Annotated in this window: 56 protein-coding genes (1 of these 56 only partly in view); 27 read left to right on the top strand and 29 right to left on the bottom strand. The window is 67.8% G+C overall.

Annotation, left to right across the window (positions count from 1 at the left end; all coding sequences use genetic code 11):
* The 16 genes from ACXN5S_RS19060 to ACXN5S_RS18985 all read left to right on the top strand — a co-directional run.
* Positions 1-243: the end of an enoyl-CoA hydratase-related protein gene (locus ACXN5S_RS19060; protein ID WP_458607071.1), read on the top strand. 534 nt of this gene lie to the left of the window's left edge; only the last 243 of its 777 coding nucleotides appear in the window; its start codon lies beyond the left edge, outside the window; the stop codon is at positions 241-243.
* Between the two features lie 165 nt (positions 244-408).
* Entirely contained in the window at positions 409-672 is a 264-nt protein-coding gene (gene rpsT, locus ACXN5S_RS19055) for a 30S ribosomal protein S20 (protein ID WP_458607070.1), read from the top strand.
* A gap of 713 nt (positions 673-1,385) precedes the next feature.
* Positions 1,386-2,744, top strand: a complete 1,359-nt coding sequence (gene dnaA, locus ACXN5S_RS19050; protein ID WP_458607069.1) for a chromosomal replication initiator protein DnaA — start codon at positions 1,386-1,388, stop codon at positions 2,742-2,744.
* Positions 2,745-2,894: 150 nt separating this feature from the next.
* On the top strand, positions 2,895-4,013 hold the full coding sequence (dnaN, locus tag ACXN5S_RS19045) for a DNA polymerase III subunit beta (protein ID WP_458607068.1): 1,119 nt from the start codon (positions 2,895-2,897) through the stop codon (positions 4,011-4,013).
* A 9-nt stretch (positions 4,014-4,022) separates the two neighbouring features.
* On the top strand, positions 4,023-4,409 hold the full coding sequence (locus tag ACXN5S_RS19040; protein ID WP_458607067.1) for a VOC family protein: 387 nt from the start codon (positions 4,023-4,025) through the stop codon (positions 4,407-4,409).
* A 195-nt stretch (positions 4,410-4,604) separates the two neighbouring features.
* Positions 4,605-5,690 carry a DNA replication/repair protein RecF gene (recF, locus tag ACXN5S_RS19035; protein ID WP_458607066.1) on the top strand — a complete coding sequence of 362 codons (1,086 nt, stop codon included), beginning with the start codon at positions 4,605-4,607 and terminating at the stop codon, positions 5,688-5,690.
* The gene (locus tag ACXN5S_RS19030; protein WP_458607065.1) at positions 5,674-6,204 is read left to right on the top strand and encodes a GNAT family N-acetyltransferase; all 531 of its coding nucleotides are present in this window, start codon (positions 5,674-5,676) and stop codon (positions 6,202-6,204) included. Before recF ends, ACXN5S_RS19030 begins: the two co-directional genes overlap by 17 nt.
* A gap of 60 nt (positions 6,205-6,264) precedes the next feature.
* The gene (locus ACXN5S_RS19025) at positions 6,265-6,702 is read left to right on the top strand and encodes a VOC family protein (protein WP_458607064.1); all 438 of its coding nucleotides are present in this window, start codon (positions 6,265-6,267) and stop codon (positions 6,700-6,702) included.
* A 1-nt stretch (position 6,703) separates the two neighbouring features.
* Positions 6,704-7,324, top strand: a complete 621-nt coding sequence (locus ACXN5S_RS19020) for a LysE family translocator (RefSeq protein WP_458607063.1) — start codon at positions 6,704-6,706, stop codon at positions 7,322-7,324.
* 92 nt (positions 7,325-7,416) lie between these two features.
* On the top strand, positions 7,417-9,831 hold the full coding sequence (gene gyrB, locus ACXN5S_RS19015; protein WP_458607062.1) for a DNA topoisomerase (ATP-hydrolyzing) subunit B: 2,415 nt from the start codon (positions 7,417-7,419) through the stop codon (positions 9,829-9,831).
* 273 nt (positions 9,832-10,104) lie between these two features.
* Positions 10,105-11,133, top strand: a complete 1,029-nt coding sequence (locus ACXN5S_RS19010) for a LacI family DNA-binding transcriptional regulator (RefSeq protein ID WP_458607061.1) — start codon at positions 10,105-10,107, stop codon at positions 11,131-11,133.
* A 28-nt stretch (positions 11,134-11,161) separates the two neighbouring features.
* On the top strand, positions 11,162-12,472 hold the full coding sequence (locus tag ACXN5S_RS19005) for an ABC transporter substrate-binding protein (RefSeq protein WP_458607060.1): 1,311 nt from the start codon (positions 11,162-11,164) through the stop codon (positions 12,470-12,472).
* Between the two features lie 80 nt (positions 12,473-12,552).
* Positions 12,553-13,404: a carbohydrate ABC transporter permease gene (locus ACXN5S_RS19000; RefSeq protein ID WP_458607059.1), complete on the top strand. Its 852-nt coding sequence runs from the start codon at positions 12,553-12,555 to the stop codon at positions 13,402-13,404.
* Positions 13,401-14,228: a carbohydrate ABC transporter permease gene (locus ACXN5S_RS18995; protein ID WP_458607058.1), complete on the top strand. Its 828-nt coding sequence runs from the start codon at positions 13,401-13,403 to the stop codon at positions 14,226-14,228. Before ACXN5S_RS19000 ends, ACXN5S_RS18995 begins: the two co-directional genes overlap by 4 nt.
* A 20-nt stretch (positions 14,229-14,248) precedes the next feature.
* Positions 14,249-16,342: an ADP-ribosylglycohydrolase family protein gene (locus ACXN5S_RS18990; RefSeq protein ID WP_458607057.1), complete on the top strand. Its 2,094-nt coding sequence runs from the start codon at positions 14,249-14,251 to the stop codon at positions 16,340-16,342.
* The gene (locus tag ACXN5S_RS18985) at positions 16,342-17,400 is read left to right on the top strand and encodes an ABC transporter ATP-binding protein (RefSeq protein ID WP_458607056.1); all 1,059 of its coding nucleotides are present in this window, start codon (positions 16,342-16,344) and stop codon (positions 17,398-17,400) included. Before ACXN5S_RS18990 ends, ACXN5S_RS18985 begins: the two co-directional genes overlap by 1 nt.
* 18 nt (positions 17,401-17,418) lie before the next feature.
* Here the strand turns inward: ACXN5S_RS18985 and ACXN5S_RS18980 are convergent, their stop codons facing one another.
* Positions 17,419-17,910 (bottom strand): GFA family protein, encoded by a 492-nt coding sequence (locus ACXN5S_RS18980; protein ID WP_458607055.1) that lies wholly within the window; start codon positions 17,908-17,910, stop codon positions 17,419-17,421.
* 129 nt (positions 17,911-18,039) lie between these two features.
* Between ACXN5S_RS18980 and ACXN5S_RS18975 the strand changes: the two genes are divergently transcribed.
* A complete protein-coding gene (locus ACXN5S_RS18975; protein ID WP_458607054.1) occupies positions 18,040-18,645 on the top strand; it encodes a LolA family protein in 606 nt (201 codons plus the stop codon).
* A 60-nt stretch (positions 18,646-18,705) separates the two neighbouring features.
* Here ACXN5S_RS18975 and ACXN5S_RS18970 read toward each other — a convergent pair whose 3' ends face one another.
* Positions 18,706-19,290 (bottom strand): transglycosylase SLT domain-containing protein, encoded by a 585-nt coding sequence (locus ACXN5S_RS18970; protein WP_458607053.1) that lies wholly within the window; start codon positions 19,288-19,290, stop codon positions 18,706-18,708.
* Positions 19,291-19,506: 216 nt separating this feature from the next.
* On the opposite strand from ACXN5S_RS18970, the gene hspQ reads away from it, so the two are divergent.
* Positions 19,507-19,833: a heat shock protein HspQ gene (gene hspQ, locus ACXN5S_RS18965; RefSeq protein WP_458607052.1), complete on the top strand. Its 327-nt coding sequence runs from the start codon at positions 19,507-19,509 to the stop codon at positions 19,831-19,833.
* On the opposite strand, the gene ACXN5S_RS18960 is transcribed toward hspQ, so the two are convergent.
* The 10 genes from ACXN5S_RS18960 to ACXN5S_RS18915 all read right to left on the bottom strand — a co-directional run bounded on the left by ACXN5S_RS18960 (position 19,830) and on the right by ACXN5S_RS18915 (position 29,611).
* Positions 19,830-20,225, bottom strand: a complete 396-nt coding sequence (locus tag ACXN5S_RS18960; RefSeq protein WP_458607051.1) for a hypothetical protein — start codon at positions 20,223-20,225, stop codon at positions 19,830-19,832. The genes hspQ and ACXN5S_RS18960 overlap by 4 nt on opposite strands.
* On the bottom strand, positions 20,222-21,307 hold the full coding sequence (locus ACXN5S_RS18955; protein WP_458607050.1) for an EscU/YscU/HrcU family type III secretion system export apparatus switch protein: 1,086 nt from the start codon (positions 21,305-21,307) through the stop codon (positions 20,222-20,224). The genes ACXN5S_RS18960 and ACXN5S_RS18955 overlap by 4 nt, the downstream gene beginning before the upstream one ends.
* Positions 21,304-22,095, bottom strand: a complete 792-nt coding sequence (locus tag ACXN5S_RS18950; RefSeq protein WP_458607049.1) for a flagellar biosynthetic protein FliR — start codon at positions 22,093-22,095, stop codon at positions 21,304-21,306. Before ACXN5S_RS18950 ends, ACXN5S_RS18955 begins: the two co-directional genes overlap by 4 nt.
* Positions 22,092-24,179 carry a flagellar biosynthesis protein FlhA gene (flhA, locus tag ACXN5S_RS18945; protein WP_458607048.1) on the bottom strand — a complete coding sequence of 696 codons (2,088 nt, stop codon included), beginning with the start codon at positions 24,177-24,179 and terminating at the stop codon, positions 22,092-22,094. Before flhA ends, ACXN5S_RS18950 begins: the two co-directional genes overlap by 4 nt.
* A 3-nt stretch (positions 24,180-24,182) precedes the next feature.
* Complete coding sequence (locus ACXN5S_RS18940; protein WP_458607047.1) at positions 24,183-24,863, bottom strand: lysozyme family protein; 681 nt, start codon at positions 24,861-24,863, stop codon at positions 24,183-24,185.
* Positions 24,864-24,957: 94 nt separating this feature from the next.
* Positions 24,958-27,171, bottom strand: coding sequence for a hypothetical protein (locus ACXN5S_RS18935; protein WP_458607046.1), 2,214 nt, complete (start codon positions 27,169-27,171; stop codon positions 24,958-24,960).
* Positions 27,168-28,034 (bottom strand): flagellar motor stator protein MotA, encoded by an 867-nt coding sequence (motA, locus tag ACXN5S_RS18930; protein WP_458607045.1) that lies wholly within the window; start codon positions 28,032-28,034, stop codon positions 27,168-27,170. The genes ACXN5S_RS18935 and motA overlap by 4 nt, the downstream gene beginning before the upstream one ends.
* An 81-nt stretch (positions 28,035-28,115) precedes the next feature.
* Positions 28,116-28,727 carry a MotE family protein gene (locus ACXN5S_RS18925; RefSeq protein ID WP_458607044.1) on the bottom strand — a complete coding sequence of 204 codons (612 nt, stop codon included), beginning with the start codon at positions 28,725-28,727 and terminating at the stop codon, positions 28,116-28,118.
* Entirely contained in the window at positions 28,724-29,083 is a 360-nt protein-coding gene (locus tag ACXN5S_RS18920; RefSeq protein ID WP_458607043.1) for a hypothetical protein, read from the bottom strand. The genes ACXN5S_RS18925 and ACXN5S_RS18920 overlap by 4 nt, the downstream gene beginning before the upstream one ends.
* Positions 29,084-29,098: 15 nt before the next feature.
* Complete coding sequence (locus tag ACXN5S_RS18915; protein ID WP_458607042.1) at positions 29,099-29,611, bottom strand: flagellar basal body-associated FliL family protein; 513 nt, start codon at positions 29,609-29,611, stop codon at positions 29,099-29,101.
* A gap of 126 nt (positions 29,612-29,737) precedes the next feature.
* On the opposite strand from ACXN5S_RS18915, the gene fliF reads away from it, so the two are divergent.
* The 4 genes from fliF (at position 29,738) to fliP (ending at position 33,219) form a co-directional block, all read left to right on the top strand.
* The gene (gene fliF, locus ACXN5S_RS18910; protein WP_458607041.1) at positions 29,738-31,408 is read left to right on the top strand and encodes a flagellar basal-body MS-ring/collar protein FliF; all 1,671 of its coding nucleotides are present in this window, start codon (positions 29,738-29,740) and stop codon (positions 31,406-31,408) included.
* 3 nt (positions 31,409-31,411) lie between these two features.
* Positions 31,412-31,999, top strand: coding sequence for a hypothetical protein (locus ACXN5S_RS18905; RefSeq protein ID WP_458607040.1), 588 nt, complete (start codon positions 31,412-31,414; stop codon positions 31,997-31,999).
* Positions 31,992-32,261, top strand: coding sequence for a FliM/FliN family flagellar motor switch protein (locus ACXN5S_RS18900; RefSeq protein WP_458607039.1), 270 nt, complete (start codon positions 31,992-31,994; stop codon positions 32,259-32,261). Before ACXN5S_RS18905 ends, ACXN5S_RS18900 begins: the two co-directional genes overlap by 8 nt.
* 112 nt (positions 32,262-32,373) lie before the next feature.
* Positions 32,374-33,219, top strand: coding sequence for a flagellar type III secretion system pore protein FliP (fliP, locus tag ACXN5S_RS18895; protein WP_458607038.1), 846 nt, complete (start codon positions 32,374-32,376; stop codon positions 33,217-33,219).
* A gap of 91 nt (positions 33,220-33,310) precedes the next feature.
* Here the strand turns inward: fliP and ACXN5S_RS18890 are convergent, their stop codons facing one another.
* The 13 genes from ACXN5S_RS18890 to ACXN5S_RS18830 all read right to left on the bottom strand — a co-directional run bounded on the left by ACXN5S_RS18890 (position 33,311) and on the right by ACXN5S_RS18830 (position 47,096).
* Positions 33,311-34,399, bottom strand: a complete 1,089-nt coding sequence (locus ACXN5S_RS18890) for a flagellar basal body P-ring protein FlgI (protein ID WP_458607110.1) — start codon at positions 34,397-34,399, stop codon at positions 33,311-33,313.
* A 32-nt stretch (positions 34,400-34,431) separates the two neighbouring features.
* Positions 34,432-35,439, bottom strand: a complete 1,008-nt coding sequence (locus ACXN5S_RS18885; protein WP_458607037.1) for a flagellin — start codon at positions 35,437-35,439, stop codon at positions 34,432-34,434.
* 2 nt (positions 35,440-35,441) lie between these two features.
* Entirely contained in the window at positions 35,442-36,890 is a 1,449-nt protein-coding gene (flgK, locus tag ACXN5S_RS18880) for a flagellar hook-associated protein FlgK (protein ID WP_458607036.1), read from the bottom strand.
* Positions 36,891-36,918: 28 nt separating this feature from the next.
* On the bottom strand, positions 36,919-38,229 hold the full coding sequence (locus ACXN5S_RS18875) for a flagellar hook protein FlgE (protein ID WP_458607035.1): 1,311 nt from the start codon (positions 38,227-38,229) through the stop codon (positions 36,919-36,921).
* 75 nt (positions 38,230-38,304) lie between these two features.
* Positions 38,305-39,162: a flagellar motor protein MotB gene (locus ACXN5S_RS18870; RefSeq protein ID WP_458607034.1), complete on the bottom strand. Its 858-nt coding sequence runs from the start codon at positions 39,160-39,162 to the stop codon at positions 38,305-38,307.
* A gap of 76 nt (positions 39,163-39,238) precedes the next feature.
* The gene (locus tag ACXN5S_RS18865; RefSeq protein ID WP_458607033.1) at positions 39,239-40,006 is read right to left on the bottom strand and encodes an FkbM family methyltransferase; all 768 of its coding nucleotides are present in this window, start codon (positions 40,004-40,006) and stop codon (positions 39,239-39,241) included.
* The gene (locus tag ACXN5S_RS18860; RefSeq protein WP_458607032.1) at positions 40,003-40,395 is read right to left on the bottom strand and encodes a DUF6165 family protein; all 393 of its coding nucleotides are present in this window, start codon (positions 40,393-40,395) and stop codon (positions 40,003-40,005) included. Before ACXN5S_RS18860 ends, ACXN5S_RS18865 begins: the two co-directional genes overlap by 4 nt.
* Complete coding sequence (locus tag ACXN5S_RS18855) at positions 40,386-41,759, bottom strand: tetratricopeptide repeat protein (protein ID WP_458607031.1); 1,374 nt, start codon at positions 41,757-41,759, stop codon at positions 40,386-40,388. The genes ACXN5S_RS18860 and ACXN5S_RS18855 overlap by 10 nt, the downstream gene beginning before the upstream one ends.
* Positions 41,759-42,544 (bottom strand): hypothetical protein, encoded by a 786-nt coding sequence (locus ACXN5S_RS18850; protein ID WP_458607030.1) that lies wholly within the window; start codon positions 42,542-42,544, stop codon positions 41,759-41,761. The genes ACXN5S_RS18855 and ACXN5S_RS18850 overlap by 1 nt, the downstream gene beginning before the upstream one ends.
* A 140-nt stretch (positions 42,545-42,684) precedes the next feature.
* Positions 42,685-44,337, bottom strand: a complete 1,653-nt coding sequence (locus ACXN5S_RS18845) for a glycosyltransferase family 4 protein (RefSeq protein ID WP_458607029.1) — start codon at positions 44,335-44,337, stop codon at positions 42,685-42,687.
* A 43-nt stretch (positions 44,338-44,380) separates the two neighbouring features.
* Entirely contained in the window at positions 44,381-45,442 is a 1,062-nt protein-coding gene (locus tag ACXN5S_RS18840) for a Gfo/Idh/MocA family protein (RefSeq protein WP_458607028.1), read from the bottom strand.
* Positions 45,439-46,224 (bottom strand): ThuA domain-containing protein, encoded by a 786-nt coding sequence (locus tag ACXN5S_RS18835; protein ID WP_458607027.1) that lies wholly within the window; start codon positions 46,222-46,224, stop codon positions 45,439-45,441. Before ACXN5S_RS18835 ends, ACXN5S_RS18840 begins: the two co-directional genes overlap by 4 nt.
* Before the next feature lie 98 nt (positions 46,225-46,322).
* A complete protein-coding gene (locus ACXN5S_RS18830; protein ID WP_458607026.1) occupies positions 46,323-47,096 on the bottom strand; it encodes a sulfite exporter TauE/SafE family protein in 774 nt (257 codons plus the stop codon).
* A 127-nt stretch (positions 47,097-47,223) separates the two neighbouring features.
* On the opposite strand from ACXN5S_RS18830, the gene ACXN5S_RS18825 reads away from it, so the two are divergent.
* A complete protein-coding gene (locus ACXN5S_RS18825; protein ID WP_458607025.1) occupies positions 47,224-48,144 on the top strand; it encodes a sugar kinase in 921 nt (306 codons plus the stop codon).
* Positions 48,145-48,252: 108 nt separating this feature from the next.
* On the top strand, positions 48,253-49,689 hold the full coding sequence (locus ACXN5S_RS18820) for a mannitol dehydrogenase family protein (RefSeq protein WP_458607024.1): 1,437 nt from the start codon (positions 48,253-48,255) through the stop codon (positions 49,687-49,689).
* 284 nt (positions 49,690-49,973) lie between these two features.
* On the opposite strand, the gene ACXN5S_RS18815 is transcribed toward ACXN5S_RS18820, so the two are convergent.
* The 4 genes from ACXN5S_RS18815 to ACXN5S_RS18800 form a co-directional block, all read right to left on the bottom strand.
* Entirely contained in the window at positions 49,974-50,546 is a 573-nt protein-coding gene (locus ACXN5S_RS18815) for a cob(I)yrinic acid a,c-diamide adenosyltransferase (protein WP_458607023.1), read from the bottom strand.
* Positions 50,546-50,746 carry a twin transmembrane helix small protein gene (locus ACXN5S_RS18810; RefSeq protein ID WP_458607109.1) on the bottom strand — a complete coding sequence of 67 codons (201 nt, stop codon included), beginning with the start codon at positions 50,744-50,746 and terminating at the stop codon, positions 50,546-50,548. Before ACXN5S_RS18810 ends, ACXN5S_RS18815 begins: the two co-directional genes overlap by 1 nt.
* Before the next feature lie 109 nt (positions 50,747-50,855).
* Entirely contained in the window at positions 50,856-51,728 is an 873-nt protein-coding gene (locus ACXN5S_RS18805; RefSeq protein ID WP_458607022.1) for an SDR family NAD(P)-dependent oxidoreductase, read from the bottom strand.
* A gap of 73 nt (positions 51,729-51,801) precedes the next feature.
* Positions 51,802-52,317: an SH3 domain-containing protein gene (locus tag ACXN5S_RS18800; RefSeq protein WP_458607021.1), complete on the bottom strand. Its 516-nt coding sequence runs from the start codon at positions 52,315-52,317 to the stop codon at positions 51,802-51,804.
* A gap of 205 nt (positions 52,318-52,522) precedes the next feature.
* On the opposite strand from ACXN5S_RS18800, the gene ACXN5S_RS18795 reads away from it, so the two are divergent.
* From ACXN5S_RS18795 to ACXN5S_RS18785, 3 genes are all read left to right on the top strand, one after another.
* Positions 52,523-54,841 (top strand): DNA topoisomerase IV subunit A, encoded by a 2,319-nt coding sequence (locus ACXN5S_RS18795; RefSeq protein ID WP_458607020.1) that lies wholly within the window; start codon positions 52,523-52,525, stop codon positions 54,839-54,841.
* A 4-nt stretch (positions 54,842-54,845) separates the two neighbouring features.
* Positions 54,846-55,295: a hypothetical protein gene (locus ACXN5S_RS18790; protein WP_458607019.1), complete on the top strand. Its 450-nt coding sequence runs from the start codon at positions 54,846-54,848 to the stop codon at positions 55,293-55,295.
* 115 nt (positions 55,296-55,410) lie between these two features.
* On the top strand, positions 55,411-55,527 hold a 117-nt coding region (locus ACXN5S_RS18785), incomplete at its 3' end, for a GTP-binding protein (protein ID WP_458604060.1).

Raw genomic sequence — 55,527 nt, 5'->3', positions numbered from 1 at the left:
CGCGTCGTGCCCGCGCGCGAGCTGATGGAGACGGCGCGCAAGATGGCCCTGAAAATCGCCGAGAAATCTCAGGTTGCCGCCATGGCCGCGAAAGAGGCGGTGAACGCCTCGTTCGAGACCAGCCTCGCCGAGGGGCAGCGGGTCGAGCGCAAGCTGTTCCTGTCGCTCTTCGCTACCGAAGATCAGGCCGAGGGCATGGCCGCCTTCCTGGAAAAGCGCACGCCGCATTACCGCGACCGCTAGGGCAGCGGGCGCCAAGGGGGCTTTCCTTTGGCGCCGAAGCCCGCTAATAGCCCGACCTTACATGCGCGTGAGGCCCGCCAGGCCGGAATCAGCCGGTAGCGAACCCGGCCCGGGTCATCAGACCGCGCTCGATAGTTTTGAACGCCGACCCGAGGAAAAGATCCCATGGCCAATTCGCCGCAGTCCAAGAAGCGCGCCCGTCAGAACGACGCCCGCTACGCCGTCAACAAAGCCCGCCGCAGCCGTATCCGCACCCATCTTCGCAAGGTCGAAGAGGCCATCGCCTCTGGGGATCAGGAAGCTGCCGCCGCCGCCCTGAAGGCTGCCCAGCCCGAGCTGATGCGCGGTGTCACCAAGGGCACGATGCACAAGAACACCGCCGCCCGGAAGATGTCGCGCCTGTCGTCGCGGGTGAAGTCGCTGGCCTGAGGCCTGCGCAGAACGAGCTGATGGAAGGGCGCCCTTGCGGCGCCCTTTTTGCTGCGCCCGCCCCACCGCCCTGGCCCGGGCGTATGGGCGAAGTTTGGGCACCGCCGCCGCCCCGTTCACCGCGTCAGCAGAACCCCGCCCCGCGGTTGGACTTTTCGAACCGATTCTGGCGCCGAGCCGTCAAGACAGGCCGTGGCTCCCCAAAAAATCGCCCGCCGCCGGCTGAGGCTTTTTGGCCACCGGGCCTGCCAACTATACCGATTTCAAAGACCCGGCGGATTCGCCCTTCGCAAACTCCTGAGTCAAGCGAGTTGTGGAGTTGTCGCCAGCGTGAACACCAAGCTAACTTGTCCCTGCGATTCACATCGTTCCTGGGGGGACATGACCGAATCCGACATAAGAATGGCTCGTCCGGCGTGTAACGGTTCTCAAACCTGCGCCTGTGTGGGCTGAGACGGAGTTCGAGTAGCCGGTTAGAAAATAGCCGATTTTGTTCTGTTCGCGCTGGTGGCAGGCCAGCACGGATTGCCATGGACTGACATAGCCGCTTCGGTGCTGTCTTCAGTGCCGGGATGGAGATTTCTGTCTCGCATGTCGCCTTACGGCGGCGTGCGCCCCCAGGAGCTTTGCGACGCAAGAGGTGCCAACGGCAGGGTTGGTGTCCGGGGCTGCGCCATGCGCGTCTCCCCGGGATTCGAGACGAGGGAACAGGCATGACGAACGAGAAGTGGGCAAGCGTAAAGGAAGACATCAAGGGAGCGATCGGTGCCGGTCCGTGGAAGACCTGGATCGAGCCGCTCGAGTTCGGTGACCTGCAGGGCGGCGTGGTCACCTTCAACGTGCCCACGACGTTTCTCGGCAACTACGTCTCGCAGAATTACGGCGAGCACATCCTTTACCAGCTGCGCCGCTCGGGCGAGGCCGTCGACCGGCTGAACTTCAGCGCCGCCAATCTGCGCGGCCAGCCTGCCGCTTCTCCCGCCGCCGCTGCCGCACCCGCCACGCCGCCTGCATCCGAGCCTCCGGCCCCCGTCTCGAACGCCGGGCTCGATGGGCGTTACACCTTCGACCGCTTCGTCGTCGGGAAGCCCAACGAGCTGGCCCATGCCGCCGCTCGCCGGGTTGCCGAAGGCGGCGAGGTCACCTTCAATCCGCTGTTCCTTTATGGCGGCAACGGCCTCGGCAAGACGCACCTGATGCATGCCATCGCGCACGAGCTGCGCGCCCGCAGCCCCGAGAAGGTGGTGCTCTACCTTTCCGCCGAGCAGTTCATGTACCGCTTCATCTCGGCCCTGCGCGAAAAGCGCATGTTCGATTTCAAGCAGATGTTCCGCGCCGTCGACGTGCTGATGGTCGACGACGTGCAGTTCATCGCCGGCAAGGATTCCACGCAGGAAGAATTCTTCCACACGTTCAACGCCCTCGTCGATTCCGGCAAGCAGATCGTCATCTCGGGCGACCGCCTTCCCGGCGACATGAAAGAGATGGAAGAGCGCATCCGCTCGCGCCTGCAATGCGGCCTGGTGGTCGATCTGCATCCCACCGATTTCGAGCTGCGGGTCGGCATCCTGCAGTCGAAGGTCGATGTCTACCGGGCGCAATATCCGGGGCTGGAGATCAGCGACGGCGTGCTGGAATTCCTCGCCCACCGCATCTCGAACAACGTGCGTGTGCTCGAAGGCGCGCTCACCCGTCTCTTCGCCTTCGCCTCGCTCGTGGGTCGCGAGATCACGCTCGATCTGGTGCAGGATTGCCTCTCCGACATCCTGCGCGCCTCTGACCGGAAGATCTCGATCGAGGAGATCCAGCGCAAGGTCTCCGACCATTACAACATCCGCCTCAGCGACCTCATCGGCCCCAAGCGCGTGCGCCATTACGCCCGCCCGCGGCAGGTGGCCATGTTCCTGTCGAAGACGATGACCAGCCGGTCGCTGCCCGAGATCGGGCGTCGCTTCGGCGGGCGCGACCACACGACGGTGATCCATGCGGTCAAGCGCATCGAAGAGCTCAAGGGCAAGGATGCGCAGATCGCCGAAGACCTCGAGCTGCTGCGCCGCATGCTCGAGGCGTAGTGCAACGGGCGGCAGGGCTTGACCGCCGCCGCAAGCTGCCGAATTCTGCGACAAACCGCTTGTGCGGTGGGGGCAAGACGCTAGTCTGCCCCTCCCGGCCCGGGGGCAAGACACACCGGGCCGCAGGGGATGAGAGAGACGCGAGGGGCCATGAAATTCAGCATCGAACGCGGCGCGCTACTGAAGGCCGTGGCGCAGGCCCAATCGGTTGTCGAGCGGCGCAACACCATCCCGATCCTCGCCAACGTGCATATCGAGGCCGAGGGTGAGACGGTGCGCTTCCGCGCCACCGATCTCGATGTCGAGGTCGTCGATCAGGCGGTCGCGCAGGTCGAGCGGGCGGGCGCCACCACGGTGCCGGCGGTGCTGCTCAACGAGATCGTGCGCAAGCTGCCTGACGGCGCGCTGGTCACGCTTTCCGATCAGGCCCAGGCCGGGCGGCTGACCATCGAGGCGGGGCGCTCCAACTTCCAGCTCTCCACTTTGCCGAAGGAAGATTTCCCGGTGATGGCGAGCGCCGATTATGCCGCCAATTTCGCGGCGCCCGCCAAGGTGCTGCGGCGCCTCTTCGACAAGTCGAAATTCGCGATCTCTACCGAAGAGACCCGCTACTATCTCAACGGCGTCTACATGCATGTCGCCGAAACCGCCGAGGGCCGCCGCCTGCGCTGCGTCGCCACCGATGGCCACCGCCTCGCCCGGATCGATGCCGAGCTGCCCGAAGGCGCCGAAGAAATGCCGGGCGTCATCGTGCCCCGCAAGACGGTGGGCGAGCTGCGCAAGCTTCTGGAAAACGACGAGACCGAGATCGCCGTCTCGGTCTCCGAGACCAAGGTGCGCTTCGCCACGCCCGATATCACGCTGACCTCCAAGGTCATCGACGGCACCTTCCCCGATTATTCGCGCGTCATCCCGCAGAACAACACGCGCCGGCTCGAAGTCGACGCCGCCGAATTCGCCAAGGCGGTGGATCGTGTCGCCACCGTCTCCTCCGAGCGCAGCCGCGCCGTGAAGCTGGCGCTCGATGAAGACCGCCTCACCCTCTCCGTCAACGCCCCCGATTCGGGCGCGGCGGAAGAGGAGCTCGCCGTCGCCTATGCCGACGAGGCGCTGGAGATTGGCTTCAACGCCAAGTACCTGCTCGAGATTGCCAGCCAGGTCGACCGCGAGAATGCGGTCTTCCTGTTCAATTCCTCGGGCGACCCCACCCTCATGCGCGAAGGCAATGACGACAGCGCCATCTACGTTGTCATGCCCATGCGGGTCTGACGCGGCGAGGTGGTCCCCCACCTGCGCATCGCCCGCCCGAGCGACGATCTCTCCGCCCTGGCCCCGTTCTACGAGGCCGGTCTCGGCCTCCAGCGCATTGCGGGCTTCGAAAGCCATGACGGCTTCGACGGCGTGATGTACGCCGTCCCGGGCGCCAAGTGGCACCTCGAATTCACCCGCAAGCATGGCCACGCCGCCGGCCGCGCTCCCACTGAGGACAATCTGCTGGTGTTCTACCTGCCGGACCGCGCCGAGTGGGAGGCCGCCGTCGCCCGCATGCGCGCCGCCGGCCATTGCCCCGTCCCTGCCTTCAACCCCTATTGGGACAGGCGCGGCCTCACCTTCGAAGATGCCGACGGCTACCGCACCGTCCTGCAAAACGCCGCCTGGGGCTAAGAGACCCGCCCCTCCGCCCACCCCAGGCGCCGCCCCCCAATCCCCACCGAGCGCGGCCCAAAACCCGCCCCCCCATCTTTGCTCCAAGAAAATCCTCGGGGGGGCTGCCGCAGGCAGCGGGGGCAGACAGCCCCCTCCACCGTCTGCCATCCAGGCCTTTCCATTTCCTCCGCGCCCCCGGATAGTCCCGCCCCGATGCCGCATCTCGCCTCCCTCACCCTCTCGCATTTCCGCTCCTGGCGTCGGGCGCGGCTGGCGTTCGACGGGCGGATCGTGGCGATCCATGGGGCGAACGGCGCCGGAAAGACCAATCTGATCGAGGCGATCTCGCTGCTCTCGCCCGGCCGGGGCCTGCGGCGCGGCGCGGCGGAAGAGTACATCCGGCGCCCCGAGGCGCTGGGCTGGAAGATCGCGGCGGAGCTCGGCAGCGGGCAGGAGCTGGAGACGTCCGCCGAGCCCGGCCAGAGCCGCACCGTGCGCATCGGCGGCAAGGCCGCGCCGCAGGTGGCGCTGGCAGGCGAGCTGCGCCTCCTCTGGCTGGTGCCGAGCATGGACAGGCTGTTCATCGAGGGCGCCGAGGGCCGGCGGCGTTTCGTCGACCGCGCGGCGATGAGCTTCGATGCCTCCCATGCCGAGGCGACGCTCAGCTACGACAAGGCGATGCGCGAGCGGAACCGGCTTCTGAAGGACATGGTGCGCGATGACCATTGGTATGAGGCGCTGGAGGGCCGCATGGCCGAGGCCGGCGCCCGCATACAGGCGGGGCGGCAGCATGCCATTTCGGCGCTTATGGTGGCGCAGAACGCGGCCGAGACAGCCTTTCCCGCCGCGACGCTTGCGCTGACCCATCCCGAGACGGGGCCGCAAGGGTCCGGCGAGGGGCTGCGGGCGCTCTATGCTGAGGGGCGCCGCCGCGACATGGCCGCCGGCCGCACGCTCGACGGGCCGCATCGCGGCGATCTCTCCGCCATCTGGGCCGAGAAGGGCATGCCGGCCGCCGATTGCTCCACCGGCGAGCAAAAGGCGCTGCTGATCTCGCTGATCCTTGCCAATGCCCGCGCCCTGGCCGCCGATGGCACGCCGCCGCTTCTGCTGCTCGACGAGGTCGCCGCCCATCTCGACGCCGCCCGCCGCGCCGCGCTCTACGATGAGATCCACGCCCTTGGCGCCCAGGCCTTTCTCACAGGCACCGGCCCCGAGCTCTTCGCCGAGCTCGGGGGCCGCGCCGAACAGTTGCGCGTGACGGAAGAGGAGGGCGAAAGCCATGCCCATCGAGATTGACCGCATCGAAGAGCTGCGCCTCACACCGGCGCAGGAGGGCGAGATCCACAGCCTCATCGCCACGGCGTGGGACGATTACGAGGGCCGCAGCTTCTACAAGCAGCGCGGCCATCTGCGCCTCTGCGCCCGTTCCGCTGAGCGGCTCGTCGGCCATCTGGCGCTCGGTCTGCGGGCCGTCCGGCTGGGCGCAGAGCTGGTGGATGTCGCCACCATCGGCGAGGTCGTCACTCATCCGAGCGCGCGCGGGCAGGGCATCGCCTCCACCCTTCTCGCCCATGCGATCGAGGAGGCCCGCGCCTCCCCCGCCCGCTTCCTGCTGCTCTTCGGCGATGCCGCGCTCTACAAGGCCGCCGGGTTCCGCCCCGTGGTGCAGAACCTCAAGCTCCTCGGGCTGGACGGCGCCCGCTCCTACGGCATGGTGCACCAGCGCGCCGATGACATGATGGTGCTGCCGCTCGGCGATGACCCCTGGGATGAGGACAAGCCGCTCGACCTGATGGGCGGCACGTTCTGAGGCAATCGACAAGCGCCGCGCTTCTGCCTAGCACGAAGGGCGAATGGCAGGAGGCCCCGGATGAATCCGCAGCGGATCAACCTCATCACCCTCGGCGTGGCCGATCTCGGCCGCGCGGAAGATTTCTACGCCTCGCTGGGGTGGGAGCCGCATCCCCGCTCGGGCGGCGACATGATCCTCTACCAGCTGAACGGTCTGGCCCTCGCGCTTTTCCACATCAGTGATCTCGCCGCCGATCAGGCCCGGCCAGACGCGCGGCTCGGGGCCGGGGCGATGACCCTGTCGCAGAACTTCCACTCCGAGGCGGAGGTCGACGAGGCCTTCGAGCTGGCCATCGAGGCGGGGGCCGAGACGCTCAAGGCCCCGGTGAAGGCCGAATGGGGCGGCTATTCCGGCTACTGGGCCGATCCCGACGGGCATGTCTGGGAGATGGCCTACAACCCGTTCTGGTCGCTCCAGCCGGATGGCTCGCTCAAACTGCCGGAGCCCGGCTTCTGAGATGAGCATCACGCCCGCCGAGCTCGGCCTCTACGCCTTCGCCATCCTGCTGCTGTTCCTCACCCCCGGCCCCGTCTGGGTGGCGCTGCTGGCGCGGGCGCTGTCGGGCGGCTTCTCGGCGGCCTGGCCGCTGGCGGTGGGCGTCACGCTCGGCGACATCCTGTGGCCGCTGCTGGCGATCCTCGGCGTCTCCTGGGTGCTGTCGGTCTATGGCGACTTCCTGCACGCGCTGCGCATCGTCGCCTCGTTGATCTTCCTCACCATGGGCGTGATGATTATCCGCCATGCCGGCCAGCCACTCGGCGCCAATTCGCGGCTCACCCGGCCCGGGCGCTGGGCCGGATTTGCCGCCGGGGTGGCGGTGATCATCGGCAATCCCAAGGCGATCCTCTTCTACATAGGCATCCTGCCCGGCTTCTTCGACGTGGGCTCGCTCACCTGGCCGGATGTGGCCGCGATCTGCGTCGTAAGCTTCACCATTCCGCTGATCGGCAACCTCTGCCTCGCCGTCTTCATCGACCGCGCGCGCCGGCTTTTGACCTCGCCGCGGGCACTGGTTACGACCAACCGTGTGGCCGGCGGGCTGCTCATCCTGGTTGGGTTGATTCTGCCGTTCATCTGATCGTGTCTGGCCCTACGAAATATGGGGCCCAAGGCGTGACAACACCCTGAAAAACGCCTATATTTTGCGTCTGGGCAGACAGGATAATTTACATGGCAGACCCCGCAGAAAACTTGCCGGAGTACGGCGCCGATTCGATCAAGGTTCTCAGGGGCTTGGATGCGGTCCGCAAGCGCCCCGGCATGTATATCGGCGACACGGACGACGGCTCGGGCCTGCATCACATGGTCTACGAAGTCGTCGATAACGGCATCGACGAGGCGCTGGCCGGCCATGCGGACTATGTGCATGTCAAAATACATGCCGACAATTCGGTTTCGGTGCGCGACAACGGCCGCGGCATCCCCACGGATATCCACACCGAAGAGGGCGTCTCTGCCGCCGAGGTCATCATGACCCAGCTGCATGCTGGCGGTAAGTTCGACCAGAATTCCTACAAGGTCTCCGGCGGTCTGCACGGCGTCGGCGTCTCGGTCGTCAACGCCCTCTCCGACTGGCTGGAGCTGACGATCTGGCGCGCCGGCAAGATCCATTTCGCCCGGTTCGAGGGCGGCTTCACGGTCGAACCTTTGCGCGTGATCGGCGACAGCGAAGGCGAGACGGGCTCCGAGATCCGCTTCCTCGCCTCGACCAACACCTTCTCAAACCTCGAATATTCCTTCGAGACGCTGGAGAAGCGCCTGCGCGAGCTCGCTTTCCTCAATTCCGGCGTGCAAATCATCCTTGAAGATGAACGCCCGGCCGTGCCCCTGCGCACCGAGTTCAACTACGAGGGCGGCGTGCGCGAATTCGTGCGCTATCTCGACCGGTCCAAGTCTCCGCTGATGCCCGACCCCATCCATGTGGAGGGCGAGAATAATGGCATCACCGTCGAGGTCGCGATGTGGTGGAACGACAGCTACCACGAGACAGTGCTGCCATTTACCAACAACATTCCGCAGCGCGATGGCGGCACGCATATGGCGGGCTTCCGTGGTGCGCTGACGCGGGCGATCACCAAGTATGTCTCCGAAAGTGGTATCGCGAAGAAGGAGAAGGTCACCATCAGCGGCGATGACGCTCGCGAGGGGCTGACCTGCGTGCTCTCGGTCAAGGTGCCTGACCCGAAGTTCTCCAGCCAGACGAAGGACAAGCTCGTCTCGTCCGAGGTGCGCCCGGCCGTGGAGAGCCTTGTCTACGAAAAACTCGGCGAGTGGTTCGAGGAGAACCCGGCCATCGCCAAGTCGATCATAACCAAGATCGTCGAGGCTGCCGCCGCCCGTGAGGCGGCCCGCAAGGCCCGCGAGATTCGCCGCAAATCGGCGATGGACGTGAACTATAACGCCTCGAAGCTGAAGGATTGCTCGGAGAAGGACCCGAGCAAGACCGAAGTCTTCCTCGTCGAGGGTGACAGCGCCGGCGGCTCGGCCCAGACGGGCCGCGACCGGCGCACGCAAGCGGTGCTGCCGCTGCGCGGCAAGATCCTCAACGTCGAGCGCGCGCGCTTCGACCGGATGCTCTCCAGCCAGGAGATCGGCAACCTCGTCATGGCGCTCGGCACCGGTATCGGGCGCGACGAGTTCAACATCGACAAGCTGCGCTACCACAAGATCGTCATCATGACCGACGCCGATGTCGACGGCGCCCACATCCGCACGCTGCTGCTGACGTTCTTCTTCCGCCAGATGCCGGAACTGGTGGAGGGCGGTTACCTCTACATCGCGCAGCCGCCGCTCTACAAAGTCGCGCGCGGCAAGTCCGAGGTGTACCTCAAGGATCAGGCGGCGCTCGACGATTATCTCATCCAGCAGGGCGTCGACGGGGCCGTGCTGCGGCTCTCCGACGGCAGCGAGATCGCGGGGCAAGACCTTGCCCGCGTGGTCGATGAGGCCCGCCAGCTCCGCCGCGTTCTTGATGCCTTCCCCACGCATTACCAGCGCCACATTCTGGAACAGGCCGCCATTGCCGGGGCCTTCGTGCCCGGCGCGGTAGATGCCGATCTGCAGGGCGTGGCCGACAAGGTCGCCGCCCGGCTCGACCTGATCGCGCTGGAATATGAGAAGGGCTGGCAGGGCCGCATCACGCAGGACAAGGGTATACGCCTCAGCCGCATCCTGCGCGGCGTGGAAGAGCTGCGCACGCTCGACGGCCCCATGCTGCGTTCGGGCGAGGCGCGCCGCACCGGCAGCTTCACCGAGAGCCTGCAGGAGGTCTACAACCAGCCGGCGACGCTGGTGCGCAAGGATCGCAACCAGTTGATCTACGGCCCCCTCGGCCTGCTCGACGCCATCCTCGAAGAGGGCCAGCGCGGCCTGACGCTGCAGCGCTACAAGGGCCTCGGCGAGATGAACCCCGACCAGCTGTGGGAAACCACGCTCGACCCCGGCGCGCGGACGCTGCTGCAGGTGCGCGTCGACGACGCCACCGAGGCAGACGATCTGTTCACCAAGCTGATGGGCGACGTGGTGGAGCCGCGCCGCGAGTTCATCCAGCAAAACGCACTTAGCGTGGAGCATCTCGACTTCTGAGGTGACCTAGCGGGTGGCGCCACGTTGGCCCGGGCGGACCGGCGAGCTGCGCCGCTGGTGTGAGGGCGACAGCCTTAAAAGAGCCCGGCCGATCGGTCGGGCTCTTTTGCTGTCGCACATCCTCCCTGGTGGAATAGCGCGTCTCCCGGCTTGCCGGCCGCTTCAAACTGTAACCCCGGCGCCGCTTAGCTCGCCAATCCAACGCCTAATCAGTGCATGATCGCTCATCAATACGTATTGACAGCGCATCGATACGTATTGAATGGTGTCCGTATGAACACTTCTCCGCGGATCACCCAGCGGGACGTCGCCCTCAGGGCGGGTGTGTCCCAGGCTACCGTCTCTACCTACCTGAGCGGGCAGGGGGGCGTGGTTGCCGAGGAGACGGCGCGCCGGATCGAGACCGCGATTGCCGAGCTGAATTACGTGCCCAACCGGTTTGCGCGGGCCCTGCGGACGCAGCGGAGCATGGTCATCGCCTGCGTCGTTCCCGACATCACCAACCCCTTCTACCCGGCGATCTTCGCCGGCGCGCAGGGGGTGCTTGGGTCGGACTACGACCTTGTGGCGATCAACACCGGTGGCCGGCCCGAGGCTGAGATGGCCGTCATCGCGGCGGCCGAGCAGGGGCGTTATGACGGGCTGCTCGGCGTGTTCTTCACCCGCGGCGCCGCCGACTTCGCGGCAGCCGTCGGCGCGGGTGTTGCCGTGACGCGGATAGAGGCGCGCACCAAGGCGGGCGGCGAGCTGCCCATCGACGATGTCTACGTCGATAACCGCCGTGCGGCGCGGGACATGACGGCGTCGCTGCTCGATCTGGGCCATGAGCGGATCGAAATGATCTCTGCGCTCGGCGGGCCCGAAGCGGTTCGTGTCGACGGATACCGCGAGGCGATGACGCAGGCGGGCCGGGAGACCATCGTTCGCAAAGCCTCGGCCTATACGCCCGAGGCGGGCGCCGAGGTCGTGCAATCCATGATTTCGGCTGGCGATCTCCCGACAGCCATCCTCGCTGCGAACGATCTCATGGCCATCGGCGCCCTGCGCGCCCTGAGCGAAGCCGGCCTTTCAGTGCCCGATGACGTTTCGGTCGCGGGCTTCGACGACATCATGCCGGCGGCGCTTGCCGTGCCGCAGCTGACGACCGTCGCGCTCCATCAGAACGACCTCGGGGCCCGTGCCGCCAAGCTGCTGCTTCAGCGGCTCTCAGGCGAGGCCACCGGCCCCGGCCGTGTGGAGGAGATGCCATACGACATTCGGTTGAGGGCCTCGACCGGCCCGAAGCGGAGCGCGCCGCGATAACGCGCAAACGACAGTGGAGGATGATTCGATGACCAAACGACAGACAACGCTCTATGCGCTCGGCGCGGCGTTCCTGACATCGCTCGCAAGCCAGGCTGCAGCCGAAGACGTCATCTGGTGGTATGAGCAGGCGACGCCCGACCAGCAGCAGCTCATGACCGACCTGATCGAGACGCCGTTCGCCGAGGCGAACCCCGACGTCAATCTCGTCATCGATTTCCGCGGCAACGAGCTCGACAAGCAGCTGCGTGTCGCCATGCTCTCGGGCAGCGGGCCCGATGTCGTCTACACGCCCGGGCCGTCTTACGTGGCGCCGATGGCGCAGGCCGGGCAGCTGCTGCCGCTCGACGATTATGCCGAGCAATACGGCTGGAACGACCGCATCCTGCCGGTCTTCCTGGAGATGGGCCGCTATGACGGCACGCTCTACGCCCTGCCCAAGACCTACGAGACGCTCGGCCTCTACTACAACGCCTCGCTACTCGAAGAGCACGGCTGGGAGGTTCCCACCGACATCGCCTCGCTGGAGGAACTCGCCGCCGCGATGATGGCGGAGGACATTATCCCCTTCGGCGCCGGCAATTCCGATTGGCGCGGCGCCAACGAATGGTTCGTCTCGCTCGCTCTCAATGCCGTCGCCGGGCCCGAGAAGGTCTACCAGGCGCTGACCGGCGAGATCCCCTGGACCGATCAGGCCTTCGTCGATGCCATCGACGCGCTCGACGGCTGGTGGGATGCCGGCTACTTCGGCCCGGATTACTTCTCGATCAACAGCGGCGAGCAATCTGCCGAGATGCTGGCGAACGGCACGGCCGGCATGATGCCCTCGGGCACCTGGGCCTTCCAGAACGTCGCGATCTACTTCGCCGAAAGCGGTGCGGAGCCCGGCTTCACCGGCTTCCCCTCGGCAACCGGCGCGCCTGTCTTCCCTCTCGGGGTCGGCTCGACCTTCTCCATCGCGCAGACGTCGCAAGACCCTGACGATGCGGCGAAGGTGATCGATTTCATCTTCTCGCCGGAGTTCTACGGCCCGATGAACTCGGCCTGGCAGGGGGAGTGGAACATCCCGCTCGCCGACCTCTCCGAAGTGGAAATGGCCCCCGACGTGCTGCCGATCTTCACCGATGCGATGGCGACGCTCGCCTCGGCGGTCGACGAGGGCAATTACGGCTACACCACCTGGACCTTCCTGCCGCCGGCCACCGATAGCCTGCTGATCAACGGCATCGAGGAGGTCTGGCTCGATCGGACCACGACCGAAGAGTTCCTCGCCGAGCTGAACGATCAGTTCCAGCAGGAAATGGAAGAGGGCAAGGTCCCGGCGATCCCCGCCCGCTGACCGCCCTCTGACGGGCGCCGCCGGCCGGGCCCCTGACCGGTTGGCGGCGCATCGCCCGCACACGCAGATCGAGGATTCCAATGCACCGCCTCTACGTGGTCCCCACGCTCGTCATCAACGTCGTCATCATCGCCATTCCGGCCTTGCTGACGCTCGCGCTGGCGTTCTTCCGCTGGGACGGTATCTCCAGCCCCGTCTTCGTCGGCTTCGGGAATTTCGCCAATCTCTGGGAGGACCGGGTCTTCTGGACCGCGCTGACCAACAATCTCATCTGGACATTGATCTTTCTGACCGTGCCCGTGGCGATGGGCCTGCTCGCGGCGACCATGATGCTGGTCGTTCGCCGGGGCTCGTCGTTCTTTCAGGTCATCTATTTCCTGCCCGTCATCATCGCGACGGCGATCACGGCGCGGATCTGGCAGGGCATGATCTACTCGCCCGTCACCGGCATCAACGGCCTGCTCGACCGCTATGGCGTGGAACTGGCCAACCCCCTCACCCAGACGGCCACGTCGCTCTACGGCATCGCCGTTGTCGACCTGTGGCACTGGTGGGGCTTTCTCTGCGTGATCTTCTTCGCCGCGCTCCGCCAGGTGCCGGCCGAGCAGGTCGAGGCGGCGCGGGTTGAAGGCGCCAAATTCTGGCAGGTGCTGCGCTACGTGCTGCTGCCGGGGATCATGCCGACCATCCGGCTGATGCTCATCATGACCGTGATCTGGTCGTTCCTGGTGTTCGACTTCGTCTACATCCTCACGCAGGGCGGCCCGGCCTATTCCTCCGAGGTGCTCTCGACCCTCGCCTATCGCTCCGCCTTCTACGACCTCGCCGTCGGCAAGGCGGCCGCCGTCTCTATCGTGATCAGCCTGTTCGGCCTTTGCGCGACGGCCTTCTACATCCGCGCCCAGGCGCGTGAGTTCGAGGATCAGTCATGACCGAGAGCCGCCTCACCCGAACCATCGTCTACATCGCGCTCGGCATCCTGCTGTTCATCACGCTCTTTCCGATCGCCCTGATGGTGCTGAACTCGCTGAAGCCGTCGACCCAGATCGTGGCCAACCCGCTGGCCCTGCCAGAGACCATCCGCTGGGACAATTTCACCCGGGCCTGGGAGGATGCGCGCTTTGCCCGCACGCTGACCAACTCGCTGGTGCTGACCGGGCTGACCATCCTGCTCGTCTGCACGACCGGCTCGCTCACCGCCTATGTGCTGGCGCGGCGCAAGATCAAGGCGTGGAAAGTCGTCACCTTCTACCTGCTGGCCACGACAACGGCGCCGATCCAGCTGTTCCTATTCCCGCTCTATTTCGGCTTCGCGCGGCTGGGGCTGATCAACAACCCCATCGCGGTGGCGTTCGTGTACACCGCGATCTACTCGCCCTTCGCGATCATGCTGCTGCGCACCTATTTCATCGCGGTGCCGAAAGAGCTGGAAGAGGCCGCGCTGGTTGACGGGGCCACACCCTGGCAGGTGTTCCGCCGCGTCTACCTGCCCATCGTCAGCCCCGGCATTCTCACCGTCGCGCTCATCATCGGGCTTTATTCCTGGAACGAGTTCCTCATCGCCACGACCTTCCTGCAGGGCCGTGACCGGCTGACCGCCGTCGTCTCGTTCTTCCAGCTCTCCGGCCAGTACTCCTCGGATTGGGGAGAGATCATGGCCGCCGCTCTCATCATCGTCCTTCCCGTCGTCGTCCTCTTCGTGGCGCTCCAGCGCCGCTTCATCGAAGGCATGGCCGGCGGCTCGGTGAAGGGCTGACCTACCCTTAGGAGACTTTCATGACCCTGCCGCCCGACCACCTCGACCGCGTCTATGCCGGCGTTCTGGGCAAGCTCATCGGCGTCTATCTCGGCCGACCGTTCGAGAACTGGCGTTATGAGCGCATCATGCGCGAGCTCGGCCCGATCCAGTACTATGTGCACGACCGGCTCGGCGACCCGCTGGTCGTCACCGACGACGATGTCGGGGGCACCTTCACCTTTCCCCGCGCGCTCGACGATCACCGACTGTCTGCCGATCTCACCGCCGAGGAGATCGGCGAGACCTGGCGCAACTACATCGTCGAGGAACGGGCGATTCTGTGGTGGGGAGGCGCAGGCAACTCCACCGAGCACACAGCCTGGCTGAACCTCGACCGCGGCATCAAGGCGCCGGCCTCCGGCTCCATCGAGACCAACGGTTCGACGGTGGCCGAGCAGATCGGCGCGCAGATCTTCATCGACGGCTGGGCGCTGGTCTCGCCGGGCGACCCGGCGCAGGCTGCCAAGCTGGCCCGGGCCGCCGGTTCCGTCAGCCATGACGGTGAGAGCGTGAATGCCGCCGTGCTCTGGGCCGCGATGGAAGCAGAGGCCTTCAACTCGCGCGATGTCGACCACCTGCTCGACACGGGGCTGAAATACATCCCCGCGGACAGCCTGATCGCCAAGCTTGTGGCGGATGTGCGCGGCTGGGTCGCCAATTCCAACGAGGATTGGGAGGCGACGCGCGAGAAGATCGAGGCGGATTACGGCTACCAGCACTACCCCGGCAATTGCCACGTCGTGCCGAACCACGGGCTGATGATCATGGCGCTGCTCCATGCGCCCGATGATTTCCAGCGCGGCCAGATGATCGTGAACACCTCTGGCTGGGACACCGATTGCAACGCCGGCAACCTCGGCTGCCTGCACGGGATCATGCTTGGGCTCGACGGGCTGGACGCCGGGCCGGATTGGCGCGGGCCCATCGCCGACCGGCTGCTGATTTCCACCGCCGACGGCGGCAATTCCATCACCGATGCCGTGCGCATTGCCCGCTGGCTCACCAATCTCGGCCGGGGCCTGAAGGGTGAGCCGCCGCTGGCCCCCGCGAAAGACGGCGCGCGCTTTCATTTCTCGCTGCCCGGCTCGGTGCAGGGCTTCCGCGCTCAGGCGGGCCAAACCGCGACCCCCGGCCTTTGCGTCAGCGGAACGGGCGAGGCGCTGGCGCTCGACCTCGATGCGCTGGCCCCGGGGCAGGAGGCGGCGGCAACCACGCCCGTCTTCGCCCCGCCCGAGGTGAAGCAGATGCGAACCTACGACCTTCTCGCCTCGCCGCTGGTCTATCCCGGCCAGCGCCTGACGGCGCGGGTTGTCGGCGACAAGAGCCTGAAGGGCGCCGTCGAGGCGCGGCTTCGCATGCGTCACTACGATGGCTCGGATAGCATCGTCGATCTCGACGGGCCCGAGGCCATGCCTCTGCGCGCCGGCGAGAGCGTTGACCTCAGCTGGGTGCTGCCCGACCTGGGCGGTCAGCCTATCGCCGAGGTGGGCATCGTGCTCACCGCCGTGTCGGGGCGCGCCACCGGGCGCGTACTGCTCGACCGGATGGATTGGGAGGGCGCGCCGGATGTCACCTTCCGCCGGCCCGAGGGCGGTGGCGACTTCTGGTGGCGGGCCTGGGTGAACGGGGCGAGCTTCTTCTCGAAGCACTTCCTGCAGGACATGCGGATCAGCCAGGCGCGGGGTCGCGGCATGATCCTGCAAGGCACCGCGGATTGGGAGGACATCCGCATCGAGGCCGACATGATGTGGCACCTCGGCTCGGATGCCGGCCTCGTCTTCCGCGCGGGCGGCCTGCGCCGGCACTACGCGGCCCGGCTGACGCGGGGCGGCGCGCTTCAGCTCATCCGGCGACGCGACGACGAGGAGGTCATCCTCGCCGAAACAGCCTGCCCGGTGGAGTTCGAAACCCCCTTCACCCTCTCCGTGACGATGAAGGGCCCGGACCTCTCGGTCCGGCTCGGCGAGTGCGAGCTGAGCGCAAGCGACGACACCTATTCCTGCGGCGCGATGGGGCTGTCCGTCTCCGAGGGCGCCCTGTCCGCAACGCGCATCCATGTGGGAGCAGCCTGATGGCATCGGTCACCATTCAAGCGGTCGAAAAAGACTACGGCGCGATGAAGGTCATGCACGGCGTCGACGTTGATATTGAAGACGGCGAATTCGTTGTGCTCGTCGGCCCCTCAGGCTGCGGCAAGTCGACCCTGCTGCGGATGATCGCGGGCCTCGAGCAGATCTCGGGCGGGACGATTCGCATTGGCGACAAGGTGGTGAACACCTCGCCGCCCGGCGAGCGGAACGTTTCGATGGTGTTTCAGAACTACGCGCTCTACCCGCATATGACCGTGGCCGAGAACATGGCCTTCCCGCTCACCCTCGCCGGTGCCCCGAAGGCCGAAAAGGATGAAAAGGTGCGCCGCGCGGCCGAGATTCTCGACATCACGCCGCTGCTGGACCGCAAGCCACGCGCCCTCTCGGGCGGTCAGCGCCAGCGTGTCGCGATGGGCCGGTCGATCGTGCGCAATCCGGCTGTCTTCCTGTTCGACGAGCCGCTCTCGAACCTTGATGCCAAGCTGCGGGTTCAGATGCGATCCGAGATCAAGGCGCTGCACCGCCGGCTGGGCACCACGATGGTCTACGTCACCCATGATCAGGTCGAGGCGATGACGATGGCCGACCGGATCGTCGTGCTGCAGGCCGGGCGAATCGAGCAGGTGGGCGCGCCGCTCGACCTTTACGACAACCCGGCCAACGCCTTCGTCGCCGGATTCATCGGCTCGCCCTCGATGAACTTCATCCCCGCCACCGTCACCAACGGCGCGCTGCGCCTCGGCGGCGGGCAGAGCGTGCCGGTCCCTGCGGCCTCGAGCCTTGCGGAGGGCGCGAAAGTGCTGATCGGCAAGCGCCCGGAAGAGATCGAGATCGTCCCCGAGGGCATCCCGGCCCGGGTCGACAATATCGATCCGACCGGTTCCGAGAGCGTGATCGACCTCAATGTGAACGATCAGCTCGTGACTTTGGTGCTGCGGGAGCGGGCAACTTTCGGGGTTGGCGATACGATCCATATCGGTCTCGCCAGCGGCGCCACGCATCTGTTCGATGCCGAAACGGGGCAGCGGCTCGCCTCGTAGTGCAGCGGGGCGCGGCTGCTAGGTGAAGCGCCCCGCCAGACCGGCCCAGGTTATGCGGCCGATCATGCTGAGCGAATACTTGCGATGGCTGGGCACATCGCTCAGCGGTGGATGGTCGAGGAAACCTGTCTGGATCCGCATCTCCAGCGGCGGCGGCGATTGCAGCCGCGGCATCACCGCTGATATCCAGAACGGCCCCTTGTCGAAACCGAGAAACAGAAAGCTGTTGCAGCAGGTCGTCACCACCCGGTAGCTCGGCGAGCCCTTCCTCAGACGCCAGCGTTCGAGCTTGCCCTCGCCCTTCACCACCCGCGCCTTGCGGGCGTGGTAGAGCGCGAGCGGCGTGGTGCCGTCGGCATCGCGAAAGGCGGGGGCGCCGGGCCGCGCCTCCAGCACCTCGCCCGCGGCCTGGCAATCGTCGCAGCCGCAGGCGGCGGTGAGGATGGGCGGGCCCTGCACCTCCACCTCGACGGCCCCGCAGCCGCAGATGATCTTGTTGCTCTGTGCCATGGTCGCTCCTGCTGCTGGCCGGGCCTTTCCGCCAAGGGATACCACAGCACTGTTATTGGTTATCGTTTTGCTTTCGATACAGCTCGGCCCATATCGGAGCGAACCGCCTCTGCCTGCAAGGACAACGACATGGACAAGACCCGCCGGACCCTGATGATGGCCCCCCTCGCCCTGGCCCTGCTGCCCGGGGCCGCCTTCGCCCAGCAGCTTTCGCTGGGCGAGATCTCATCCTATCTCAACGCCCTGCAAACCGCGCAGGGCGGCTTCACGCAGATCAATGCCGACGGCACGATCTCTACCGGTACGATCTACATTAAGCGGCCGGGCCGTGTGCGCTTCGAATACGATCCGCCCGAGCAGTCGCTGGTGATGGCCGGCGGCGGCGCCGTGGCGATCTTCGACGCGCGGTCGAACCAGAACCCCGAGCGCTATCCGCTCAGCCAGACACCGCTGTCGATCATCCTCGCCGCGAATGTCGATTTCACCCGCGCCAACATGGTGACCGGCCATACCAGCGACGGCACCACAACGACGGTCACGGCGCAGGACCCCGAGCATCCCGATTACGGCTCGATCCAGATGGTCTATTCGTCGAACCCGGTCGAGCTGCGCCAGTGGATCGTCACCGACAATGCCGGCGAGCAGACCACGGTGATCCTCAACAACCTGCAATCGGGCGGCGCCATCAGCGACGTTCTGTTCAACATCCGCCGCGAGACGGACAACTGGAACTAGGCGTCGGAGCCCATGCACAAGAAAGGGCGGCCCCAGCGGGCCGCCCTTTTTGCTGGCGGGTCAGATGCGCCGGCAGGCCAGAAGCTGGGCGTTGTACATCAGCGCCCGCGTCTCCAGCTCGCCCGAGATGCGCATCAGCCATGATTTCGACCGGTGAGAGCCGCGCGAATAGCCGCCGCGCCCCTCGTGATAGGCGAGGTACTGGTTGCGCGTATCGTTCAGCGGGATGCCGAGCTCACGGAAGGTCTGGTTCATGTACCAGCCCATGAAGTCGGTCGCGTCGCGGATATCATCGCGCCGGCTGCGGAAGCCGCCCTCGAGGCGCTGGTATTCTTCCCAGGTGCCGTCGAGCGCCTGCGAATACCCGTAGGCGGAACTTTGCCGCCCGACCGGGATGATCCCCAGCGCATATTGGTGCGGGGTGCGGGCGTTCCCGATGAATTTGCTCTCCTGATAGATGATGGCCATCTGGACAGCGATGGGCACGCCCCATTCGCGTTCTGCCGCCCGGAAGGCGCGCAGATAGTCGGGATGTTGCTGCACGATTGAACATGCATCGTCGAGTTCTCTCGGGGCTTCGTAGTTGCGGCTACCGCATGCGGAAACCAGCACCAAAAGCACCAAGGCGCGTAAAAGTCTGCTCATCTGCCTCTCGCTCTTTTCGGCGAATGGTGTTTTTTAGCATCCTAACGCATCGGAGAGCGCGAGGGAACTCGGTTGCCTCACTGCCGCCGATCTGTTGCATCGCAAGGCGGCCCGGTTTTGTCGGGGGCGCCGTCACACACTGTTTCCGCTGGCTTCTTGCCTGCCCCATGGACGTGCGGATCAGCCCGTCCTATGCCTAGGCATATGGCCGGACAAATGTTAGCGACTCGCGCAAAATATCACCTCGGGCAGATCGTTCGCCATCGGAAGCACCCCTTCCGCGGCGTGATCTTCGATGTCGATCCCGAGTTCGCAAATACCGATGAATGGTACGAGGCCATCCCTGAAGAGGCCCGGCCCGCCAAAGATCAGCCGTTCTACCATCTCCTCGCCGAGAACGATCAGAACTACTACGTCGCCTATGTCAGCGAGCAGAATTTGATCGCCGACTATTCCGGCGAGCCGGTCGATCACCCCGACCTGCCAGACCTCTTCGGCCCGCTCGAAGACGGCTCTTACCCGCTGCAGGTTCAGCTCAACTAGCCCCCCTCACGCCGCTCTGCCCGCGCCGCCGCAAGGCGCGCATCGTCATGCGCCAGGCGCTTGTGCAGCTTATCGGTCGCCACCGACTGGCCGAAGATGCGGGCCAGCCGGCTGCGCTCTGCCGCCTCTTCGGCCCGCAGGCGGGCCAGCTCGATATTCAACGCCGTCAGCCGCGTGTCGATCCAGCGGTGCCATTTCAGATCGGCCCCCGCCCGCGTGGCGGGGTCGTCGAGCGCCAGCGCTGCACGACCGGCGCGGGCCTTGGCCAGCTCGGCCAGTTGCGCCTCGATCTCGCTCTGCCGGCGGCGGACTGCGGCGAGCTTGCCCTGCTCGGCCCGAAAGCGTGCCTGGGCCAGCTCGGCCAGCGCCGCCATCTGGGCGGTGCGGCTCACCGGGCGCGGGCCTTCTTGCGCATCCGCTCGGCAAAGCGGATGGCTGCGGCGACGGCGCGGTAATGGTCGCGCGAGATCTCGTCGCCGATCTCGACCGTGGCATGCAGCGCCCGCGCCGTGGGCGGATCGGCGCGAATCGGCACGTCGTGCTCGGCGGCCACCTCACGAATGCGCAGGGCGATCTCATCCACCCCCTTGGCCACGCAAACCGGCGCCCGGCCCGAAGAGCGCTCCCACTTCAGCGCGACGGCGTAATGGGTGGGGTTGGTGATCACCACATCGGCGGTCTGCACATCGATGATCATCTTGTTCATCGCCAGGCTTATGGCCCGCTGCCGCCGCTGCGCCTTCAGATGAGGGTCGCCCTCGCTCTCCTTCATCTCGTCGGTCATTTCCTTGCGGGTCATGCGCAGCTTGCGGCTGTGCTCGGCGCGCTGGAACAAATAGTCGATCACGCCGAGCGCCAAGGCGACGATGAGCACGATCAGCATGATCCCAACCAGAAAGCGCCCCAGCTCGGCCGCGATGGGGCCGGGCGGCATGGCCATCGCCTGCATCATGCGCGGCAGCTGCGAGACGGTGTAGAAGCCCAGGACCAGCGAATAGAGTACGAGTTTCGTCAGGCTCTTGGCGAATTCGAACAGCCCGGCGCGGCCGAACTTCTGCTTCAGCGATTGCAGCGGCGAGATGCGGTTGAACTTCGGCTGCAGCTTGTCGCCCGAGAAGACGAGCGCCTGCTGGCCGATCAGCGACAGGATCACCAGTGCCGAGGGCAGCAGAAACCACGGCGCCACCTGCAGCAGCACGCCGCTGGCCATCGGTGCCAGCGGCGGCTGCGGCGCGCCAGAGAATACAAGCTCTGACGTCGATGCTGCATGGGCGAGCCCGCCGGAGAGTATGTCGCCAAGGGCCGTCAGGCTGCCGCCGCCGAACGCCGTCGCGACCAGCAGGATGCCGCCATAGGCCGCCGCCGTGTTGAGATCGGTCGATTTGGGGATGTCGCCCTTGCGCCGCGCCTCGTCGAGCTTGCGCTGGGTCGGCTCGAATTCCTTCTCGGAACTCTGGTCGTCTTCGCCGCTCACGGGGGCGCCTCGAAGGGGTTGCCCAGGAACGAGAACAGCGCGTCAGACCAGAGCATCAGCAGCAACGGCGCGCAGGCGAAGAGCAGGATCAGCCCGCCGCCCGTCGCCGCCGGGGCGCCGACGAGGGTGACCATGAGCTGCGGCATCGCCTTGTTGATGACGCCGAGCACCACCTGATAGGCCAGCCCCGCCAGTACGAAGGGGGCAGAGAGCGAGAAGGCCAGCGCCATCATGCGCCCCGCCTCCGCCAGCCCCAGCTCGGCCACCATGCCGGCCGCGGGGAAGGTGCCGGGCGGCACGAGCTGCCACGACAGGATCAGGTACTCCGCCAGCCGCACATGCAGCCCCATCGCCGCCGCCAGCGCCAGCCCGGCGCTGGTGAGCAGATGGCCGATCACCGGCTGCGGCTCGCCCCCGGCGCTGGCCCCGAAGATCTGGCTCAGCGAGACCGATTGCGCCGCGATGCTGCCAGCCACCTGCAGCGCGAAGATGAAGAAGCGCAGCGCCAGGCCAAAGAGCAGCCCCGCCCCCACCTCTGCCAGCGCCACGGCGCCGGTGGCGGCGAAGGTTGCAGGCGGCGGGCCGTACTGGGCGGCGACGGCGGGCAGGGTGACGGCGGTGAAGGCGAGGGCCAGCGCGGTTTTCACCCGCATCGGCACCGATTGCTCGCCGAAGGCCGGCAGCAGCCATAGGGCGGCCCCGATGCGCAGGAAGACGAAGAACGCCACATGCGCCCAGGCCTGCCCGAGGCCGAGCAGCGCCGTCAGCTCCTCCAGCCCCAGTGTCATGCCGCGACCAGGCCGACTAGGGCGGGCCGGGCATCCATGCCGATCTCGTCGAACGACAGCACAGGGTTGGGGATACCCTTGGCCATCATCACCGTCTTCAGGAACCGCCGGCGCCGGGCCGAGGTGACGAGCGCCGGGTAGGCCCCTGTCTCGCCGGCGCGGGCGATGCGCTCGGCGATGCCATTGGCCAGCTTGTTGAACTCCTCGGGCGGCAGGGCGACATCCGCCGTGCCGCGCTCGCCGGGGATCTGGTAGGCGGTGAAGCACTCCTCCCATTCCGGGGCGAGCTGCACGAGCGGGATGGTGCCGTCGTCGCGCCGCAGCTCGGCGACGAGCTGAAAACCCAGCCGCTGGCGCACATGCTCGGCGATCTGGTCGGGTGCGCTGTGCATCTGCCGCCCCTCGGCCGCCGCCTCGATGATAAGCGGCAGGTTGCGGATCGACACCCGCTCTTCCAGCAGCAGCCGCAGCACGGTGAGCAGCGTGTCGATGGGCAGCTTGTCGGGGATCAGCTCGTCGATCATGCGCTTGTTGGCCTGGGCACGGGTGCTGTCGGACAGGCCCGTGAGCTCATCGAGCAGCCGGCGCAGCGCCTTGTGGCTGAGCAGCCGGGCAAAGTTGCGCTTGATGACCTCCAGCAGATGGGTCGCCAGCACCTCGGGCGGCGCCACCGTCGTCATACCGGAAAGCTGCGCCATTTCCTGATCGTCCGCCGCGATCCAGCGGGCGGGGGCGCCGTAGACAGGCTCTTTCACATCCTCGCCCGGCAGCGCAGCGGCATCGGGGCCCGAGAGCAGCGCGAGCAGCCGGTCGGGGCGCAGCACCTCGCGCACCTGCTCAACACCCTGAATGCGGATGACATAGGTGCCGGGCGGCAGGGCGGCATTATCGGTGAGGCGGATCTCGGGCAGGATCACCCCGAAGGCGGTGGCGACATGGGCGCGCATATTGGCGATGCGCGCATCCAGCCCCGTGGCCGGGTCGAGCACCATCTCAACCAGGTCGGGCGCGAATTCGACATGGATGTCGTCGAGATCCAGAAGGTCACCCATCGAGGTATCCTTCCGCCGTTCCTTCGTCTCCGTTGGCGCCTTCGTGGCCTCTTCCTCCTCTGCAGCCTGGCGGCGCCGGGCGGCAAACGCGCCAATGCCGAGCAGGCCGGCGCCGAGCACGAAGGGCAGGAAGGGCAGGCCCGGCACCAGCGCGAACATCAGCATGAGCACGGCGACGGTGCCGAGCGCCGCGCCGTGCTTGCCGAGCTGCGAGAACAGCGCGATATCCGTCGCCCCCGTGGCGCCGCCGCGCGCGAGCAACAGGGCCGATGCCACAGAGATGATGACGGCGGGGATCTGGCTGACGAGCCCGTCGCCCACCGTGAGGATCGAATAGGTCTCGAACGCGCGGGAAATGGGCATGCCGTGAATCACCACGCCCGCGATCAGCCCGACGATCAGGTTGAGCCCGGTGATCAGCAGGCCGGCGACCGCGTCGCCCTTGACGAACTTGGACGCGCCGTCGAGCGAGCCGAAGAACGTCGTCTCCTGCTGCTCACGCTCGCGCCGCGCCTTGGCCTCGGCATGGTCGATGGCGCCGGCAGACATGTCTGCGTCGATGGCGAGCTGTTTGCCGGGCATGGCGTCGAGCGCGAAGCGGGCGCCGACCTCGGCCATGCGGGCGGCGCCCTTGTTGATGACGACGAAGTTCACGATCAGCAGCACGCCGAAGACGACGAGCCCCAGCATCACTGAGCCGCCCATGACGAAATCGGCAAAACCCTCAATCACATGGCCGGCGGCGGCTGTGCCGGTATGGCCCTGCCCGATGATCAGCTTGGTCGAGCTGACGTTCAGGCTGAGCCGCAGCATCAGCGAGGCGAGCAGCACCGTGGGAAAGCTGGAGAAATCGAGCGGGCGCTGGATGAACAGCGTCACCGTGAAGATGAGGATGGCCAGGCCGAACGATGCGGCGAGGCCGAGATCGAGCACGAAGGCGGGCATCGGCAGGATCATCATGGTGATGATCGCCATCAGCGCCAGCGCGAGCAGGATCGTCGGCTGGAACAGGCGGGAGGAGGCTGCAGCCATGGCCTAGCTCCCCCCCAGCGGCACAAGCGACCCCATGGCGCCGTCGGCGCTGCGGCCGACGAGCAGCGGAAAGGTATTCTGCCGCGGCGCCGGCGCGGCCGCGAGCCCCGGCAGCCGCGGGTTTGGCGGCGTCAGGGCGGCGCGGATCTCGCTGAAGCGGCTGCGGTAGCGGGACGCGTAGGTTTCGTTGCGGGAATGGAAGGCGCCGGCAGCCAGGGTCCAGTCGCCGAGCTCGTCATGCAGGCGGCTGAGAAAGCGGGCGGCGTAGAGCGCGTTGGCCAGCGGTTCGAACATAGCGTCGACCGAGGCGAAGTTCTCGCCGTGCCAGCGGTAGTTGATCTGGAAGCAGCCAACATCGAAGTTGCGTGCCCCGGCCTGTTGTTTCGACATCGCCCAGGCGAGGGCGTCTTGCCGGCTGTCGAACCAGCGGCCCTCTCCCGCGGCGTTGACGGCCCAGGGCCAGGGTTGCACCTCGCCATCGACGCGGCGCCCTGTCTCCGTGCGGGTGATGGCGCGCAACACGGAAAGCGGCACATCCGTCTGCTCCGCCGCCTGGGCCGCAGCCGCATCGCAGAGCAGCCCTGCCTCAGAGGCTTGGGCGGCGGGCGCAGCCAAGGCGGCGAGCCACGCCAACAACGTCAGGATGACCGAGGCGTTGCGATGCGCCCCCTTGCCCCGTCTCATCTATGTCACCGCCGCCTTCTGCTGCCGTCTGGTTCCGGGTGAGACTAGGGCGGCATGGTTTAGATTGCGTAAGGATGGACGCGGGGAACCGCGCTCATTCCTCCGCCGCATCCACCGGGAAGCGGGCGAGCAGATCCTCCACCATGGTGCGCGTGGCTTCAGCGTCGGCCAGCAGTGCCTCGCGCCCGGCGAGGGGCGGGGCATCGGCCGGCGGCGCCGACGGGGCGAGTGCATCCGCCGCCGCTTCCGCCAGCAGTGGGTCGTCCTCTACCCCGGCGAGCCTGTCCCAGGCGCCGGCGCGCCACAGGCTCTCGGGCGCCGGCTCATCTTGGGCCGCGAGCGCCCCGGCGTAGTCACCGGCGCTCGCCTCTGCCTCGGCAATGAGCGCCTGGGCGCGCGGGTCGCGCATACCGGCGAGGGCGGCGAGCACACCATCGGTATCGCCTTGCTCCAGCGCGGCTTCAGCCCGCAGATAGCGGCGCTCGCGCATGGCGGCGCCCTGTGCTTCGCCCTGCAACAGCTGTGCGGCCCTGTCGGGGAAGCCCAATTGCAGCAGCCGGGCGGCGACGGCGTTTTCAGTGGTGGGTGTCAGGCCGGGCGGGGCAGGGGCCATCGCCTGCGCCAGAAAGCGCGAATCGTCGGCCCGGGCCGCCATCGCGGTGATCGCCGCATCGCTCAGCTCAGTGCGCCGGGCCTCGGGCAGGGGGATCGCGCCCTCCGCCGTAAGGGCCAGAGCATCCTCGAAGCGGTCTGCGGCGGTGAGGGCGCGAATCTCGGCATCGGCGAGGCGCGGCGCGTTTGCTGTGCCGCGCTGCTGGTAGCGCAGCGAGCTGGCCAGGGCGATCTCTCGGTCGCCGGGCACGCGGCCGAGCTCCAGCGACAGGTCGATGGCGCGGATCAGCGCGTCTGGTGTGAGGCTGGCGTTGTCGGCCAGCAGCGCTTCGAGCTCTGCCATGGCGGCTTCTGGCCCGTTGTTCACCTCGGTCACCTCGGTGGCCGTCAGGCGGCTTTCGGGCGAATCGCCGGTGATGGCGGGGCGGGAGATCGACATCAAAGTCTCGGCGGTAGAGCCATCCTCCACCTCGACGAAAAGCTGAGCGAGGCGCGCGCCGATATGGCCCTGCAGCGGCGGCGGCAGGGTGCGGTAGGTGAGCATCACCGCGCTGCGGCCCACCTCGCCCATGCCTTCGACGCTGCCGGCCGCGAGCGCGGCCCAAAGCGAGACGCGGCTGTCGCAATATTGCTGGCCGTCGAGGATGCCGGTCGGCGGCGGATTGCCATCGACAAGGGCGGCGAGCGCGACCAGCACCCGGTGCTCGACGGAGGGGTTGCTGCCCAGCCCCAGCGCCTCGCGCGCCTCGGCGCCGAAGCCGAAATAGAGATAGCCGCGCGCCAGCTCTTCCGCCGCGCCGGCGACGGGTCGGTCGAATTCTCCGGTCAGCGCGATGCGTCGTGGGCCGATGACGTTGGGGAAGTCCGCGCCCTCGGGCACCCAGGTGCTCATGTCGAACAGGCTGTCGGGCAGGCAGGAATCGTGCGGCGGCGCCATGGAACGCTCGCGGTCGAGAGAGGTGCGGAAGGTGACGCCCGGCTCATCTGGGCCGCTGCCCTCGGGCGGGTCGTCAGGCGCATCGGTTGGCGCGAGCATGGGGGCGTCGGGGGCGGGCACGCCTTCCAACCCAGGCTGCAGCTCGATCAGGCCGAGCGTGGCGGCGCGCGAGAGGCTTTGCAGGATATCGGCCTCCATCTCGGCGACGCGGGCGTTGTCAGGCGCAGTGACCTCGGGCGCGAAGGGCAGCAGCGGCGGTTCGGGCGCCAGCGGTCGGGGCACAACGGGAAGATCAACCGACGTAGGCCCGCCCGTCTCGGCTGGGAGCGCGGCCGGCTGCGGAGCGGGCTGCTCGTCGGAAAGTGGTGCCTCGTTCGGGCTATCCGCCGGGGGCTGGCCGTCGCGAATGTCGAGCACCAGCCGGTCGGGCCGCCAGCGAAAGATGGTGGCGTGGCAGCTCTCGCAGGCGAGGGCCAGTTCCAGCACGCCGTCGCCCTGATCCTCCAGCCCGAGCAGGCGGTCACGGGGGATGCGCGTGAAGACGCCGGAGGGATCGAAGCTGACCCCCTCTCCCAGCGCCAGCAGATAGCCGGCACCGCCGCGCCCGAGCTGCCACTCCTGTCCCTCCGGCACGGCCAGCACGAGGCGCGTGAACGTGGGGTGCTGGCCCGAGCGCATGGTAACGCTCTGTGCCAGCAGCGGGCTGGCCGCAAGGGCGACGACCAGAGCCGCGATCAGGCGGGCGAGCGTGGCGCTCATGCTGCCCCCTTGGTGGCCTTCAGCGCTTCCTCCAGCTCGGCAAAGCTGGGGCGGCAATGGCCCGGGGTGTTCTGGCGGCCGACCTCGATGCAGATGTTGGGCGCGTGGCGGTGCAGGTTGGCCACCAGCACTTCACGGATGAGCTTGTAGAAATGCACCTCTTCCGCCAGCACGTTGGTGAGCTTGGCGGCGAAGGGGCCGACGAAACCATAGGCCAGGAACACGCCGAGGAAGGTGCCGACGAGCGCACCGCCGATCATCTTGCCGAGAATCTCCGGCGGCTGGTCGATAGAGGCCATCGTCTTGATGACCCCCAGCACGGCGGCCACGATGCCGAGCGCGGGCAGGCCATCGGCCACCGCCTGCAGGGCATGGGTGGTGTGCTGCACGTGGTGCGCATGCTCCTCGAGCCGCTTTTCCAACACCTCTTCGACCTGATGGGGGTCGTCATAGTTCATCGTACCGGTGCGCAGCGTGTCGCAGATGAGGCCAATCGCGATGCTGTCGCCCTGAATTTTCGGGTATTTCGAAAAGATCTCACTCTCGGCCGGGTTCTCGATATGCTCCTCCAGCTCCACCGGGTTGGAGCGGGCGATGCGGATCAGTTCGAACAGCAGGCAAAGCAGGTCGCGGTAGTCGTCATGCTTCCATTTCGGGCCCTTGAAGACCTTGCCGAGGTCTTTCAGCGTGTGCTTCACCGTGGCGCCGTCGTTGGAGATGGCGAAGGCGCCGGCGGCGGCGCCGGCGATCATCATCATCTCGAACGGCAGGGACTTCATGATGATGCCCATCTTGCCGCCGGCCAGGATATAGCCGCCGAACACCATCACGAAGATGATGACGATCCCAATGATACCAACCATTTCGCCCCCGTCCGGCCTGTCCGAGTGATGAGCCTAGCGTCGGAGGGTTAAGATCTCCCGCACGAGGCCCGGCCTGTCGCCCTATTCGCGCGGCGCCGCAGCGTTACGCCCGGCTATGACGACCGAGAGCGAATGCGCTGTCGCCGGTTCGAGATTCGACATCACCGCGGCGGCGGCCGGCGCATTCATCCGCGCAAGGAAGCCGGCGGCGAAGTCGGGTGTCATCTGCTCGAAGAGGGCCGCCGCATCCTCGGGCTTCATGTTCTCATAGACCGCGGTGAGCCGCGTGATGTCATCCTCCGCCGCCGTCGCGGCCAGGGCCAGCGTGGCCTGAAGCGAGGCCTCGGCCTCCTGCAGGGCGGTGAGCTTTTCGGCCACTTCGGCTTCGGCGAGCCGCAGCGCCTGCATCCGGTCGGCCATCTGCGCCTCGCGCGCTTGAAGCCGCTCTTCGCGCAATTCGAAGGCCGCCAGCAGCTCTTCCGTCGCCGGGGTGCCGCCGCAGGGGCCGGGCGCCTCGCCCTCCGCCGTGACCGGGAGCAGCCCGCCGGGGCCAGAGATGGCCGCGGCAATGGCGCCATCGGCGCCGGTGGCGGCGCGCAGCAGGCCGGAGGCGAGTAGCAGAGATGCGACGGCGGCGAGCGTGCCGCGGCCGACACGGCGGGCCTTGCGGCGCGGGGCAGGGGCGGCGCTCACGACCCCGCCCCTTCCTTGCGGCGCTGGAAGAAGGGGTTCACCGGCGGCGCGGCGGCTGCCTCCTCCTCCGGTTCCGGCAGGTCGTGCAGCGAGGCGACCAGCAGCTCCAACTGGCGGGCCGCCGCCTCTGCCCGTTCGGTCGCGGCGCCGAGCCGCGCGACCGAGCCGCCGGCGGTGCCCTGCGCCTTCGCAAGCGCCCGCCCCAGATCGTCGACCTGGGCAGAGAGCACGGCCACGGCGCCACCTACGCCGCCTTCAAGGTCGGTAAACCGCCTCAGCCGTGCCGAGAGCACGAAGCAATACAGCCCGGCGCCCAGCGCCCCGGCCATCAGAAGAATGTCTGCGATCAAGGCCATCTTACCCCCTATTCGTCAATCGAGCACGAATTCCATGATCAGCAGGTCGCGCACCCGCCCTTCGCCGGTGATCACCTGCACCCGTCGCAGCATCTGTGCCCGCAGCGTGGTGAGCGCGGTGGTTTCGGCCATATCTTCCAGCTCGACGGCGCGCAGATAGGTGTTCAGCACGTCGGTGATCCGGGGCATGACCGAGGTCACGTCGGCCTCGAAGCCCGGCGTCACTTCGAGCTGAGCGCTGAAGCGAAGGTGGCTGTGGGCGCTGCCGGGCGGCAGGTTCACCACGATCGGGTCCATCGGCAGGAAGGCGGTGGGCCCCAGCTCGGGCAGATCGGCTTCCTCGCCCGTCACATGGGCCTCACCTTCCGAATCGTGGCTGCCGCCGATCAACCCGGCGCGCACCGCGAAAAAGCCGCCGCCGCCCCCGGCCAGCGCGAGCACCAGCCCCAGGATCAATGGCAGTTTCGACTTCTTTTTCGGCGGGGCCTCATCGGCCCCCTCGCTTTCGACGGCGGTCGCGTCGGTCATTCCATGCCTCTTCTGCGGCGCTTCAACCGGGAGGGTGATAAACCGAGAGTGGCTAACCGAACTTTAAGCCTGCTGAGGCATCCATGAGCGGCCGGGGAGAACCCCGGTGTACATGGGAGAGACGTCTTGCAGAGCCTCACCTCGGTCTGGTCCGGCCTCGATTCGCGCCGCCGCATCATTGCTGTCGGCGCGGCGCTGGCTGTGTTCGCGGCGGTGCTGGGGCTGGCGCGCGGGGCCGGCTCGCCGCAGATGGCGCTGCTTTATGGAGGGCTGGAGGCGCAGGCCGCCGGCGATGTGCTGGCGGCGCTGGACGGGCAGGGCGTGGCCTACGAAGTGCGTTCCGGCGCCATCTACGTGCCGCAGGCCGAGCGCGACGCGCTGCGCATGAGCCTCGCGGCAGAGGGGCTGCCCGCCAATTCCGCGCAAGGCTACGAGCTGCTCGATTCGCTCTCCGGCTTCGGCACCACCAGCCAGATGTTCGACGCCGCCTATTGGCGCGCGAAAGAGGGGGAGCTGGCGCGCACCATCCTGACCTCGCCGCATATCCGCTCTGTCCGCGTGCATATTTCTGCCCCGTCTTCCCGCCCGTTCGAGCCCGATTCGCGGCCCACGGCTGCGGTGACCGTCACCACGGCGGATGGCGCGCTCTCCACCGGCTTCGCCAAGGCCCTGCGCTACCTCGTTGCCTCCGCCGTGCCCGGCCTTTCGCCTGAGGATGTCGCGGTGATCGACGGCGACACGGGCCTCGTCACCGCCGAGGATGAGGGCGCGGCCGCCAATGATGGGCGCGCGGAAGAGCTGCGGGCCCGGGCCGAGCGCTTGCTCGAAGCTCGGGTGGGGCGCGGCAACGCCATTGTCGAGGTCTCGGTCGAGACGGTGACCGAGAGCGAGCAGATCACCGAGCGCCTGGTGAACCCCGACAGCCGCGTCGCGATTTCGACCGAGGTCGCCTCCTCTTCCTCTTCGGCCCAGAATGCCGCCGAGGGGCAGGTGACCGTGGCCTCCAACCTGCCGGACGGTGCGGCGGGCGCCGATGGCGGCGGCGGCTCCTCCGAGAACAGCGAATCCCGTGAGCTGACGAATTACGACTTCTCAGAGACGTCGCGCGAGGTGCTGCGCGCCCCCGGTGCCATCCGCCGCCTGACGGTCGCCGTTCTGGTGAACGACGCAATTACGCTTGACCCGGATACCGGCGAGGCGGTGAGTACCCCCCGCGCTGCCGAAGAACTGGAGGCGCTGGGCGCCCTCGTGGCCTCCGCCGTGGGGCTGGATGAGAGTCGCGGCGATGAGCTGACCGTGCGCGCCATGGCCTTCCAGCCCTCGCCGCTCCTCGAAGAGGGCACCGCCGGCCTGCCCAGCGGCAGCCTGCTCGATACGATGATGCTCATCCAGCTCGGCGTTCTGGCGCTTGTGGCCCTCATTCTCGGCCTCTTCGTCGTGCGCCCGATCATGGCCGGGCAGCGCGCTGCCGCGGCGCTACCGGAGGCTGACGCCCCGGGCGGCGCGCTGCCTGCCCCCTTGAATACGGGCTTCGCCAGCGCCTTTCCCACCATGGGTAATGCGCTGCCCGCGCCGGATGGCCAGGCGCCCGGCGGCGGCCTGCCCGGGGGGTTCCCGGCCATGGGCAACGGCTTCGCCCCCGAGGGCGGGGGCCTTCCGCCGCTCGGCGTCGGTGGCGGGGCAGACCTGAGCGGCGAAGATCCCGTCACGCGCCTGCGCAAGCTGATCGAAGAGCGCCAGGACGAGACCATCCAGATCCTGCAGAGTTGGATCGAAGACCCGGAACCGGAGGTGTAACCCATGGCACAGGCCGCCCTTCTGGAAGATTTCGACGCCGCCCCTCCGGCCCCGCCCCCGGTCGCGCCCGAGCCGACCGGCCCCAGCCCGGACTACCTTGAAGGCCTGGCAGACGGCCGCGCCGCTGCCGAGGAAGAGGCTGCCGCCCGCCGGGATGCCGCCGCCGAAGAGCTGGCGCAGATCCTGCAGGCCATGGATTTCACCTTCGTCGAGGCGCGCGCCCATGTGCTCGCGAGCCTCCGCCCCCTCGTCACGATGTTGGCCGAACAACTGTTGCCCGCCCTGGCCGAGGCGGCGCGCCTGCCCGCACTGATCGATCTGGTGATGCAGGCCGCAGAGGCCGACAGCCGCGCCCCCCTGCAGCTTACTCTTTCCCCCGGCCTGCACGCCGCGCTGGCACCGCAACTGCCGCTCTCCGGCGGCCCGCCGATCGACTGCCGGGCAGACCCATCGCTGCCGGAGGGCCGTGCCTTGTTGATGACCGCAGCGGGCCGGGGCACCGCGCTCGACTATTCCGACTACCTGGCCGGGCTGCAGGCAGCCCTCGCAGCCCTGGCCGAAGAAAAGACGATGAGGATCGAGCATGGATGAATCGAAGAGCAACCCGCTGCACAGCCTGCCGCTGGAGATTGTCGTCTCGGTCGGCCGGGCCCGACCGCTGGTGCGTGACCTGCTCGACATGGGCGAGAATGCCGTCCTGGCGCTGGACAAGCGCATCGACGACCCCGTCGAGCTGTTCATTGGCGACCGGCTGATCGCCCGTGGCGAGTTGCAGCAGATGGAGGGCGACGACACCGGCCAACTCGCGGTGCGCCTGACCGAAGTCGTCTCGCTCGGCGCGGCGGAGGATTGAGATGCGCTTCACAGGCGGGCCTTATGGGCCCCGCGCCTCTCAGGGCGACGGCTCTGCCGTGGCCGACGGCCTGATGCCGGCCATCTTCGTGGACTTACGGTCGTTTCCGGCCATGAACGATGGACGTTCTCGCGCTACGTCGACGCGAAGCGCCGGGCGAGACCTCTCTCGCCGTGACCGGGATGCCGGTCTCCACCAAGCGCCGCCAAGACAGCGCCACCTCTACCGATGGCTCGCCGTCATCACTGCCGCACTGGCGCTGACCCTCCTTCTCGGGGAGCCGGCTGCAGCGCAGAGCGTCACGCTCGATCTTGGCGACGGCGGTTCTCTCTCGGCCACCACGATCCAGCTCTTCGTTTTGCTGACTGTCCTCAGCCTGGTGCCAGGGCTGGCCATCATGCTGACCTGCTTCCCCTTCGTCGTGACTGTGCTGGCGATCCTTCGCCAAGGCATCGGCCTGCAGCAATCGCCGCCCAATATGCTGATCGTCAGCCTGGCGCTCTTCCTCACCTGGTTCGTAATGGAGCCGGTCTTCACCGCAGCGTGGGAGGGCGGTGTCGCCCCCTTCCTGGACGGCGCGATCGAGGCGCCCGCAGCGCTCGATGCAGCCCTCGCTCCATTCCGCAGCTTCATGGCCGGCCGGATGGACGCCGAGACCTATGCCTCGCTCGCCAGCCTGCGCCCCGATGTGGCGGTTGCCGCGCCCACACCGGAATCGCCTCTGTCGGTGCTCGTGCCGTCGTTCCTGCTGTCGGAAGTCGCACGCGCCTTTCAGGTGGGCTTCCTCATCTTCCTGCCGTTCCTCATCATCGACCTCGTCGTCGCCGCGATCCTGATGTCGATGGGCATGATGATGGTGCCGCCCGCCGTTGTCTCGCTGCCCTTCAAGCTCGCCTTCTTCGTGGTGGCGGACGGCTGGACGCTCCTCTCGGAAAGCCTCGTGCGCTCCTACTTCTAGAGACGCTTGTCGGGGCTGAGCGGCACTGGGTTCCTCGCCATCTCCGCTTCAGAAAACTCGGGGTACAGGCCACTCGCCCATCGCGGCGATCTCAGCGAACGATGAATTCCGCATGCAGCGCCCCGGCGGCGCGGATGCTCTTCAGGATGTCGATCATGTCGTTCGGGGCGACCCCGAGCGCGTTCAGTCCTGCCACCACTTCCGACAGCGAGGTGCCGCCGTCTACCTCGGCGAGGCCGGTGCCGGGGTCGTTCTGGATGCCGGCATTGGTGCGCGGCACCACGATGGTCTCGCCGGGCGAGAAGGGGTTCGGCTGGATCACGAGCGGCGCCTCTTCGATGCGCAGGGTGAGGTTGCCCTGGCTCACAGCGACGCGGCTGATGCGCACATCTTCGCCCATCACGATCGTGCCGGAGCGCTGATCTACAACGACACGGGCGCGGATCTCGGGCTCCACGAGGATATTCTCGATCCGGCCCATGGCATGGGCCGGGCTGGGGGCGCCGGTGCTGCCAATGTCGATCTCCACCGTGCCGGCATCCAGCATCAGCGCGACGGGTCGACCGAAGCTGCCGTTGACCGCCGCCTCGATGCGGGCGGCTGTGGTAAAATCGGGTGTGCGCAGCGCCAGGCGCAGAGAGGACAGCGCCCCGAAGTCGAACGCCACCTCCCGCTCGACTGTCGCGCCGGCGGGGATGACGCCGGCGGTCGGCACGCCTTGGGTGATGCGGGCAGCGTCGCCCTCTGCCGTGATGCCGCCGGCGATGATGGTGCCCTGGGCGACTGCGTAGATTTGCCCATCTGCCGCGTTGAGCGGAGTCATCACCAGCGTGCCGCCGAGCAGCGAGGAGGCGTCGCCTATGGCAGAGACCGTCACATCGATGGGAGAGCCGGCGCGCGCGAAAGGCGGCAGCTCGGCTGTCACCAAAACGGCGGCGACATTGCGGGGGCGGAACTGCTCACCCGTTACGTTCACGCCGAGCCGCTCTAGGATGTTCGACATGATCTCTTCGGTGAAGGGCGCATTGCGCAGCCCGTCGCCTGTGCCATTCAGCCCGACGACCAGCCCGTAACCGAGCAGGTCGTTGGCGCGCACGCCGTCGAACTCCACCAGATCCTTCAGCCGCACGGGTGCGGCCTCTGCCGACGTTATGGGCCAAAGCGCCAGGCCGAGGGCCATGGCCGAAACGAAGCCGCGCAGGCGCCGCCGCATCAGATGTACCTCGTCAGCGTCAGGTCAGACAGACGGGCGGTGAGGAGGTAGTGTGTCTCCAGCTGGATCTGCACCTCCTGCAGGGCAGCGGCGGTGGTGAACGGGTCGGCATTGACCATGTCGTTGCGCAGAATGGCGAGCGAGGTCTTCTCGGCGCCGAGGCGAACGCGGGTTTCCTCCACCCGTTCTTCGCCGATGCCGAGCCGGCCCTGCAGCGCGGCGAGCGCGGAGCCGGCCGAGAGCAGCTCTTCGCCGGCGCGGTGCATGACGCCGGCAGCCTCCGGCAGGGCCAGCGACGGCACGCCATCCATCGCCACAGCGGCTAGGGCGGCGCCGGCGAGGACGCGGCGGATAGCCGGATCGTCGGCCCGCGCCTCCATCGTGATCACGGGGCCCTGGCCGATGCGGCGGGTGGCGAGCGCGCCGGTGTCGCCGAGATAGCCGGCGCTGTCGAAGCCGCCGCCGGTGTCGAAATAGGCGAGCACTTCCGTCACCAGCGCATCGGCATCCGCGGGCGCGGCGGCGCTGATGGTGGCGCGCAAATCGGCGAGAATATCGTCTGCGGGCGCGAGCGGAGCACCATCACTATCTGTGCCGGCAAACAGGGCCTGGCCGCCGTAGCGCGTGCCGAGCGCGGTGACGACATCGTTGAACGTGAGCTCACCGTTCTGGGCGCCGGTGACAAGTTCGGCGCGGCCGGGTTCCGGCGAGATGCCCATGAGATTGCTCACCAGAAGGCTGCGCGTGTCGTCGACGCGGCTCAGCGCGAACTGGCTGGTTGAGAGGAGGTTGGCGAGGTCGGTTGCGGCGCCGACCTCGGTCTCTACCATGCTCAGGCGGGCATTCACCTCGACCAGGCGACCCTGGCTGGCGCCGAGATGGGCGGGGAGGTCGCGGTGCTGGCCCGTCGAAAGCTCTTCGCCGTAGCGGTTGAGCTTCTCCTTGAGCGCGACATTGGACTTCATGAGGAAGTAGTTCTGCGCCCCGTCGCCGATGGTCATGGCCATGCTCAGATCTCCATCAGTTTCCGCATCAGCTGGTCGATCGTCTGCACCACGCGGGCATTGGCCGCGTAGGCCTGCTCGACGATCAGAAGCTGCTGCATCTCGAAATCGGTATCGACACCCTCGGCCAGCTCGGCCCGCTTCATCGTGTCGAAGCGCGCCTGGGCGAAGCCCATCGTCTCTTCGGCGTTGACCCGGCCCAGGCTGACATCGGCGACCCAACCGCCGGCATGGGTGGCAGCGCTGGCGAGCGCGCCGCCGGTGACGGGCAGGGCGCGTTTTTGGGCCATGGCATCGGCATGAAGGGTGAGCTGCGACGACTCGCCGGCATTCACAGGGGCGCCCGCGCCGATGCCGCTACGCAGCCGCCAGAGGGCGCCACCGTCCTGCGGGTCGACGAGCGAATTGACGCTGAGGCGACCGGCGAGGCCGTTGATCGGGTTGGCGCCGAGTTCAGCGCCATCGTCGGTGAAGAGGCCCGGAGCTCCGGCGGCGCGGGTGGGATCGAAGGCCGGGTCTTCGAAGCGGGCGACAAGGTCGGCGGCGACCTCGTCGAGCGCGTCGGCGGCTGCCGGCAGAATTTCGTCACGCAGCTTGAAGGCGGCCTCGAGCGCGCCGCCGGCGAGGCGGCCGAAGCCATCGGCGCCCATTGGGTCGCCGTCTTGCGTGATCTGGCTGAGCGCGCCGCTGGCGAGCGTCATGTCGGCGGTGATGATGGGGCGATGGGTGAAATCATATTGCGAGGGGCGGTCATCGAGAAGCACCTCTCCGGTCGCGGTGACCAGCGCCACCTTGCCCTGCTGGCGGTCGATCTCGCGCACCGGCACGATGGCGGAGATGGTATCGATCGCCCGTTGCCGCTGGTCGACCAGGGCATTGGTGTCGCCGCCGGAATTTAGCGTCTCCTGGATGGCGATGTTGAGCTCATGCACCTGCTGGAGCGAGCTGTTGAGTTTGTCGACATGGCCCGCGATCATGGCATCAGCCTCGGCGCGCTGGGCCTGCAGGGCATCGGCATCGCCGTTGATGGCATCGGTGAGCGTGGTCATCGTGGCAAGCACCTTCGACAGGCGCGCCTCGCTGGAAGGATCGGCGGCGCTGGCGTTCAGCGCCGCTTCGAAGGCGTTCATCCGCTGCGGGATGGAATGGCTGTCTTCGATGGTGCCGGTCTCGAATTCGAGATTGCGGAAGGCGGTGGCGAGCGTCTCTTCGTAGGAGAGCGCCGAGCCGGCAGCGCGCCGGTCGCTGATGAGGCCGCGGTCGACCATGCGCTCGACGCCGAGCACTTTCACGCCGCCGCCCTGGCCGCCGAGCGAGGCCGAGCCGAGGCGGATCTCGCGCCGACCAAACCCATCTGTCAGCGCATTGGCGATGTTGTCGGCAGAGACCTCTGCCATGCGCGAGGCCGCCGAGAGCCCCGAGAGGGCGTTGTTCAGCGCATGTGAAATGCTCATGATCTACCTCCGGCCCGGCTTTGCCGGCCTATCGCTTCATGTTGGTGGTTTCCTGCAGCATCTCGTCGACGGTCTGGATGACCTTGGCGTTCGACGAATAGGCGCGCTGCGTCTCGATCAGGTTGGTCAGTTCGCTGGCCACGTCGACGGTGGCCTCTTCCTGGGCGAAGCCGAGGATTTCGCCCACGGGGCCGGCGCCGGCGCCCCAAAGATAGAAGGAGCCGCTCTCGTCGCTGACGGTGTAGCGCTGGTTGTCGCCGACATGCAGACCGTTGGGATTGGGCACATCGACCAGCGGCACCTGGTAGAGGATGCGGGCGAGGCCGGTGTCGAAATAGGCATGGACATAGCCGTTGGCATCCACCTCCACCGAGGTCAGCGTGCCGGGAGGGGCGCCATCTTTGGTGATGGAATTGGGCGCGAAGACATCCGACAGCTGCGACATGCCCGAGAAATCGTTGATCTTGCCGATGGATACGGTCACGTCCTGAGTGGCGTTGGCGACCGAAAGCACGAAGGTGCCCGTAGCGGGGTCGTAGGCCGGGCTGCCGGCCGCGGGCGTGACCGAAGCGAGCGTGCCGCCGAAGCCCGCGCTGTCATCGAAGACGAGGGTGTACTCGCCCAGCACGCCGCCGCCGCTGGCATCGTCGGTGATGGTCATCGTCCATTCGTTCGAGGCGCCGGCGGCGGGCACGTCGGGCGTGTAGGTGACGGTGAGGGTCTGCGGTTTGCCGAGGTTGTCGTAATACTCGATCGAGACCGACTCGGTATCGCCGGCCGAGCCCGCCTCTGTCGCCGTGGCGGGCAGGTTGACGCCCATGGTGATCTCGCTCGTCGGCTGGGCCGCGAATTGCGAGGCGCTGATCTGAATGCCCTCAAGCCCGTTGACGGAATCCCGCGGGAAATCGGGAATGCTGCCGTCGGCATCTGCCGGCCAGCCCATGAGGACGGCGCCGTCAGAGGTGGTCAGGTAGCCCTCGGCATCGAGCCGGAACGAACCGGTGGTGACCAGCTCCATCTGCAGCGTGTCACCTTCCGTGACCAGATCGGGGTGCGAGACAACTGGCATGAAGCCCCGGCCCCGCACGGCCAGATCGGTGGGGTTGGAAGTGGAGAGCAGCGGCCCCCGCTCGTCGATCAGCCGGTGGGTGGAAACGCGCACGCCGCCAGCCGCGTAAATCCCCTTGCCGGCGTCGATGACCATCGAATGGAATTCGGTGGTGGCGCGCTTGTAGCCCGCCGTCTCTGAATTCGCGATGTTGTCGGAGATCGTCGACAGGTTGCTCGCGTTGGCCGAAAGGCCGGCCACAGAGGCGTTGAGGGAGGAAGAGAGCGTCATGGACGGCCTTTCAACTTTGCAGGACGGCCCTCATGTAGCCGCCCCGGGCTAAGGCTTCGCTAATGCCGGCCCTTTTCAGCCCTGGCTTCGCAGCAGAACGATCTCGACCCGGTCGTTGCGGGCGGCGGCCGGCTCTGGGACCGCGTGATCGCGGTCGGCATGACCGGTCAGGCGGCTGATGCGCCCGCCGTCAAGCCCGCCCGATTCCAGCGCCTGCCGCACCGCACCGGCGCGGGCGGTCGACAGGTCCCACACCGGGTTGTCGGCCAGCACGACAGAGCGGGTGGAGAGATGCCCATCGATGGCCACGTCATTGGTGACGAGGCTGGCCAGCCGGGCGACCATATCCACGATCTCCTCCGTCACGGGCCGCATCTGCGAGGTGCCCTCGTCGAAGATCGGCGTGCCGGGCAGGGCGAAGATCTCGATGACGAGGCCCTCGTCGGTCAGCCGGGTGACGACATGGCGGCGCGCCAGATCGGTGAGGTCGCTTTCGCCGCTGGCGGCGTTGAGCATCTCCTCGATCTCCTGCAGCGCCTGGGTTTCGGCGTCGTTGACCGCGCTGTTCTCGGCCTCCGCCAGGGTGGTCGGCGCGCCGAGGCCCTGGGAATCGACATCCGGGTTGGGCGGCTGGCGCAGCATGCCGGTGCCATCTTCGGCGAAGCTATCCTCGGCAAACATGGAATCGCCGGCGAAGATGCCATCGCCCCCGCCAGAGACGCGGCTGAGCGGGATGCTGGGCGAGAAGTAATCGGCGATGCCCTTGCGCTGCTGCTCGGTCGTGGCGTTGAGCAGCCACATGAGCAGGAAGAACGCCATCATCGCGGTGACGAAATCGGCATAGGCCACCTTCCAGGCGCCGCCGTGATGGCCGCCACCGGCGATGACCTTCTTGCGCTTGATGATGATCGGCGCATTGCTCTGGACGCTCATGGCGCACCCCCTCGATTGACCCGCTGAAAGCCTTATCGAGAGGTTGTTGAGCGAGGCTTACCCATTCAAATCTGAGTCAAAGGTCGCCTTTGCGCCATATTTCGTCCGGCCCGCAGAACTCCACCAGTTCGTAACCGGCGGCCCGCATGATGCGGCCGATCTCGGGCGTGGCGTTGTTGTTCTCAATGGCCCAGATGCCCACGCGGTGGCGGGTGAAGGGGAAGGCCGCCAGCGCCGCGACCTCGCCGCCCTCGATGTCGAGCGAGACGAAATCGGGGTGCATCAGCCCGGTCTCTTCCATCAGGGCAGAGAGGGTGCGGGTCTGCACGCGGATCACCGCCTCGCGGTGGCGCGGATCGGCGCGCACCTGGCCAAGGAGAGCTTCGTCATAGCTGCCGGCGAGGCCGGACATCTGCGTATAGCCCTCGGAAATCTCAAGGAATTCCGCCTCGCCATCTTGGGCCGCCACGGCATAGGGCAGGCAGGGGCAGCTGCGGGCGGCGCGGGCCTTTTCCAGCTGCGCCGGCACGGGTTCCACCAGCGCGCCCGTCCAGCCGCGATGCCGCTCTAGGAACAGGGTGTTCGAGCCGGTGACACCATCGTAGCCACCGATATCGAGGAAGGTACCACCCTCGCGCCGGCCGGTCAGGCTGTCGACCACGGCGTCCTGCCCGGCCTGGCTGCGGTAGGGATAGCCCGGCTCCAGCATGGCGCGGGCCTCGTGCATCACGCGGATGAGCCCGCCGCGGCGGCGGCTGCGCTCATGCTTCAGGGCATCGCTGGCCTCGCGAAGGGCCTGCCGCGCCTCGTCGCGCGCGGCCTGCAGTCGCACCTCGGGCGTCATGGCGCGCCATCCGGGCTGACGTAGGATTTCTCTTCGACGATGGCTGAGCCGAGGGCGAGGTTCATGCGCTTCTTCACCGCCGCCCGTCGGTCGTTCGTGCGGTATACGGCGCGGGCGAGGGAGATGAATGTCGGGCCGAAATCACCTGCCGCCTCGCAGGCGCGGATATCGTCTTCGATCTGCCAGAGCTCGGCGTTGATCGCGCGCAGCTCTTCCGTCAGCGCGGGTAGGTCCGGATGGGCGAGGGGCGCCGCCGTGGCCTCCAGCCGCGCCAGCTCGTGGCGCACATGGGCGAGCTTTTCAGGCTCACTCATCTTTTGCGCCTTCAGCTCCAGAATGGTGATCTTGTCGATCAGCTCGCCGGGCGAGGTGGGGACCATCAGCTCCATGAGCGCTTCCTCCCTGCTATGGCCGCCAGCTCGGGCTTGATGCGGTCGAACAGCCCGGCCCAATCGCCCGGGTTGCTCTGCCGGACAAGCCGCATCGAGGGATACCAGGGCGTCGCCTCGCCCTCGGGTTGCCAAAGCCAGAAGGGGTCGTTGTGCAGCAGCGTCCACACCGGCACGCCCAGCGAGCCGGCGACATGGGCGGTGGCGGTGTCGGAGGTGAGGATCAGATCCATCGCCTGCATCATGGCGGCATTGTCGGCGAAATCGCTCTCGCTGCCGCCGAAATCGGGGATCAGCGCCGCGCTGCCGCTGGCGTGAAACTCCTTCAGCTTCGGGCCCTTGTAGAGCGAGAACAAGCGCAGGCCCGGCACATCGAGCAGGGCGTGCAGCTCTTCATGCGGGAAGGAGCGGAAGGCGTTGCCGCGATAGGTGAGAGAGCCCGTCCACACCACGCCTACGCGGAAGACGTCGCGGTAGGGCGCGGTCATCGCCTGGGCGCGGCGGGCGGCGCTTTCGGGGATGCTGAGCATGGCGGGGGGTGGGATTTCGTCGGTCAGGGCGAAATGCAGGGCCGGGAGGTCCATCACATTGGTCCAGACGTCGAAGCCCTCATCGGGCACGCCCTTCACCACGCGGTCGGCACCCTCGATACCCTCGATCAGCCGGTGCACGGGGCGCTCCGCGGAGAGAAGCACCTCCGCCGGCCCGAACTGGCGCAGCACCGGCAGGAAGCGCAGGAAGGCGATGGCATCGCCGAAGCCCTGCTCGGGCAGCACCAGGATGCGCTTCCCGGCGAGGCTCTCGCCCTGCCATTTGGGCTGGGCCAGGGCGCGGGGCGTCAGCTCGCCGGTGTCCCAGCGGACGGCATAATTGGCGAAGCCCTCCGCATAGGCGCCTGCGGCGAGCTGGGTGAGCGAAAGCTGCAGGCGGAGCTCGGCATGATCGGGAAAGCGCGCAATGGCGCGGCGCAGATGTGCGGCGCTCTGCTCCAGCCGGCCCATCGAGCGCAGCGTCTTGCCAACCATGGCCTGCGGGTCGGGCGCGTCTGGTGCCTCTTCGGCCAGCGCCTGGCGCAGCGGCAGCGCCTCTTCATAGGCGCCGGTGTCGTGCAAAATGTTGGCGAGGTTGTTGCGGATGCCGGGGCCCTGCGGCTGCAGCGCATAGGCGCGGCGCTGGGCATGAACCGCCAGCTCATGCCGCCCCTGGCTGCGAAAGAGCGCGCCGAGGTTCGACCAGAAGCCGGCATCGGCGGGGGTGCGGGCGAGATAGGCAGCATAGGCCTCCTGCGCCTCCTCCAGCCGCCCGGCGCGGTGCGCCTCAAGCGCCCTGGCCTTCAGCGCGCCGAGCGCCGGGTCGTCGGCCATCAGCCCTCGCCCCGGCGCTTGACGGGGGTGACGAGCCGGGCGGGCCGGCGCTGCTCGGCGGCCTCGAAGAGCGAGAAGGTCTGGTTGACGTAATTCACGGCGCCGGAGATCAGCTCGAGGTAATCCTGCAGATCCTGCGTGTCCTCCGCCTCGACCATCTGGACGGACCGTTCCGGCCCCACCGTCTCGAACCCCGCATAGAACAGCGGCTCGCCGCGGGAGAGCTTGATGGGCTTTTCGGGCTCGTGCCATTCGAAGGCCCACATCAGCGGGCGGGGCCAGACGTTGATGGGGAAGCGCCCGCCGAAGATCGTCCCCGGCAGAGCCTCGCGCCGGTAATGCATGAAGGGCGAGACCTGGCTCATGTAGACCGGCTCGTCGGCGACGAAGAGATAGGGCAGCGATAGCTGGATCGTCGGCACGCCCGGGCGGCGCCACTCGGCCTCGTTGGTCAGGTGCAGTTTCTCGCCCAGTTTGCTGGGGCGGATGCTGCTTTTCTCGCCGGCCAGATTGCGCAGGGCGGGCTTGCCCTTGTCGTCGCGAGTGAAGCCGATGTGGATGTCGAAGGGGCATTTGATGACGAAGTAGCGGCTTTCGAGGTTGATGACCGCCGGGCAGCGCGAGGCGCTCTTGGCATGGCGCCGGTCTACATCGACAGAGCGCACGCGCTCGGGCGGGGCATAGATGATGCCGCCCTTCTTCTCCGTCAGCAGCCAGCCCACGGTGACGGGGCCAGAGCCGCTGGCCTCGCCGGCGGTGTTCTCGAAATTGACGGAAAGTCGCATGCCCGGCCCTCGCGGTGTTTGCGGCATAGAAGGCCGAAGGCGTGGGCAAGTCAAACCGGCGGGCGCCTCACTGGTCTGGAGGCCACCCCTCCGCGCCCCGCCCGGCGCGGCGAGGTTCGTGCGGGGTTTCGTAGATTGGATCAGCGCAGCGGAGGGCGCGGCAGGGTGACGAGGTTCGCCTTGGCGAGCTGCAGGACAGCGGCGATTGTGGGCCGCAGGCCAAGCCCGGTGGCGCGGGCGAGGCTGGTCACATCCATGGGGCCCTCATCCGCCAGCAGGGTGCAGAGGCCGGCAAGCTGGGCCGGCGAGAGGATCGAGCGGCGGTAGAGCGCGCGGGCGGAAAGCCGGTCGAGCTCCGCCAGCTCTTCGGCGCTCGGACGGGCGCGGGCGGTGACCACCGTCTCTGGCGTGAGGGTGGCAGAGGGATAGCCGGCGTAAAGGGCGAAGGGGTCGCCCTGCAGCGGTGAGGCCAGCGGCGGGCTCGCCGGGGCAGCGGCGGCCCGCCGGGTGGCAAGCTCATCGGCCAGCGCGAGGTAGCGCGGGATGATCGCACGCCAATCGAGATTGGCGCGGACATGCGCCTGCGCCGCCGCGCCCATGCGGGCGCGCAGGGCCGGGTCGTCTGCGAGGGCGGTGAGCGCCTCGGCATAGGCGGGCACGTCGATCTGCACCTGCGCCTGCACGAGCGTCAGATGCTGAAGATAGCTGTCGCGCCCGTCGGCATAGCGCCGCCCCAGTTCGCCGCCGGCGCCGGGCGGGGCCATGCGCGTGGGGATGAGAAAGCCCGTCTCGCCGTGGATCACCGTGTCGCGGAAGCCGTCCCAATCCGGCATGACGACGGGCAGGCCCGCGGCCATGGCCTCGACGGGGACGAGGCCGAAGGTCTCCTGAATGGAATCGGCGGGGAGGGTAAAGATGTCGGCGCCCGCCCAGATATCTCGCCGGATCTCAGGGTCACGGCCATCGACGAGCGTTGTGGTGATGCCGGGGGCGAGCGCGGCGGCGCCCTCGCGGTGCAGGGCGGCCTGCGCCTCCTTCTCCGTCCAGCCAGTCAGCCACAGATGCACCTCGCGCCCCGCCTCGGCGAGCTGCTGGAGGGCGAGGAACAGCGGCAGCGGGTTGGCCTTCTCGACGATGGAGCGGCGGCCCATGGTCATGACGACGAGCGCGCCCTCGGGCACGCCATGCCGGGCGCGCATGGCCTCGCGGGCGCCGGGCCGGGGCGCGAAATCGGCGGTATGGATGCCGAGAGGAATGACTGGCAGCTGTGGGAGCGGCACGCGGCGGGCGCCGTAGCGCCGTTTGAAATAGGTGCTCTCCGCCTCGAAATGGCGCTGCATCACCGACTGCACAGCGCGGCTGGTGCAGATGATCGCGTCCCATTCCTCGACCGGCTGGGCGATGAGATCGTGCAGGCCTTCGATGACGCGGCGGGTGGAAACCGTATGCGTGAGGCCCACCAGCGAGGCTTTCGTGGCGCCATGCCGAAGCCGGGCCCAGGGGGCGCTGGAATAGCCGGGCGTGGGGAAGAAGACGGTGCCGAGGCCGGTGAAATCGCCACCCTGCGGCAGAGTGTGAACGGCGAGCGTGCGGGCCTCACCGCGCTCGGCGAGCAGCTTTCGCAGCTCCTCGGCATGGGCCGGGCCTTCGGTGAGCACGCCCAGATCGCCCGCCGGGCCATATTGCAGCCAGCCCTTCAGGAAGCCCTCGCCGGCGGAGCGCCGGCCGACCAGATCGCGGCCCGCACCCTCGATCTGGTCGGGGTGGAAGTAGAGGGCGGCGGGGCTGGTCACGGCTCGTCGCTCCTGGCGGAGCGCCTCGCGGCGCCCCGCGCCATCAGATCGCCAGCTCCGCGCCGGCGGCGACATGGCTGGCAGCGGCGCTGTCGAGCACGCGCTGCAGCTCAGCGCCGCGGGCGAAGTCCGGGTCCATCCCCTCGCCGCTGTCGAGGGCCTGCGCGAAGCGCTCGTAATTGGTCGGCTCCGGCGTGGGCTTCACCTCGTGCCAGGTCTTGTGGCGCATGGCGTCGAGGCCGATGCAGGTGCGCATCCATGGGTTCTGAAAGTCGAAGCTCAGCTCGATCGCGCCATCGGTGCCGTAGAGCTTGAGAAAAAGATCGTTGTGATAGCCGCTGGCGAAGCGCGAGCCATGGATCACGCCGAGCGCGCCCTTCTCCATGCGGACCTGCATGGTGAAGCTGTCATTGGCGTCGAGCACGTATTCGCCGATCTTGTCGCCCTCGGCCTTCTCGAAGGTCGCGAGCCGGCAGGAGATATGGCTGATGTGCTGGCCCGCCGCGAAGCTGGCGAAATCGAGGATATGCACGCCGATATCGCCCAGACAGCCGGTCGAACCGTGGCTTTGAGACAGGCGCCAGAGCCATTTAGGGTCGGTCCGCCAATCGCCCCAGGTATCCTGGTTGAGCCAGCTTTGCAGGTAGCTCGCCTCGAAATGCCGCAGCTCGCCGATGGCCCCGTCGGCCACCATCCGCGCCGCCTCGGCCAGCTCGGCGGAGCGGCGGTAGGTCAGGTTGATGCCGTTGACGATGCCGGCGGCCTGCGCGGCCTCGGCCATCTCGCGCGCATCGGCATGGCGGGGGGCGAGGGGCTTTTCGCACAGCACATGCTTGCCCGCCGCGATGAGCGGCAGGGTGGTGGCGTAATGGGCGCTGTCGGGCGTGACATTGGTGGCCGCGTCGAATTTGCCCCAGTCGAGCGCGTCGTCGAGCGAGGTGAAGGCATTGGGGATGTGATGCTCTGCGCAGAACTTGGCGAGCCGGGCCGGGTCGCGGTCGACCCCGGCGACGACCTCGACATTCGCACAATTGCGGAAACCCGCGACATGGGCGCCCGCCATGCCGCCGGTGCCGAGCACGAGGAGCCGGTGCTTGCCGCTCACCGGAAGCCCTCCTCGCCCGCCTCGTGCAGCGTCTCGCCGCGCTGCTCGATGGGTTCGAGCGCGCTCTCGACCGGCACGTTGGGGGCGGCGTTGGGGTCGGCCACGCGGGGGGCGGGGTTATGCGCCCAGCGGGCGGCGTTCACCAGAACCTTGCGCACGTTCTCGTCGTAATAGGTGGGGTAGGTCTCGTGGCCGGGGCGGAAGTAGAAGACGCGGCCGGCGCCGCGCGTCCAGCAGGCGCCGGAGCGGAAGACCTCGCCGCCCTGGAACCAGCTGACGAAGACCTGTTGCTCGGGCTCGGGAATGCCGAAGGGCTCGCCGTACATCTCCTCGTTTTCCAGCTCGAAATGATCGGGCAGGCCGGCGGCGATGGGGTGGTTGCGGGCGGTGACCCAGATCCGCTCGCGCTCGCCCGCCTCGCGCCAGGTGAGGTTGCAGGGCGTGCCCATCAGCCGCTTGAAGGGCTTGGAGAAATGGCCCGAATGCAGGACGACGAGGCCCATGCCGGCCCAGACGGCCTCCTGCACGCGGATCGCCACCTCTTCCGACACGTCGCCATGCGCGGCATGGCCCCACCAGAAGAGCACGTCGCAATTGTCGAGCCGGCCCTCGGGCAGCCCGTGCTCGGGCTCCTGCAGGGTGGCCGTCTCGGCGCTGATGCCCTCGGCGGCGTTCAGCGCCTCGGCGATGGTGGCATGCATGCCCTCCGGGTAGAGCTTGCGGACGAGGGCATTCTTCTGCTCGTGCACGTTCTCGCCCCAGACGATGGCTCTGGTGGTCATGTGTCTCTCCATGGCTGGCTCTGCGGCGCCGGGTCGGGGCCCGGCGAATTTGCGGGGGACATTGGCGCTGCGCGGCGCGGGGCGCAATGGGGGCGGGGCTAGAAGAGCTCCACCCAGCCGTCGTAGAGCAATTTCAAGGCAACCAGCGCGACCATGACATACATGATCGGGTAGAAGACCTCTGGCTTCAGCCGTTTGACGACCTTCGCCCCGAGGAAGGTCGCGAGCGCGCCGACGGGCAGGAGCGCGGCCGAAATCTCCAGATTCTGCACGTCGATCTGGCCGAGCGCGAAATAGGGGATGAGCTTCACCGCGTTGACGATGGCGAAGAACAGCACCGAGGTGGAGGTATAGACGCGCGGGCTTTGCTGCAGCGGCAGGGCATAAACCTGGTAGGGCGGCCCGCCGGCATGGGCGACGAACGAGGTATAGCCCGCCACCGTGCCCCAGAAGGTGCCACGGGCCTGGCTGTGGGTGCGAGGCGGCGTTTCGGTGCGGCTGAACCGCTGACGGAACCAGTTCACCGCGAAGGCGAGTGCGATGCCGCCCACGATGAGCTTGACCGCCGCCTCCGAGACGAAGGCCGCCGTGGCCCAGCCGATGGCGATGCCGATGAGCCCGCCGGGCAGCAGCTTCCACAGGGTCGACTTGTCCCACTCGCCCCACCAGCTCCAGAGGCTCACCCAATCCATCACGATGAGGATGGGCAGCATGATGCCGGCGGCCTGCACCGGGCTCATCACCAGGCTGAGGATCGGCACGCCAAGAATGCCGAGCGCCCCGCCGAGCCCGCCCTTGGCGAGGCCGACGAGGAAGACCGCGATCAGCGCCGCCGCCAGCACGTGCGGGTCGAGGAGGAGAAAGTGTTCCATGCCGCGCTGTTACTCCCCGCCCGGCGGCGGCGCCAGAGGCCCGGCGATGGCTGCGGCGCGCGCTTGGCGCTTGTCCCCGGGGCGGGCGGAGGGCAGGTTGCCGCAGGTGCGGGCAAGGGGGCATGGGATGGCGCGGATCGTCTCTATCGGCGAATGCATGATCGAATTGTCGGAGGCGGCGGGCGCGGGCCCGGCGCCCGGCCTCTGGTCGATGGGCGTCGCCGGCGACACGCTCAACACCGCCTGGTACCTGCGCCGCCTGCTGCCCGAGGGCTGGCAGGTCAGCTATGCGACGCGGCTGGGGGAGGATGCCTTTTCCGCCCGGATCCTGGGGTTTCTGGAGAGCGCCGGTCTCGACACCGCCCATGTGCAGCGTGATGCGGTGCGCGGCCCCGGCCTCTACGCCATCACGCTGACCGAGGGAGAGCGCAGCTTCACCTATTGGCGCGGCCAGTCCGCCGCCCGCCATCTGGCCGACGACCCCGCCGCGCTGGCGGCTGCGGTGGAGGGGGCCGAGATGGTCTATTTCTCCGGCATCACGCTGGCGATCCTCGCGCCCGACCGTCGCGAGGAGCTGCTCGACCTGCTGGCCACCGCCGGAGTGCCGGTGGCCTTCGACCCCAACATCCGCCCCCGCCTGTGGGAAAGCCCGGAGGCCGCGCGCGACTGGGTGAGCCGCGCCGCGCGCACCGCCGCCATCCTGCTGCCGAGCGCCGATGACGAGGCCGCGGCCTTCGGCGACACCTCGCCCGAGGCGACGCTGGCCCGCTATGCCGATCTCGGCGTGCCGGAGATCGTCGTGAAGGCCGGCGGCGGCCCCATCCACTGGCAGGCGGAGGGGACAAGCGGCGTGGCCGGCGCCCATGCCGCCGTCGTCCCGGTCGATACCACCGGCGCCGGCGACAGCTTCAACGCGGGCTATCTCGCGGCGCGCCTCACCGGCGCCGCCCCCGCCACGGCCATCTCCTCCGGCCACCACATCGCCGCCCAGGTCGTTCTGGCCCGCGGCGCCCTGACAGAGATCACGCCTCCTCCTGCGCCCGACTGATCCCCGTCGCGCCCCGCCCCTCCTTCATCTGGCCAAAAATACCTCGGGGGTCCGGGGGCAGCGCCCTCGGCCTCTTCGCCCCTTCCTCCCGCCTGCAGGATGTCTCCCATGCCCGCTCCCCGCCTGACCCGCCAATCGCCCCCCGAGCCCCGCCCCGGCATCGTCCATCTCGGCCTCGGCGCCTTCTTCCGGGCGCATGGCGCGATCTATGTCGAAGAGGCGATGGCGGCCTCCGGCGGCGATTGGGGGATCGTGGGAGTGAGCCTCAAATCCCCCGGCCAGCGCGACAGGCTGGCGCCGCAGGGCGGGCTCTATACCGCTGTCGAGCTGGGGCCGGAGGGAGAGGTGCCACGGCTGGTGAGCTCGGTGCAGCAGGTGCTGGTGGCGCCGGAGGACCCGGCGGCCGTGCTGGCAGCGCTGGGCGCGGCAGAGCTGGTCACGCTGACCATCACGGAGAAGGGCTATTGCCATGTGCCGGCCACCGGGCGGCTGAACCGCGATCACCCGGATATCCAGGCCGATCTTGCCGACCCAGCTCGGCCCGCCTCGGCCATCGGCTATCTCGCCCGCGCCCTCGATGCGCGGCGCAAGGCGGGGCAGGCGCCATTCACCGTGCTCTCCTGCGACAACATTCCCCAGAACGGGCGGCTGCTGCGCGGGCTGGTGCTGGAGCTTGCCGGGCTGATCGATGCCGAGCTGGCGGAGTGGATTGGCGAGAAGGTCGCCTTCCCCTCCTCGATGGTCGACCGCATCGTTCCCGCGACGACGGAGGACGACATCGCCCGGGTCGAGGCGCTGACCGGCCATCACGACGCCGCCCCGGTGATGCACGAGCCCTTCCGGCAATGGGTGGTGGAGGACCACTTCTGCGCCCCCCGGCCCGATCTCGGTGCCGTGGGGGTGGAGCTGGTCGCCGATGTCACCCCCTTCGAGCATATGAAGCTGCGCTGCCTGAACGGCACCCATTCCGCGCTCGCCTATCTGGGCTATCTCGCCGGGGCGGAGACCATCGCCGAGGCCGTGTCCCGTCCGGCGCTCGCGGGATACGTGCGCCATCTCTGGGCGGAAGAGATCATCCCCGTGCTTACACCGCCGCCCGGCACCTCGCTGGAGGCCTATGCCGAGGCGCTCTTCCAGCGCTACGCCAACCCCGCCATACGCCACCGCACCTGGCAGATCGCCATGGACGGCTCGCAGAAGCTGCCCCAGCGGATCCTTGGGAGCGTAGCGGAGAACCTGGAGGCCGGCCGCGAGCCGCGCGGTCTGTTCCTGACCATCGCCGCCTGGATGGCCTACACCTCCGGCCGCGACCTCTCCGGCGCGCCCATCGACGTGCGCGACCCGCTGGCGGAGCGGCTCGCCGGCTGCTGGCCCGGTGAGCCGGCGGAGGTCGTGGCGCGGTATCTGGAGATCGGCGAGGTCTTCGGGGAAAGCACAGACAGGGCCGCGCTGCAGGCCGGCGTGACGGAGGCTCTGACGTTGCTGCTGGAGCAGGGGGCGGAGGGGGCGGCAGAGGCTGTGACGAGCGGCGGCACCGTTGGCTGATCTGCACGCCGGCAGTGCCCAAGGCGCCGCTCGATCCCTTTGTCTACGCTAGCACGCAGGGTGAGCGCCGGCGCGTCGGGTGGCGCTCTGACTGGGCCGCTACCGTTCTTTATACCGGCCACGCCCCTCCCAGCTCAAAGCGCTGCGCTTCCCTTACCAGAGCGCCAGCCCGCGGGACGGGCCGGCGCTGGCCCTGCGCCTTTGGCGCGCACCGGGCGGGGGATCAGCTGAAATGTCGGGGCAGTCAGGTCGCGCGGTGCATGCCAAGCACGCAACTCACAAACTCAGCTGCCCTGGCCGGGCACCCAGAGCACATCCGCCTTGCCGCTGTCGTTCGCCATCCGGGAGGCGGCGAACAGCCAGTCTGACAAACGGTTGAGATAGCGCAGGGCCGGCGGGTTGACCGCCTCTTCCTCGGCCAGCGCCATCGCCAGCCGCTCGGCGCGGCGCGAGATGGTGCGGGCGAGGTGCAGCTGCGCCGCCAGGGCCGAGCCGCCGGGAAGCACAAAGCTGCGCAGCGGCTCCAGCACCGCCGTCATCGCGTCGATCTCCTGCTCCAGCCACTCGACCTGCCGGTCGGTCACGCGCAGCACCGGGTGGCCGGCCTCGTTGTCCTTCTCCGGCGCCGGGCGTGACAGATCGGCGCCGAGATCGAACAGGTCGTTCTGGATGCGCCCGATGGCCTCTGCCACCTCGCTCTCCGCCGAAAGGCGGGCGATGCCGAGGGCGGCGTTGGTTTCGTCCACCGTGCCATAGGCCTCGACGCGCAGGGCGTGTTTCTTCACCCGGCTGCCGTCGGACAGCGCCGTGGTGCCGTCGTCTCCGGTGCGGGTGTAGAGCTTGTTGAGAACGACCATCAGCCCCTCCTGATCCAGACGTAAAGAAGGATCATGGCGATTGCGACGGCCTGCATGCCGACGCGCCAGCGCATGATCTTGTTGGCGTTGCGCTTGTTGAACTCGCCGCCCCGCCCGAAGGTGCCGATGCCGAAGAGCAGGATGATGGCCACCAGCAGCACCGCGCCGAGCGGCAGCAAGAGCAGGGGATCTTCACGCAGCATGGGCTTTCCTTTCGCGGCGGGCGGGCCGGTTCGGCCGCGCGCCGGGGGTAGCACGGGCCGCGGGCAGCGGCCAGAAAGGCGTCACCGCTGCGTGAGCCGTCATGGCCTAGCTGCCCTTTCGGGCCGGGGCTTTTGGCGGCGTCTTCGGGCGGTTCACGTAGAGGATGATGGCATCGATCCAGCGGGCCGGCAGGAACCGCCGCCCGACCGAGGCGACATGCGCCGGTACCGTCACGGGGTAGCGGGCGCGGGGGCGCTTCGCCTCCAGCGCGCGGACGAGCACGCGGGTCACCGCGGAGGGCGGCAGCTCGAAGGCATCCTTGCCGGGGCTCTCGGCATAGAGGCGGCTGCGCAGCACGAGGTAATCGGCGGCCCGCGCCGAGCGCTGCCAGTCGATCCACTTCTCGAAATGCGCGACGGAATTCTTGCGGATCGAGCTGGTCACCGGGCCGGGCTCGATGAGCACCACCTGGATGTTGTCGCGGTCGAGCTCCAGCCGCATCACGTCGCTGAGCCCCTCGATGGCGTATTTCGTCGCCGCATAGGCGGCGCGCCATTCGTAGGGCACGAGCCCGAGGATCGAGGAATTCTGCACGATGCGCCCATGGCCCTGCCGTCGCATCACCGGAATGACCTGGCGCACCAGATCGTGCCAGCCGAAGACGTTCGTCTCGAAGATTGAGCGCAGCGCGTCGCGGGGCAGGTCTTCCGCCAGGGCGGGCAGGCCGAAGGCACCGTTGTTGAAAAGGGCGTCGAGCGTGCCGCCGGTGGCCTCCAGCACCTCTGACAGGCCGGCGCGGATGCTCTGCTCGTCGGTGTAATCGATGCGGGGACTCTCAAAGCCCTCAGCGCGCAGACGCTCGCAATCCGCAGCCTTGCGGCAGGAGGCGAAGACGCGCCAGCCTTTCTCCCTCATCCCGTGCGCGGCATCGTAGCCGATGCCCGAGGAGCAGCCCGTGATGAGGATCGTCTTGGTCATGCGCCCTTTCTGCGGCGCGGCGGCGCGAACGGCAAGGCCGCCCGCGCCGGGAATGCTTGGTCTGGCTTGGGGGTTAGCCCAGGGGCGCGATCAGGCGTTCGGCCATCCAGCCTTCGACGTCGCCCTCGACCGTCTTCACGCGGGCCCAGCCGGCGCTGACTTCCAGCACCTCAAGATCGGTGCCGCCATTGAGCGTATCTACGATCAGGTAGTTCGTGCCCGGCCCGGCGCGCATGTTCACCCGGCTGCCGTCGACCTCGTAAAGATCGACCGCCTCCTGCTGGGCAGAGGCTTCCAGAACCTCGACGTCACCGGCGTCGGCTTCCAGCGTGATGGCCTCTTCCGGCGGCATTGCAATGCCGCCTTCGCTGCCGCGGATAACCGGCAGGTTCAGGCTGCCCGGATTGGTCATAGAGGCAAGCGTAACATTGTCGCCCGCGCTGCCTTGCGTGACGGTCACGTCATTGCCCTCTTCGAGCGTCGCGATGTCGACGAATTCGCGGGTTTCGGGCTCGAAGTTCGGGCCATCGGACAGCGCGTAATAGGCGCCGCCGAGGAAGAGGAAGGTCACGGAGATAAAAGTCTTCACTATCGTACTCCCGGGAGCAGGTCTGGATCTCGCCGTCTCGAGCAGCAGCGCAGCCGGGGGAGATCCAGTCTCGGTTTCACTTGTTAACTCTCCAATGCGTGACGCGCCGTGAGGTTCCCCTTTTGATTGCGAAGCGCAGCGTCGCAGGCGCCCGCCGCAGGGCAATGCGCTTGCCCGGGCCAGCGGGGGCGGCTAGACGAACCGAATGAGCGATACGCCCGATCCCGAAATCCCAGGCCCCAAGGGCGGCGAAGAGGTCAGCGAACCTCTCAGCCGGGCAATCGGCGAGCGCTATCTCAGCTATGCCCTCTCCACCATCGTCAACCGGGCGCTGCCCGATGCGCGTGACGGTCTGAAGCCGGTGCACCGGCGCATCCTTTACGCGATGCGCGAGCTGCGGCTGACCGCCACCGGGGGCTTCCGGAAATCCGCAAAGATCTCCGGCGACGTGATGGGCAACTACCACCCGCATGGCGACGGCGCGATCTACGATGCGATGGCCCGCCTCGCGCAGGACTTCGTCATCCGCTACCCGCTGGTCGACGGGCAGGGCAACTTCGGCAATATCGACGGCGATATGCCCGCTGCCTCGCGCTATACCGAGGCGCGGCTGACGGCCGTGGCCGAGGCGCTGATGGAAGGCCTGGCCGAGGATGCCGTCGACTTCCGCGACAATTACGACGGCACACTCACCGAGCCGATCGTCATGCCTGCGGCCTTCCCCAACCTGCTCGCCAACGGCTCCTCCGGCATCGCGGTGGGCATGGCCACGAACGTACCGCCGCACAATCTCGACGAGCTGATCGAGGCCTGCCTGCATCTCATCAAAAGCCCCGATGCCCGTGAGGAGACGCTGATCAAGATCGTGAAGGGCCCCGACTTTCCCACAGGCGGCGTCATCGTCGAACCGGCGGAGAGCATCGCGGAGACCTATCGCACCGGGCGCGGCTCGATCCGCCTGCGCTCGCGCTGGGAGGTTGAGGATCTGGGCCGCGGCACCTGGCAGATCGTCGTCACCGAGATACCCTACATGGTGCCGAAATCGCGGCTGATCGAGAAGCTCGCCGAGCTGATCCAGCTGAAGAAGCTGCCCGTGCTCGCCGATGTGCGCGACGAAAGCGCCGGTGACGTGCGCCTGGTGCTCGAGCCGCGCAGCCGCAATGTCACCCCCGAGGTGATGATGGAGATGCTGTTCAAGGCCTCCGACCTCGAGACGCGCTTCGCGATGAACATGAACGTGCTCATCGATGGCATCACGCCCAAGGTCTGCTCGCTGAAAGAGGTGCTGCAGGCCTTCCTCGCCCACCGCCGCGATGTGCTGGAGCGCCGCTCGCGGCACCGCATGGCGAAGATCGACCACCGGCTGGAGGTTCTGGAAGGCTTCATCACCGCCTTCCTCAACCTCGACCGGGTGATCGACATCATCCGCTACGACGACGACCCCAAGGCCGCGCTGATGGCCGAGGAATGGGCCCGCAAGACGCCGCGCTGCACCGACGAGAGCGATTACGTGTCGCCGCGCAGCTATTCCACCGGCGGCGAGCTCACCGAGGTGCAGGCCGAAGCCATCCTCAACATGCGGCTGCGCGCCCTGCGCAGGCTGGAAGAGATGGCGCTGCTCAAGGAGCAGGGCGAACTGATGGAAGAGCGCGCGGCGCTCGAAGATCTGCTCGGCAGCGAAGAGCTGCAATGGGCCAAGATCGCCAGCGAGCTGAAGGAGACGCGCAAGGCCTTCGGTGCCGGCGCGCCCGGCGGGCAGCGTCGCACGACCTTTGGCGAGGCCGGCGAGGCGGTCGAGGTCGCCATCGAGGCGATGATCCCGAAAGAGCCGGTGACGATTGTGCTGTCCTCCATGGGCTGGATCCGGGCGATGAAGGGCCATATCGACGTCACTCAGGAGCTGAAATATCGCGATGGTGACGAGGGGCGTTTCGTCTTCCACGCCCATACGACCGACCGGCTGATCCTGGTGGGCGAGAACGGGCGCTTCTACACGATCTCCGCCTCGGCGCTGCCGGGCGGGCGGGGCCTCGGCGAGCCGGTCCGCCTGATGGTCGACCTGCCGAACGACAGCCGCATCCTGACGATCTTCACGCATGAGGCCGGGCGCCGGTTGCTCGTCGTCTCCTCCGCCGGTGACGGCTTTGTCCTGAACGAGGACGAGGCGGTCGCGCAGACGCGGGCCGGCAAGCAGGTGCTGAACGTCAAGGACGGCGTGGTCGCCAAGGTCGTGGCGCCGGTGGCGGGCGATACGGTCGCCGTGGTCGGTGAGAACCGCAAGGTGCTGATCTTCCCGCTCGACGAGCTGCCCGAGATGGCGCGCGGGAAGGGCGTGCGGCTGCAGAAGTACAAGGATGGCGGCCTGTCGGATGCCATCACCTTCACCGTCGCCGACGGCCTCACCTGGCTCGACCCGGCGGGGCGCACCCGCACGCAGAGCGACCTGACCGACTGGACGGCCAAGCGCGCCACCGCGGGCCGCATGGCGCCGCGCGGCTTCCCCCGCGACAACCGCTTCGGCTAGGGGCGTGGCCCGGCTTCGCCACTGGCGCAAAGGGCTCGCCCGCTGGTGGGCCGGGGCTGGCGCGGCAGAGCGGGTGATGTCGGGCATCCTGGTGGTCTTCTTCGGGGCCTGCCTCTTCTTTATCGGGCTCGCCGCATCGAAGGTGATCGGCCCCACGGGCGGGCCACCCTGCGAGACGGTCGCGAGCGAGATCGGCAGCGGCTACTACTACGAACCCTCGCCCGGCTATTTCGACCGGGTGGGCGGCGTGCTCGTGACGTCGGCCTACGAGCAGGGATACCGGCAGCCGGACTGCGCGATGCTCTTCGGCTATCATCGCTGTGCGGTGACGGGGCCGGCGCTGGTGCGGGCCGAGATCTTTCGGCAATGGTCCTTCTTTCTGGTGCCGCCGGGGCAGGAGGCCGCAATCATCGTGCGCGGCCGGGGCGCGCGCTGCGTGCTGCTGGACGGGTGAGCCTGGCGCCGGCGCTGCAAGCCCGCTTGATTTCCGCTGGCCAAGCCAATACATCGCCCGGCGAAACGGGACTCGGGGCCTTTCGCGGCCCCCTTCAACAGCGGAGCGCCGGCACATGTCCAAGGCCAAGTTTGAACGCAACAAGCCGCACGTGAACATCGGCACGATCGGTCACGTCGATCACGGCAAGACGACGCTGACGGCGGCGATCACGAAGTACTTCGGTGACTTC

This window comes from Pseudoroseicyclus sp. H15 (assembly GCF_054353345.1).
The sequence above is the reverse complement of the archived record's forward strand: the minus strand, read 5'-3'. Positions and strand labels throughout refer to the sequence as shown.

What these genes read in the sequence shown, in the direction of transcription:
- rpsT (WP_458607070.1), top strand. Translation starts at nt 409, where the DNA reads ATGGCCAATTCGCCGCAGTCCAAGAAGCGCGCCCGTCAGAACGACGCC.
- dnaA (WP_458607069.1), top strand. Translation starts at nt 1,386, where the DNA reads ATGACGAACGAGAAGTGGGCAAGCGTAAAGGAAGACATCAAGGGAGCG.
- dnaN (WP_458607068.1), top strand. Translation starts at nt 2,895, where the DNA reads ATGAAATTCAGCATCGAACGCGGCGCGCTACTGAAGGCCGTGGCGCAG.
- recF (WP_458607066.1), top strand. Translation starts at nt 4,605, where the DNA reads ATGCCGCATCTCGCCTCCCTCACCCTCTCGCATTTCCGCTCCTGGCGT.
- ACXN5S_RS19030 (WP_458607065.1), top strand. Translation starts at nt 5,674, where the DNA reads ATGCCCATCGAGATTGACCGCATCGAAGAGCTGCGCCTCACACCGGCG.
- ACXN5S_RS19025 (WP_458607064.1), top strand. Translation starts at nt 6,265, where the DNA reads ATGAATCCGCAGCGGATCAACCTCATCACCCTCGGCGTGGCCGATCTC.
- ACXN5S_RS19020 (WP_458607063.1), top strand. Translation starts at nt 6,704, where the DNA reads ATGAGCATCACGCCCGCCGAGCTCGGCCTCTACGCCTTCGCCATCCTG.
- gyrB (WP_458607062.1), top strand. Translation starts at nt 7,417, where the DNA reads ATGGCAGACCCCGCAGAAAACTTGCCGGAGTACGGCGCCGATTCGATC.
- ACXN5S_RS19010 (WP_458607061.1), top strand. Translation starts at nt 10,105, where the DNA reads ATGAACACTTCTCCGCGGATCACCCAGCGGGACGTCGCCCTCAGGGCG.
- ACXN5S_RS19005 (WP_458607060.1), top strand. Translation starts at nt 11,162, where the DNA reads ATGACCAAACGACAGACAACGCTCTATGCGCTCGGCGCGGCGTTCCTG.
- ACXN5S_RS19000 (WP_458607059.1), top strand. Translation starts at nt 12,553, where the DNA reads ATGCACCGCCTCTACGTGGTCCCCACGCTCGTCATCAACGTCGTCATC.
- ACXN5S_RS18995 (WP_458607058.1), top strand. Translation starts at nt 13,401, where the DNA reads ATGACCGAGAGCCGCCTCACCCGAACCATCGTCTACATCGCGCTCGGC.
- ACXN5S_RS18990 (WP_458607057.1), top strand. Translation starts at nt 14,249, where the DNA reads ATGACCCTGCCGCCCGACCACCTCGACCGCGTCTATGCCGGCGTTCTG.
- ACXN5S_RS18985 (WP_458607056.1), top strand. Translation starts at nt 16,342, where the DNA reads ATGGCATCGGTCACCATTCAAGCGGTCGAAAAAGACTACGGCGCGATG.
- ACXN5S_RS18980 (WP_458607055.1), bottom strand. Translation starts at nt 17,910, where the DNA reads ATGGCACAGAGCAACAAGATCATCTGCGGCTGCGGGGCCGTCGAGGTG.
- ACXN5S_RS18975 (WP_458607054.1), top strand. Translation starts at nt 18,040, where the DNA reads ATGGACAAGACCCGCCGGACCCTGATGATGGCCCCCCTCGCCCTGGCC.
- ACXN5S_RS18970 (WP_458607053.1), bottom strand. Translation starts at nt 19,290, where the DNA reads ATGAGCAGACTTTTACGCGCCTTGGTGCTTTTGGTGCTGGTTTCCGCA.
- hspQ (WP_458607052.1), top strand. Translation starts at nt 19,507, where the DNA reads ATGTTAGCGACTCGCGCAAAATATCACCTCGGGCAGATCGTTCGCCAT.
- ACXN5S_RS18950 (WP_458607049.1), bottom strand. Translation starts at nt 22,095, where the DNA reads ATGACACTGGGGCTGGAGGAGCTGACGGCGCTGCTCGGCCTCGGGCAG.
- flhA (WP_458607048.1), bottom strand. Translation starts at nt 24,179, where the DNA reads ATGGCTGCAGCCTCCTCCCGCCTGTTCCAGCCGACGATCCTGCTCGCG.
- ACXN5S_RS18940 (WP_458607047.1), bottom strand. Translation starts at nt 24,863, where the DNA reads ATGAGACGGGGCAAGGGGGCGCATCGCAACGCCTCGGTCATCCTGACG.
- ACXN5S_RS18935 (WP_458607046.1), bottom strand. Translation starts at nt 27,171, where the DNA reads ATGAGCGCCACGCTCGCCCGCCTGATCGCGGCTCTGGTCGTCGCCCTT.
- motA (WP_458607045.1), bottom strand. Translation starts at nt 28,034, where the DNA reads ATGGTTGGTATCATTGGGATCGTCATCATCTTCGTGATGGTGTTCGGC.
- ACXN5S_RS18920 (WP_458607043.1), bottom strand. Translation starts at nt 29,083, where the DNA reads ATGGCCTTGATCGCAGACATTCTTCTGATGGCCGGGGCGCTGGGCGCC.
- ACXN5S_RS18915 (WP_458607042.1), bottom strand. Translation starts at nt 29,611, where the DNA reads ATGACCGACGCGACCGCCGTCGAAAGCGAGGGGGCCGATGAGGCCCCG.
- ACXN5S_RS18905 (WP_458607040.1), top strand. Translation starts at nt 31,412, where the DNA reads ATGGCACAGGCCGCCCTTCTGGAAGATTTCGACGCCGCCCCTCCGGCC.
- ACXN5S_RS18900 (WP_458607039.1), top strand. Translation starts at nt 31,992, where the DNA reads ATGGATGAATCGAAGAGCAACCCGCTGCACAGCCTGCCGCTGGAGATT.
- fliP (WP_458607038.1), top strand. Translation starts at nt 32,374, where the DNA reads ATGAACGATGGACGTTCTCGCGCTACGTCGACGCGAAGCGCCGGGCGA.
- ACXN5S_RS18890 (WP_458607110.1), bottom strand. Translation starts at nt 34,399, where the DNA reads ATGGCCCTCGGCCTGGCGCTTTGGCCCATAACGTCGGCAGAGGCCGCA.
- ACXN5S_RS18885 (WP_458607037.1), bottom strand. Translation starts at nt 35,439, where the DNA reads ATGGCCATGACCATCGGCGACGGGGCGCAGAACTACTTCCTCATGAAG.
- flgK (WP_458607036.1), bottom strand. Translation starts at nt 36,890, where the DNA reads ATGAGCATTTCACATGCGCTGAACAACGCCCTCTCGGGGCTCTCGGCG.
- ACXN5S_RS18875 (WP_458607035.1), bottom strand. Translation starts at nt 38,229, where the DNA reads ATGACGCTCTCTTCCTCCCTCAACGCCTCTGTGGCCGGCCTTTCGGCC.
- ACXN5S_RS18870 (WP_458607034.1), bottom strand. Translation starts at nt 39,162, where the DNA reads ATGAGCGTCCAGAGCAATGCGCCGATCATCATCAAGCGCAAGAAGGTC.
- ACXN5S_RS18865 (WP_458607033.1), bottom strand. Translation starts at nt 40,006, where the DNA reads ATGACGCCCGAGGTGCGACTGCAGGCCGCGCGCGACGAGGCGCGGCAG.
- ACXN5S_RS18860 (WP_458607032.1), bottom strand. Translation starts at nt 40,395, where the DNA reads ATGGAGCTGATGGTCCCCACCTCGCCCGGCGAGCTGATCGACAAGATC.
- ACXN5S_RS18855 (WP_458607031.1), bottom strand. Translation starts at nt 41,759, where the DNA reads ATGGCCGACGACCCGGCGCTCGGCGCGCTGAAGGCCAGGGCGCTTGAG.
- ACXN5S_RS18850 (WP_458607030.1), bottom strand. Translation starts at nt 42,544, where the DNA reads ATGCGACTTTCCGTCAATTTCGAGAACACCGCCGGCGAGGCCAGCGGC.
- ACXN5S_RS18835 (WP_458607027.1), bottom strand. Translation starts at nt 46,224, where the DNA reads ATGACCACCAGAGCCATCGTCTGGGGCGAGAACGTGCACGAGCAGAAG.
- ACXN5S_RS18830 (WP_458607026.1), bottom strand. Translation starts at nt 47,096, where the DNA reads ATGGAACACTTTCTCCTCCTCGACCCGCACGTGCTGGCGGCGGCGCTG.
- ACXN5S_RS18825 (WP_458607025.1), top strand. Translation starts at nt 47,224, where the DNA reads ATGGCGCGGATCGTCTCTATCGGCGAATGCATGATCGAATTGTCGGAG.
- ACXN5S_RS18820 (WP_458607024.1), top strand. Translation starts at nt 48,253, where the DNA reads ATGCCCGCTCCCCGCCTGACCCGCCAATCGCCCCCCGAGCCCCGCCCC.
- ACXN5S_RS18815 (WP_458607023.1), bottom strand. Translation starts at nt 50,546, where the DNA reads ATGGTCGTTCTCAACAAGCTCTACACCCGCACCGGAGACGACGGCACC.
- ACXN5S_RS18805 (WP_458607022.1), bottom strand. Translation starts at nt 51,728, where the DNA reads ATGACCAAGACGATCCTCATCACGGGCTGCTCCTCGGGCATCGGCTAC.
- ACXN5S_RS18795 (WP_458607020.1), top strand. Translation starts at nt 52,523, where the DNA reads ATGAGCGATACGCCCGATCCCGAAATCCCAGGCCCCAAGGGCGGCGAA.